We start from the raw sequence: 53,769 nt of genomic DNA on the forward strand, positions 1-53,769 counted from the left end.
CCCAGCGCGTGCCAAGACGATGGCACAGGCGCAACCCGCCGGGCCTGCGCCCAGGATCAGCGGACCTTGGTGACGCATAGCCGGAAAGGAAAGACGCGCTTGATGCTGGCACCGGCAACCCCGGCTTCAGCCAGGATCGGGGGCCACTCGTCGGGCCGGTAGGAACGGGCGATCGAGGTCTGGCCATCCTGCCGCACGATCGGGTGGCAGGCCATCAGCCGGGCCAGCACGGGATAGCCGTAATAGGCGAGGACGTGCCGGTGCAGGTCGTTGACCAGCCAGCCAGCCCGGGCCTCGGCTTCCATGAAGCGCAGGAAGGCCACCAGCTGCTCGTGCGTCATATGATGGGCGACCAGGCTTGAGACGATGCAATCCCAGCCCTGGCCGGCCAGTTCGGCATAGTCGCCGGTGACAAAGGTTATGGGCGACCACGAATTGGTTGCGGCACGGGCGGCATCCTCGCTGCGGGGGTTGAGGTCCACCCCGACGAGTCGCATGGACTTGCCCTTGCGTCGGCCCCATTCGGCGATGCGGCGCAACATGTCGCCATGACCGAACCCGACATCGAGCAGGGAAAAGTCATTCCGGTGCGCAAGGGCACGCTCGAGGAATGCAAAGGTCGGGCGTGCGGCCATGGTTATCGTGTTGACCCTGGCCAGGCTTCTCAGCACGGCATCGTATGTGGCAGGCGGCAGGTCCGCTGCGTCCATCAATTCATTGGTCTGCCGGCGCTCAGCCAGCATTTGCTGCGTTCCAGCCAAACCGAACCCCCTCAAGCGCCAGACCGGGCCCGAACGCGATTGCCACGCCGTCCGGCGGCTGCTGGTCCCACATGTCTTGCAGGACGAACATCACACTGGCCGACGACATGTTGCCATAGCGCTCGAGAACGCTGCGTGACACGATCAGCGAATCTGCTTCCAGGCGCAAGCCGCGTTCGACCGCATCGAGGATCGAGCGGCCCCCGGGGTGGACGGCAAAGCTGGTCACTCCATCAGGGGCCAGAATTGGCGCAAGGTTGGCATCGTCCAGCGCATTGGCGAGCAGGGCAGGGACGGCGCCCGACAAGTGCATGGCGAAGCCGGTGTCGCCCAGGGTCCAGGTGATCAGGTCGGCGCTGTCCTCCAGCACCCGGCTGATGCCGGCACCAAGGCCCAGGCCAGGCCCCTCGGCACAGACCAGCGCTGCAGCCGCCCCGTCAGCAAATTGGCGCATGGCCAGCAGGCCTTCAAGACTGTCGGTCTGTTGCAGGTGCAGGGTGCACAGTTCCACGGCCACCACCAGCACGCGAGCCTGCCGCTGGGAGCGGACAATGTGCCCCGCCGTGCGCAGCGCGGTGATCCCGGCATAGCAACCCATGAAGCCGATCGAGACGCGCTCCACGTCTGGCGCAAGGCCAAGCCGCCGGGCAATCACTTGGTCTAGACCGGGGGCCATGAAGCCGGTGCAGCTGGCCACCACCAGATGGGTGATTCCCCCCAGATCGCCCAGGCCCTCGATGGCATCCAAGGCCAGCCGAGGTGCCTCGGTGGCAAATACGGCCATCCGCGTTGCCGTGGTGGGGAAATGGTCGGAAGCGTAAAAGTCTGCCGCTGTGGGGCGGCCTTCCCTTCCGTCCAGGACGCTGAAACGATGGGAAATGCCAGCCCTGTCAGCCATGCGGGCAAAAATTGTCCGCTGCCGGCCATCGCCGATCTGCCCTGCAGCCCAATCGTGAAACACGCTTTCGATTTGCCCGGCGGGAACGGCGCTGGCCAGCGCGGTTATCCGCGGTTTTGGGGGGTGCGACACCATGGCTCTTGATAGGGAACCGGTGACCGGTGGAAAAGGTCCATGAAGGCCAACAAAAAACCCGCCGGAGAAGGCGGGCTTTTAGCGTTCAGCGAATGGTGGGCGTAGCAAGGATTGAACTTGCGACCCCTACGATGTCAACATAGTGCTCTACCACTGAGCTATACGCCCGCACCATTCGAGAGGCGGGCCATTAGCGCCGCCTGCCGCAGCTTTCAAGGGGTTTACGCGCGCTCAGACGCGCATCGGCACAGCATCCGCGAACATCCGCTCCACTTCAAGCACCAGATCGCGCAGGTGGAACGGCTTGGACAGCATCTTGGCGTGCGGGGCATCGCGGCTGGCCCGCAGGGTAACCGCCGCGAAGCCGGTGATGAACATCACCTTGGTGGTGGGGCTGATTTCATTGCAGTATTGTGCAAGCTCGATGCCATCCATTTCCGGCATCACGATGTCGGACAGCAGCAGGTCGAAGATCTCGGTCTTCAGGTGGGGCAGCGCGGCCGTGCCACTGCCGACCGCCACCACGGAATAGCCCGCATTTTCCAGTGCGCGGCAGATGTAGCCGCGCATGGCTGCATCGTCTTCTGCCAGCAGGATCCGGATCATCGCGTGTTTCCCCCTCTCGGTGTTGCGTGACAGCGACCTAATTCACTTTCTGTTTCCCGCCACGCGTGATTTTCCGGGTGACCAGCTTTGGAACACCAGCCTTTGACTTGGTGGATGATTGGCTGCAGCACCGGGGCGATGGTCAGGAAAGCGGCAGGATCACCCGATTCGTCAGGCATTCCCGGCGGCGTGCTGCCGGATGGGGGAGGCCTGCCCGCCTTTACGCTCAGCCCGCCACGCGCGGCGACAATTCCCGTGCTGATCGCGGTGCCCCATGCCGGCAGGGCCTATCCCGCGCCGCTGCTGGCCGCGATGCGGCATCCGCAACAGGCTCCACTGCGGCTGGAAGACCGGCTGGCCGACCTGCTGGCCGCACGGGTTGCGCAGGCCAGCGGGGCGGCACTGCTGGCGGCCCATGCACCGCGTGCCCTGATCGATCTCAACCGCGCGCCGGAAGACATGGACTGGGAGATGGTCGCGGGCGCGCCCCCTGCGGGCACCCCGCGCCTTGCCGCCGGACGGCGCGCGCGCAGCGGGCTGGGGTTGGTTCCGCGCCGTCTGCAGGGGCTGGGGGAATTGTGGCGCGCGCAGTTGCCGGCTGCGGAACTGGAGGCCAGGATCGACCTGGTCCACCGTCCCTATCATCGCGCACTGGGCCAGGCGCTGGAAGAGCTGCGCGACCGCTGGGGTGCGGCCCTGCTGCTGGACCTGCATTCCATGCCGCCGCTGGGACCGAAGACCGGGCGCGATCCGGCACCCGATTTCGTCACCGGAGACCGCTATGGCTCTTCCTGTGCCGCAGGGTTGACGCTGGCGGCGGGTGATCACTTTGCCCGCAACGGCTGGCGGGCGGCGCACAACCGGCCCTATGCGGGCGGCTACGTGCTCGATCGCCATGGCGCGCCGCAGCGGCGGATCCATGCCCTGCAGGTGGAAGTATGCCGCGCCGCCTATCTCGACCCCGCGCTGAGCCAGCCGGGCGACGGGCTGGAGGCGGTGGTGGACGTGCTCACCGGGCTGGTGCGGCGGCTGGTGGACGAGCTTGCCGGTCCGGCCCAGGCCCTGGCGGCCGAATAGCGCGGACATAAAAAAGCCGCCTCGCGCTTGTGGGCACGAGGCGGCCAAGGTTCAGGGAGGAATGCACTGGGTGCATCCGTCACCACCGACCATGAGGGGAGCCGGGGGACGCACCTGACGTAATCGTCCTTCATTGCAAATCAAGGGCAGAATTGTCGCGCACAGATACAAAAAGGGCGGCACCCTGCGATGCCGCCCTTCCGGTTAATCTGTCCGCAATCTGCGGGTTGATCAGGCCAGCGCCGGGCCGGTACCCTGGTCGGTCGCGCGGGCGAAAACCACGCGCAGAAGGTCCAGCGACATCAGGTGGGCGTAGATCAGGCCCAGCATGCCGCTCTCGTTCATCTTGCGCAGTTGGTCACCGCGCAGTTCACGCAGCTTGTTCTCGTCGACCATCTTGAAGCCGCGGTAGATGAAGGGCTGGCCGGTGCCGTCGGCGCGGTTGATGGCCACTTCGCCTTCCATCAGCAGCTCCAGTGCGTTGAGCTCGTCCACGAAGGCCTTGGTGCGCAGGCCCGCTTCCTCGAACTTCTGGCAGAAGTTGAGCAGTTCCTGGGTGTGGGCGGTGGGGGTGGCATCGTCATTGAACAGCGCCGAACCGTCGTCGAACGCACCCAGCAGGCCGCTGGTGGGATCAAAGCACAGCGACAGGTTCTCATCGTCCTGGCGCATCTTCACCAGCAGGAAGGGGTAGCGGCGAATGTAGGCCGGGATGTAGGGCATGCCGATCAGCGTGCCGTCCTTTTCGAAGAAGGTGTTGGTCCCTTCGTTCAAACCCATCACAGCCAGCGGCACGGGATTGTCGCCGGTGGAGAACACGATCGGGAAATCGCGCTGCGCCATCGGGAACTCCTCAACCGTCAACGGCACCACGTGCTGGCTGGCAATCCACGGGGCCTTGTCCACCTGCCGGGCGGTCCACTTGGCATGCTCCTGTGAGTTGAGGGGCATCAGGTCATTGTAGCACATCGGCAGACCGGACTTCGGCGCGCTGGCCATAGCATTCTCTCCAATTTCGCAAGATTGAGGCGGTCCGGCCGCATGGCGGACCCCCGAATTGACAGGCGGCGGGCTTTACTGCCCCCGCTTGTCCTAGGCAAGGCCCCCCTAGGAAGAGGGGATCAGCTTGCCCGGATTGAGCAGCCCCCTGGGGTCCAGCGCGCGCTTGACGCTGGCCAGGATGGCCAGATGCACCGGATCTGCCAGGCGAGCCAGTTCACCAACCTTCATCTGGCCAATGCCGTGCTCCGCACTGATCGATCCTTGCCATGCGGTCACCAAATCGTGGATGAAGGCACTGATTTCCTTACCTTCTCTGGCTTCCCAATCGCCGCGAACGGCGCCCTGCGGCGCCAGTACGTGATAGTGGACATTGCCATCGCCTAGGTGACCGAAGGCCACTGCGGTGCAGCCGGGGAACCGTGCCTCCACCTGCGGCAGTGTCTCGGCCACAAAGTCCGCCATGCGCGCCACCGGCACGGAAATGTCGTGCTGCATGGCGGGGCCAAGCGCCCGTTCGGCCGGGGCAATCTCGTCCCGCAGTGCCCAGAATTCCTCGGCCTGGGTTTCGTTCATGGCGATGGTGGCGTCTTCCACCAGCCCTGCGGCAAAGGCACTCTCCAGCAGGGTTTGTGCCCGATCGGGCAGGGCGGCTGCACCGGCGGCATCGGCCACCAGTTCGATCAGGGCGTACCATGCATGATCGCCGGCCAGCGGATTGCGGGCGCGCGGGTTGTGGTCCAGCACCGCGTTGAGACTGTGGCGGGGCATCACCTCGAACCCTTCCAGCGCGTCACCCGCCAGCGTTTCGGTGTGTACCAGCAACTTGCGGGCAGCGCGGATGTCGTTGAGGCCCGCCCACAGCACGGCCCGGTCCGCCAGGGCGGGAAGCAGACGCAAGGTGGCCCCGGTGATCACGCCCAGCGTCCCCTCCGAACCGATCAGCAACTGCTTCAGGTCAAACCCGCGGTTGTCCTTCTTCAGCGGGACCAGGGCGTCGAACACGGAACCGTCGGCCAGCACGGCCTCGATCCCCAGCACCTGCGCGCGCATCGATCCGTGGCGCAGCACCTGCGTGCCGCCCGCATTGGTGGAGATCAGCCCGCCGATCGTGGCCGATCCCTTGCCCCCCAGGGTCAGCGGGAAACGCAAGCCCAGCGGGGCGACTGCCTCGTGCAGTGCCTGCAGGATCACGCCCGCCTGGCAGGTAATCTCGCGCGCCTGCTCGTCAATCCGCGTAATGGCATTCATCCGGCGCAGGGAGACGACCAGCGCATGGCCGCTGGCATCGGGCGTCGCTCCGCCGCTCATGCCCGAATTGCCCCCCTGAGGCACAAGCGGAACACCTTGAGCCGAGCACAGCTTGACCAGCGCGGCGACCTCGGCCGTGGAGGCGGGAGACGCCAGGCCCAGCGCTCGCCCGGTATAACGCCCGCGCCAGTCGGTCAGCCACGGATCAACCAGATCCGGGTCTTGCGTGAAGCCGCGCGGGCCCAGCAGGCTGGCGGCGGCAGCGGTGAATTCCTCGTGTCCTTGCATGATGCCGGCTCATGCCAGCGGCGCAGCAGGCTTGCCAAGGGCAATCTGCGGGTTAAGCCACTATTCAAGCTCCGCCCCTAAAGGGGGTATTGCAGACCGAGGGGGGCCTGCCGGAACAGTGGGACCGTTGAAGAAGCAGCTTATCCTCACCGCGGCCGCCACGGCCATGCTTGCCCCGACCCTGCTGGTCGGCACCGCCTTGCTGGCGCAGGATCGCGGCGTGGGCGTTCCACTTGGCTTCAGCGATGTCGCCTCGCCCGCCCTGCGCGTGCTGGAGGATGCGGCCCGCCCCGAAAGCTGGGGCCAGGTGCGGATCGAGGAGCGGGTGATCATCCGCATCTCCCCCAGTCCGCCTGAAGTGCGCCAGCGGCTGCAGGATCTGGTACCTCGCCGTGCCAGCCAGGGGGGCTGGCGCGAAACATCGCATACCGGCTGCATCAGGGTAGGCAATATTCAGGGCGTTATGCCCACGGCGGACAACCGCCTGCTGCTGTTCATGGAGAACCGGCGAGTGCTGGCCGCCTCGCTTGAACGCGGCTGCGATGCCCGGGCATTCTACTCCGGTTTCTACCTCGAACCCAGCGATGACGGGCGCCTGTGCGTAGACCGTGACCGGCTGCAATCGCGCGCCGGGGCTTCGTGTTCGCTCGATACCTTGCGCCGCATCGTGCCGCTGGACGAGGACGACTGATCGTCCCCAGGGCATTTTCTTGACTTTTTCGCCTTGCAGTGCTTGAGGGCCGCAATCGTGCGTGTCGGGCTGCAAGCCTGATCATGCCAACCCCTGTCCGCGGGTCGTGCTGCGGGCCAGTTACCGGAAACCCGCCGCCTATGAAGTTCGCCGATCTCGGCCTGTCACCCGAATTGCTGCAAGCAGTGGAATCTGCCGGCTATACCGAGCCGACGCCGATCCAGGCAGAAGCGATCCCGCAGGTGCAGATGATGCGCGACCTGATTGCAATCGCGCAGACCGGCACGGGCAAGACGGCCAGCTTCGTGCTGCCGATGATCGACATTCTGGCGAACGGCCGCCGCCGCGCGCGGATGCCGCGTTCGCTCATCCTTGAGCCTACGCGCGAGCTGGCCATGCAGGTGTCGGAAAACTTCGAGAAGTACGGCAAGAACCACGACCTGAAGATGGCGCTGCTGATCGGCGGCGTGCAGATGGGTGACCAGGTCAAGGCGCTGGACGAGGGCGTGGACGTGCTGATCGCCACCCCGGGCCGCCTGATGGACCTGTTCGAACGCGGCAAGATCATGCTGAATGGTTGCGACCTGCTGGTGATCGACGAGGCGGACCGCATGCTCGACATGGGGTTCATCCCCGATATCGAATTCATCTGCGAAAAGCTGCCCACGCCGCGCCAGACGCTGCTGTTCAGCGCCACGATGCCGCCGCCGATCAAGAAGCTGGCGGACAAGTTCCTGGACAATCCCAAGCGCATCGAAGTGGCGCGCGCGGCCAGTGCCAACGTCAACATCGCCCAGTTCAAGGTGGAGATTTCTGCCAAAAAGAAGCTCGATGCGCTGAAGTATCTGCTGCAGGTGGACAACGTGCAGACGGCGATGATCTTCGCCAACCGCAAGACCACCGTGCGCGACCTTAACAAGAGCCTGCGCAAGGCCGGTTTCCGCAGCGGTGAAATCCACGGCGACATGGACCAGGCCAACCGCATCGCCGAGCTTGACCTGTTCAAGAGTGGCGAGGTCAACATTCTCGTCTGTTCCGACGTCGCCGCGCGCGGGCTTGACATCAAGGGCGTGAGCCACGTCTTCAATTACGACACGCCGTGGCACCCGGACGATTACGTCCACCGCATCGGCCGCACGGGCCGCGCCGGGGCCAAGGGCCGGGCCATCACCCTGGTATCGCCCGCCGATGCCGAGGCGATGGAGAACGTCGAAAAGCTCACCCAGATGAAGGTTCCGCCGTTCGACTGGGCGAGCGTTTCGCCCGAAGCGGCCGAGGAGGCTGCCCCCAAGGGTCGTTCCAGCCGCCGGCGCAGCGAGGAGCGCGAGGAGGCGCCGCGCGAGGAAGCCCGCGAGGAGCGCCCGAAGCGCGAACGCCGTCCGCGCAGGGAAGAGAGGGAGGAGCAGGAGGAGGTGGTGGAAGCCGCCCCCCGCCGTGAGCGCGAACCGCGCCGCGAGCGTGTTGAGACCTCGGCCCGCGAGGATCGCCGCCCCCGCTATGCGGACAACGATCCACCCACCAAGCCGGGCGAATGGAATGGCCCGATGCCGGGTTTCCTGGGCGTGGGCTTCAACTGACCGCGTCGCGCGGTAGCGGCTGTTACCCCACTAGCCGGACAAAGCTGTCGATCACCCGCTTTTCCCCGGCGGTCTCGAACTGGATGGTCAGCTTGTTGCCTTCCTGTCCTGTCACCGTGCCTTCGCCGAACTTGTCGTGGAACACCTGGGCGCCCAGCGTGATGTCGGTCCGTGCCTTCGCGGCGAAGCTGGCGGCGCTGCGGGTGGTTTCGGGAACGCGGGCTGGCTTCGTTTCGTAACCGGTCGAGAGCGCCCGCTGCCAGCCGGGGCCGCGGCTGGATGACCGGTCGGGCCGGTCGCGCGCCACGTGGGCGAAGGGGTCTTCCTGCTCGCTCCAGTTGGCGCGCCACAGGCTGGCCCCGCCGGTCAGCGTGGTTTCCTGGTTGATTGCCTCGGGCGGCAGTTCCTCGATGAAGCGGCTGGGGATAGAACTGGTCCACTGGCCATAGATGCGCCGGTTGGCGGCGTGCAGCACGGTGCAGCGCCGCCGCGCCCGGGTGATGCCGACATAGGCCAGGCGGCGCTCTTCCTCCAGGCTGGCCAGCCCCCCTTCGTCCAGCGCGCGCTGGCTGGGGAATACGCCTTCCTCCCACCCGGGCAGGAAGACGTAGTTGAACTCCAGGCCCTTGGCGGCGTGCATGGTCATGATGGTGACTTTCTCGCCATCGTCCGCCCGGTCATTGTCCATGATGAGGGAGACATGCTCGAGGAAGTCGCTGAGCGTGGCATAATCTTCCATCGCGCGCGCCAGTTCCACCAGGTTGTCGGCGCGCCCGGCGCTCTCGGCGCTGCGGTCGGCCTTCAGCATCGCGTCATAGCCGCTTTCCGCCAGCACGGTGCGCAGCAGTTCGGCCGGGCTCACCGTCTCGCTCATCTGTCGCCAACGCAGGAAATCCTGCATCAGCGCGGCAACGGTCGAGCGGGCGCGGGCGGTGAACTCGTCGCTGTCGGCCAGGTCCAGCGCAGCGGCGGCCAGCGGCATGCCGGTGCGCCGCGCATGGGAATACATCGTCTCCAGCGCCTTGGCCCCAAGCCCGCGCTTGGGCTGGTTATAGATACGCTCGAAGGCCAGGTCGTCGGCCGGCTGGGCGATTACCCGCAGATAGGCCAGCGCGTCGCGGATTTCCGCCCGCTCGTAGAAGCGGAAACCGCCGACGATGCGATAGTTGAGGCCGATCTGGATGAAACGGTCCTCGAACTCGCGCGTCTGGTACTGGGCGCGCACCAGAATGGCGACCTCGTCCAGTGGCGCGCCCTCGCGCTCCAGCCGCTCGATCTCCTCGCCCACGCGGCGCGCTTCCTCGGGCGCGTCCCACACGCCGATCACGCGGACTTTTTCGCCCGCGTTCAGCTCGGTCCACAGCGTCTTGCCCAGCCGCTGGCTGTTGCTGGCGATTAGGCCCGATGCGGCAGCGAGGATCTGCGGGGTGGAGCGATAGTTCTGCTCCAGCCGGATCACTTTCGCGCCGGGAAAGTCCTTTTCGAACCGCAGGATGTTGGCCACTTCCGCCCCGCGCCACGAATAGATTGACTGGTCATCATCGCCCACCACGCAGATGTTCTTGCGGTTCTGGGCCAGCAGGCGCAGCCAAAGGTACTGGACGGCATTGGTGTCCTGGTATTCGTCCACCATGATGTACTTGAAGCGGTTCTGGTACTGCTCCAGCACGTCGCGGTGCTGGCGGAACACATTCAGCATGTGCAGCATCAGGTCACCGAAATCGCACGCGTTGAGTGCCTTCAGCCGCGCCTGGTAGGCTTCGTAAACCTGCTGGCCGCGCCCGTTGGCGTAGCTTTCGTTGTCCACCGGCGTCAGGTCCGCCGGGTTGAGGCCGCGGTTCTTCCACCCGTCGATCAGGCCGGCAAGCTGGCGGGCGGGCCAGCGCTTCTCGTCCAGCCCAAGTTCGGTGACCAGCGCCTTCAGCACCCGCAACTGGTCATCGGTGTCAATGATGGTGAAGTTGCTTTGCAGGCCTGCCAGTTCGGCGTGGCGGCGCAGCATCCGGGCGCAGATGGAATGGAAGGTGCCAAGCCACGGCATCCCTTCCACCGCATCGCCGATCAGTTGCCCTACGCGGTGCCGCATCTCGCGCGCGGCGCGGTTGGTGAAGGTGACGCACAGGATCTCGCTGGGCCAGGCGAGCCGTTGGCGGACGAGGTGGGCCAGCCGGTGGGTCAGCGCCGCCGTCTTGCCTGTGCCGGCCCCGGCCAACATCAGCACCGGGCCTTCGGTTGTCAGCACCGCCTCGCGCTGCGGCGGGTTGAGGCGCTGCAACCAGTCTGGGACGGCGGAATCGGGCAGGGCAGGGGGCTGGTTCACCCGTGAACAACTAGGGAACGCTGGCCCCTCGTGCAAGGGCGGTGCGGTGTGCCGAGGCGGTGGAACCGATTGCCGGAACCGCCCGTTGTCGGGTTACCCTTCGGACGGGAAGCTGGAGGAGACAAACCCATGCGTACCCTGATTGCTACCGCCCTGCTGGCGTCAATCGCTATAGCGCCCGCCATCGCCCAGACCGCCACGACCACCACGGCCACCGCATCGGTGGTGGAGCGAGACGCACGCGGTCGCGCAACCAGGGTTTCCGTAGAAGGCCGCACTTATGAAGTGTGCCGGCAAGGCCTGACCGATGGCTGCATCAACCCGCGCGAGGCGGGCCTGAACTTCGGCAACGTGCCGCTGGATCACTGGCCGGGCCGCCCGGCAAGCGAGACGCGAAGGAGTGGCGCGGCCAACCCGGCAGGCTGATGGATCGGCCGGGCGTATACGGGCCCGGCGGCAGCAGTCGCCGGGCCGCGAGTCGTATCTGGTGAAACCTTTGACAGTGCGGTGAGGTGACCATACCCCTCGCGCCTCATGAGCCCCATCCGCCAGAACCGCCGCATCCTGCTCGCCTCGCTGGTAGGCACCACAGTCGAATTCTACGACTTCTACATATACGCAACGGCGGCTGCCCTGGTATTCGGCCCGCTGTTCTTCCCGGCGGAAAGCGCCAGCGCGCAGTTGCTGTTCAGCCTGATGAGCTTTGGCCTGGCTTTCGTGGCGCGGCCGGTGGGGGCGATCATCTTCGGCCACTATGGTGACCGGTTGGGCCGCAAGTCCACGCTAGTGGCCTCGCTGCTGCTGATGGGCATCTCGACCCTGCTGATCGGCTTCCTGCCCACTTACCAGGTGATCGGCTGGCCGGCCGCGCTGCTGCTGTGCCTGTGTCGGCTGGGGCAGGGCTTTGCGCTGGGCGGCGAGTGGGGCGGGGCCAGCCTGCTGGCGGTGGAAAATGCACCGCCCGGCTGGGTGGGGCGCTTCTCCAGCGCACCGCAGTTCGGCGCGCCGCTGGGCTTCATGGCGGCCAACGGCCTGTTCCTGGCCTTGGGTGCGGGGTTGTCCGAGGAGGACTTCAATGCCTGGGGCTGGCGCATCCCGTTCATTCTTTCCGCCGTGCTGGTGGGCGTGGGCCTGTGGGTACGCCTGAAAGTGAGTGAAACCAGCGCCTTCCAGGCCGCGGCCGAGAAAGATCACCCCCCCGGCGTGCCGATCGGCGTGCTGCTGCGCGATCACCTGGGCGCGGCGCTGGGCACCATTGCCGGGGTGATCGCGATCTTCGCGATCTTCTACCTGGGCACCACCTTCACCCTGGGCCACATGACCAGCGCGCGCGGCTTCGCACGTGAGGACGTGCTGTTGATCCAGCTGGTGGCCAACGTGTTCCTGGCCGTGGGTATAGGCGTGGCCGCATGGTGGGCCGATGCGACATCGCCCCGCCGGGTGCTGATCATCGGCTCGATCGTCACCACGCTGGCCGGCCTCGCCTTCGGCCCGGTGCTGGCATACGGGGGGCTGGCGGAGCTGTTCGCCCTGCTTTCGGTGCAGATGTTCGTGGCCGGCATGGTCTATGGCCCGCTGGGCGCGTGGATGAGCGCGGCTTTCCCTGTCCACGTGCGCTACACCGGCATTTCCATCGGCTTCAACTGCGGCGGGGTGATTGGCGGGGCGCTGGCTCCGCTGGGCGCGGCGGCGCTGGCGGGGCAGGGGCAGATTGCCCTGTCGGGCCTGATCCTGTCAGCCGCCGGGCTGGTTACGCTGGTCGGGCTGGTGGCCCTGAAAGCAGATCGCCATGCGGGCGCGGTGGTGGCCGATCCGGCCTAGGCTTCCGCCTGCCGCAGCAGCCACAGGCGGGCCTTGCCTACGATGCGGTCGCTTTGGACCGTCAGGCCCTTGACCTTCACGTCCTCGTTCGCGGCAGTTTCCAGCGAGATCCAGGTGGCGGGGCCGATCCAGCCCAGGCGGCCCAGCTTGTCGAGCGCCACGCTGCCCGCACCGGTGTGATAGGGCGGATCCAGCAGGATCAGGTCCAGCGGCTCCTTCGCCGGGCCGAGCGAGAGGACCGAGGACGCGCGCACGTCACACCGGGCTTGCGCCTGCACGGCAGCGATGTTGGCGCGCAGGGCACGGAGGGCGGCAGCGTCCTGCTCCACGAACAGGCATGAAGCGGCCCCGCGGCTGAGTGCCTCCAGCCCCAGCGCGCCCGATCCGGCGAACAGGTCCGCCACCTTCAGCCCCTCGAAATCGCCGAGCCGGCTGACCAGCATGGAGAATAGCGTTTCACGCACCCGGTCCGCCGTGGGGCGGGTGGCATCACCCTCCGGCGCGCGCAGCAGGCGGCGCTTCCACTCGCCCGCGATGATTCTCACAGCAGGCCCTGCTTCTTCAGTTGCGAGAGGAACGGCTCGATCTCGTGCTTCTTCAGCTCGTAGGCCTGGCCACGCGGCAGATCACCCAGTTGGTAGGGGCCATAGGCGGTGCGCAGCAGGCGGCTGACTTCCAGGCCGAAGTGTTCCAGCACCCGGCGCACTTCGCGGTTCTTGCCTTCGGTCAGCGTCAGTTCGATCCACTGATTGCGGCCGGTGCGCCGTTCCATGTTGGCGTCGATCTTGCCATAGCGCACGCCTTCGATCTCGATGCCGTGGATCAGTTCCTCGAGCTGGGCCTGGCTGATCTCGCCGAACGTGCGTGCGCGATAGGTCCGCTCGATCCCGCTGCTGGGCAGTTCCAGCGCCCGCTTCAGCCCGCCATCGTTGGTCAGCAGCAGCAGGCCCTCGGTGTTGAAGTCGAGGCGACCCACCGGCATCACCCGCGGCGTGCCCTCGGGCAGCGCATTGCGCAGCGCGGTGTAGATGGTGGGGCGGCCCGTGGGATCGCGCTCCGCGGTGATCAGCCCGGCGGGCTTGTGGAACACGAACAGGCGAGTGCGTTCGGGCTTGGCCACGGGCTTGTCGTCCACCGTGACGCCCTTCAGGCTGGTGAGCACGGTGGCGGGCGTGGTCAGCACTTCGCCATCCAGCTTGATGCGCCGGGCCTCGATCATCCGTTCCACCTCGCGGCGGCTGGCAATCCCGGCCCGGGCGAGCAGCTTGGCAATGCGGTCACCCTCTCGCGGGGGTCCCGATGGCGCAGCCGGCTGCGGGAGTGCAGCTTTGCGCGGCGCGGGCCTGGCAGGGCGGCGGGTGGGGCGGGCTGGCGGTTTGGCAGGAGGGCGGGCCATCCCAGCGCCTTAGGGGCGCAGCACCCATGCAGCAAGTGTGCTGGCGCAAGCCCCCCGTGATCAATGGATCAGGAGATGGCTTCTCCGGCCTTGTCCTGTTCAGGCACCCAGCCCGCTGGTGCGCGCTCCAGGCGGCATTGGCAGCGGCGGCAGCGACCATGGAACGTATGGCCATCGTAACGAACCTTACGGCTTTCCACCCGATGACCCGAGACCAGGCACAAAAACTTGCTCAACATGGTTCTAAAAGGCCTCCCCAACAGGCGCGTTGCCGCCGATCCCCGTTGGGGATGGGCTGTGAACCAACCGCCAAGGGACAGGGTTACCTTACCAGCAATAAAGATACGTTACACGCCGTTGAGCAGGCGATAGGCGGCGTTCAAGCGCCCCCGGCCGCCGGGCGCCAGCCTTCCGGTTCGCGCACCATAGCCATCCCGCACCGTTGGCAATGGCCGGTGAATGTCCCCTCGTTGAACTTGACCCGCCGCCTGTTCACGCGATGACCCAGGGTGCGGCACACAACCTTTGCGAACATGATAGGCTCCCCAAAAAGTGGACAAGCCAGCCAGGCCCTCCCGCCATACGTATTGTTACCATGATTCTCTTCGTATCGACGTAGGGAATCTGCCTTGGTCACATCGCTTCACCGTATTTGGCCTTCTGCGGGACCATGGAGGCATGCCAAAACACGACTTGCAGCTTCCCAGGGCCGCCAATGCGGGTAATGTGGCTGCCGATTACAAATGAGGGTTCGGCGAATGGTGGACGGGGTGGCGGTTGAACCGCGCGGGGCATGGCGGTCGGTCAAGCCGTACCTTGAAAAGGAATCGCTGGCGGCCTTCTTCCTGGGCATTTCGTCGGGCTTCCCCTTCGCCATGATCGCCGCCACGCTGACCACGCGGCTGGCGCAGGACGGGATCGACAAGAGCACGGTCACCGCCTTCTCGCTGGCGTTCCTGGTCTACAATCTCAAATTCCTGTGGGCCTGGGTGGTAGACGGCGTGCGCCTGCCGGTTATCGGCCGGCTGGGGCAGCGCGTCTCGTGGATGCTGGTGGTAGGCCTGCTGGTCATGGCGGCTGTCATCAACCTCGCGCTGGCCCGCCCGGCGGACGATATCTGGTGGACCGCCGTTTCCGCCGTGCTGGTGGGGATCGCCGGGGCCACCTTCGACATCATTATCGATGCTTACCGGATCGAAACGCTGAAGCCCTACCAACTCGGCACCGGCTCGGGGATGAGCCAATACGGCTGGCGCATCGGTGCTGCTGCGGCCGGCGCCACGGCGCTGGTGGTGGCGGACCGGATGGGCTGGCAGGCGGCCTATATCGCCTGCGCCGGTTTTGCCCTGCCGGCGATGATCACCGCGCTGGTGCTGGGTGAGCCTCCGCGCCGCAAGGTGGAAATTGCCCGCAAGGGTATGGCCGAGATGTGGCAATCCGTTTCCGGGCCGTTCGTGGAGTTCTTCCGTCGCAGCGGGGCTTTGATGGTGCTGCTGTTCATCCTGGTCCATAAGATCGGCGACACGCTGGCTAACCTTACGTTCCGGCTGCTGTTCGACGACCTTGGCTTCACCAATGACGAGATCGCCATCTATGACATTGGCGTGGGCTTCTGGGCGCTAATCATCGGGGTGTTCGTGGGCGGGGTGATCTATGCCCGGCTGGGCCTGAAGAAATCGGTGCTGATCAGCCTGGTGCTGATGGCGGTGTCCAACCTGTCGTTCGCCTTCCTGGCGGCGGCGGGCAAGAGCAACCTGGGCATGGCCGCCGCGATCGGCTTCGAAAACTTCGCCAGCGGTTACGGCGGAGTGGTGGTGGTGGCCTATTTCTCGGCGCTGTGCGACCTCAGGTTCACGGCGGCGCAGTATGCGCTGATCTCGGCAGGTTCCAGCATCGTTGGCCGGTTCATCACCGGCACCACGGCGGGCACGCTGATCGAGGACATGGGCTATTTCAACTTCTATGTCCTCACCACCGTACTGGCGCTCCCGGGCATCGTGCTGTTCTGGTGGATGATGCGCACCGGGCTGGTCGATGCCGCAATGGGCACCGCCGGCGGAGGTGAGGACGGGAACGTCGATACGCCGCACTGAGGCAGCGGGACTAGTCCGGGATCTCGCCGTTGGCCTTGAGCACCTGGCCGGCGAGGTAGAGCGAGCCGGTGATCAGCACCGTACCCTGGCCGTCAAAGTCGGCGGCCAGCTTGTCCAGCGCAGCCTCGAGCGAGGGGGCGGTGCCTACCTGCGCCACGCCCGCTTCGGACGCGAGGGCCGCCAGATCGTCCAGCGGGTGATAATCGCTCCCCTCGATAGGGATGGCAGTAAAGCTGGCGAGGTGCGGGGCAATGGTGCGCAGCGTCGTGCGCGCGTCCTTGGCGCTGAGCATGCCCATGATCGCCCGGACAGGCTTGGCAGCGCGGCTGTCGAGGAACTTCGCCATCGCCAGCGCCGCGTCGGGGTTGTGCCCGCCATCGAGCAGGAACATGGCACCGGGAATGCGCGCCGTCAGCGGCCCGTGACCCAGCCGTTGCAGGCGCGCGGGCCAATGCGCCGTGCGGATGCCTTGCGCCATTGCCTCGGGGCTGACCGCAACCTCGTCCTGGTGGCGCAGCATTCCCACCGCCAGCGCAGCGTTGTCGCCCTGATGGCTGCCGGGCATCTGCGGCAGGGGCAGGGCCAGTTCGCCCTTCGCATCGCGATAGGTGATGTCGCCGTCACTGACCTCGGCGAACCACTCGTGCCCACGCCGGAACAGCGGCGCGCCGGTTTGGGCGCACAGGTCCGCGATCATGGCTTCCATGTCGGGCCGGTAATCCTGCGTAACCATCGGTGACCCGGCGCGGCGGATGCCGACCTTCTCGAACGCGACGCGGACCATCGGATTGGCCGGATCGGGCGCGCCTTCCTCGGGCGTGAGCAGGAAGGCCTCGTGATCCACGCCCAGGCTGGCGATGCCGCAGGCGGCGGGCCTTACCATGACGTTGGTGGCATCCAGGCGCCCCCCAAGGCCCACCTCGATCACGCAGGCATCGGCCGGAATGCGGGCAAAAGCAAGCAAGGTGGCTGCTGTAGTCACTTCGAAGAAGCTTGGGCCAAGGTCTTCGGAAATATCGAGAACTTCCTGCAGCAGTTCGGCCAGAAGCTCGTCGGAAATCAGTGAGCCCGCCACACGGATGCGCTCGTTATAGCGCACCAGGTGCGGCTTGGTGGCGACGTGGATCGTCAGCCCCTGGGCTTCCAGCATGGCGCGCAAGTAGGCGCAGGTGCTGCCCTTGCCGTTGGTGCCCGCCACATGGAAAACCGGCGGCAGGTTGCGTTCCGGATTGCCGAGGCGATCAAGGATGTCGTGGATCACCTCCAGCCCGATGCGGCCCTGCGGCAGCGACAGGGCGGATAGCCGGTCAAGCTGCGCCTGGACGGCGGGGCTGCCGGACGATGCGAAGTCTTTCACGGCTGTCAGGCCGCCTTGCGCGGCGCCAGGTAGCTGAGCAGCTGGGCCAGCGTCTCGCGCAGGTCCTTGCGGTGCACCACCATGTCCACCATGCCGTGCTTGTGCAGGTATTCGGCGCGCTGGAAGCCTTCGGGCAGCTTCTCGCGGATGGTTTCCTGGATCACCCGCTGGCCGGCAAAGCCGATCAGCGCACCCGGCTCGGCAATGTGGACATCGCCCAGCATGGCATAGCTGGCGGTCACGCCGCCGGTCGTCGGGTCGGCCAGCACCACGATATAAGGCAGGCCGGCTTCCTTCAGCCGCCGCGTCATCACCGTGGCGCGCGGCATCTGCATGAGGCTGAGGATGCCTTCCTGCATCCGCGCGCCGCCGGCAGCGGTCACGCAGATGAAGCCGCAACGCTCATCCAGCGCCTTGCGGGCTGCGGCGCAGAAAGCATTGCCCACGGCCATGCCCATTGATCCACCCATGAAGGTGAAGTCCTGCACGCCCACCACGGCGCGCAGGCCCTCGATGCTGCCATAGGCGGCGGTGAAGGCATCGGCGTGGGTGGAGGCGGCTCGGGCGGCCTTCAGGCGCTCGGTATAGCGCTTGGTATCGCGGAACTTCAGCGGGTCTTCCGCCACCACGGGATCGGGCAGCAGGGTGAAGCCGGGATCGAGCAACTGCTCGAGCCGTGCATCGGCACCGATGCGGCCGTGGTGTTCGCAGCGCGGGCAGACCGACAGGTTCGCCTCGTACTCGCGGGTGAACAGCATCTCCTGACAGCGCGGACACTTGGTCCACAGGTTGTCAGGCGTTTCGCGCTTGGCCCCGAACGAGGGGAGCGCGCTGCGGACACGGGAAAGCCAGCTCATGCGGGGTCCTTTCGCGCATCATGCACCGCCTTGGCAAGGCTGGAAACCAGCTCGCGCAGCTTGTCGGGCGCATGGTTGCCCAGTTCGGCAACGATATCGATCAGGGCGGAACCGATCACTACGCCATCGGCCACCCGGGCAATGGCTGCGGCCTGGTCGGGTGTGCGCACGCCGAAGCCCACCGCCACGGGCAGATCTGTGTGCTGCTTGATGCGGGCCACGTTCTCCTCGATCGAGCCGATGGCGGCCTGCTGCTTGCCGGTGATGCCGGCAACCGAGACGTAATAGAGGAACCCGCTCGACCCATCGAGCACGCGTGGCAGGCGCTTGGCATCGGTGGTGGGGGTGGCCAGGCGAATGGGGCAGATGCCCTTGGCGCGCAGGGCCGGGCCCAGGTCCTGGTCCTCCTCCGGCGCCAGGTCGACGCAGATCACGCCATCGACGCCAGCCTTGGCCGCGGCATCGGCAAACCATTCCGGCCCCCGGCGGACCATCGGGTTGGCATAGCCCATCAGCACCAGCGAAATGTCTGGGTGCCGCTCGCGGAAATCCTCGGCCATGCGCAGCACGTCGGCGGTCTTTGTGCCGGCGGCGAGCGAGCGCAAGTTGGCCGCCTGAATCGCTGGGCCATCGGCCATCGGATCGGTAAACGGCATCCCCAGCTCGATCACGTCCGCGCCTCCTTCGACGAGTGCGTCGAGGTTGGCGGCGGTGTCACCATCGCCTGCGGTGATGAAACACACGAGCGCGGAGCGGTTGGCGGTAAAGGCGGTTTGGAAACGGGTCATGGCAATCGCCCATGCAGAGGAAGCGCGCAAACGGCAAGGCCTAGCTGCGTCTGGTCCACCCGAGATAGAACAGCACCAGCGCCACGCCCACAAGCGCGTAGCCGCCGTAGAAGTAGGCCGTGGAAGGCGGCGAGTAGTCCGGCACCGTCTCCATCAACTGCCAGGAGCCCCAGGCGGCCATGGTGGCGACGACACCGGCTATCAGGAGAGGGCGGTTGCCGTTCACAAACCTTGTCCGAGCATTCGGGCAATCATTAAGTCGAACCGAAGTTTCGGCGGCTGCCAACGAGAATGGCGGCAAAGAGGGGGACGAGCAGGATGGCTTGGGCCAAAAGAGATTCAAACCCGAAAAAGGAAGCTAGGTCTTTATATGGAATAGTCGGTAGCTCAACTGCCGAGTCAGTTATCCAACCAATGAGAGCGCCAACAAGATTCAAACCAACCCAATAGATCCACACTTCGATATAGCATCGGATGAAGCCGTCACGCTTCACATCTCCACTCCCAGCGCCTCGGCCACGGTGAAGATGTCCTTGTCGCCGCGCCCGCACAGATTCGCGCAAATGATCGCGTCCTTGGGCATGGTCGGGGCCACCTTCGCCACCGCCGCAATCGCGTGCGAGGGCTCCAGCGCGGGGATGATGCCTTCGGTGCGGCAGAGCAGCTTGAAGCCTTCCAGCGCCTCGGTGTCGGTGATGGAGGTGTATTCCACCCGGCCGGTTTCCTTCAGCCAGGCGTGTTCCGGGCCGATGCCGGGATAGTCCAGGCCCGCGCTGATCGAGTGCGCCTCGGCAATCTGGCCGTCCTCGTCCTGCAGCAGGTAGGTCTTGTTGCCGTGCAGGATGCCGGGGAAGCCGCCCGCCAGGCTGGCGGCGTGCTGCTTGTCGAGCCCGTGGCCGGCCGCTTCCACGCCCAGCATTTTGACGCTTGGGTCGTCCAGGAACGGGTGGAACAGGCCGATGGCATTGGAACCGCCGCCGATGGCTGCCACCAGCAGATCGGGCAGTCGCCCCGTCCGCTCCAGCAGTTGTGCGCGGGCTTCGGTGCCGATCACGCTCTGGAAATCGCGCACCAGTTCCGGATAGGGGTGCGGGCCGGCGGCGGTGCCGATGATGTAGAACGTGTCATGCACGTTGGCCACCCAGTGGCGCAGCGCCTCATTCATCGCGTCCTTCAGCGTGGCCGCGCCGCTGGTGACGGGGACAACCTCGGCCCCCAGCAGCTTCATGCGGAACACGTTGGGCGCCTGGCGGGCCACGTCGGTCGCGCCCATGAAGATGGTGCAAGGCAGGCCGAACCGCGCGCAGACGGTGGCCGTGGCAACGCCGTGCTGGCCCGCGCCGGTCTCGGCAATGATCTTCGTCTTGCCCATGCGGATGGCGAGCAGGATCTGGCCGATGCAGTTGTTGATCTTGTGCGCGCCGGTGTGGTTCAATTCGTCACGCTTGAACCAGACCTGCGCGCCGCCCAGTTCCTCGGTCAACCGGGGCGCGAAATACATCGGGCTCGGCCGGCCGACATAATGGGTCAGCAGGTCTTCGAACTCGGCATGGAAGGCCGGATCGTTCTTGGCTTTCGTATATTCAGCTTCCAGATCGAGGATCAGCGGCATCAGCGTTTCGGCGACATAGCGGCCGCCGAACTGGCCGAAATGGCCGCGCTCGTCGGGCTGGTTGCGGAACGAATTGAGGTTCTGTTCGGTCATGCCGAAGCGCTTGGCAGAGGGGCGCGGGAAAGTCCATAAGTCGCTACTCTGCAACGGATGTGGCCGATGTGGCACAGTTGACGCCGCAATCCGTCACAAGCCTATTCGTGCGGTTGAACCCTTGAATCTCCACGCCTAGTTGCCGCCGCGCCCCGACAAGGGGCGATTGAGGAGATTACAATGCGTTACAAGTTTGCTGCACTCGCCACCCTTGCTGCTGCCGCTGTCGCAGCGCCGGCACAGGCCAACGAAGCCCGCGTGGAAGCGCGTGGCGGCGTGGTTTTCGCCTTCGGTGACGAAGAAGCAGTGGCCGGTGTTGCCGCCGGCTATGATTTCGACCTGGGGGAAGACGGATTCGCAGGCATCGAGGTTTCGGCCGACAAGGTGCTGCGCGGCGGGTTCGACGTGCAGTTCGGCTTCACGGGCCGCGTGGGCATCAACACCAGCGAGGCAGGCCGCCTCTATTTCAACGGTGGCTACACCGCAGGTGATCTGGATGACTGGCGCCTTGGTGCCGGCTACCAGCGCGACCTGAACGAGAGCCTCTATGCCAAGGTGGAATACATCCACATCTTCGAGCGCGGCATCGATCCGGACGTGGCCCTGGTGGGCCTGGGCATGCGCTTCTGAGCGCTGCTGACAAACAAGTTCAGAGGGGGGCGGCCTGCCGACAGGTCGCCCCTTGCTCGTTTCAGCCCTCGCGCACGGCGCGACAGAACTCGGCGATCCTGTTCAGGTCCTTCACGCCCGGCGCGCTTTCCACTCCGCTGCTGGTATCGACCAGCGGGGCGCCGGTCTGGCGGATCGCCTCGGCGACGTTATCGGCATTCAGCCCGCCTGCCAGCCCCCAGGGCGCGCGATGCTGGTGGCCGGCCAGCAGCGACCAGTCGAGCGCCAGCCCCTGGCCGCCGGGCAGCGAGCCCGCAGGCGCATCGTAGAGAATCAGGTCCACCGCGCCGACAAAGCGCTGTGCTTCCTCCAGCGAGGCGGGGTTCTTGACGCCCACCGCCTTCCACACCTCTAACGGGGCTAGCTGGCGGAACATGGCGCAGCCCTGCGCACTTTCCGCACCGTGGAACTGGACCACGTGCGGTTGCACCCTGGCGATAGCTTTTGCCGCGTCGGCCGCCTCCATGCTGACCAGCAGCAACACGGCCTTCATATGTGCCGGCACCATCTGGCGCAGCGCGGCGGCTTCCTCCAGCGAGACATGGCGTGGCGAGGGCGGATAGTGGACGAAGCCCACGTGCGTGGCGCCGGCATCGGCGGCCGCCATGATCGCCTCGCGCGACTTAAGGCCGCAGATCTTGATCCGGGTGGTCATGGGCAATGGCCTTACAGCGTCGCCTCGATCTCGCGGGCGGCCTGCACCGGATCGGCCGCGCGGCTGATCGGGCGGCCGATCACCAGTACCGAAGCACCATCATCGCGCGCCTGGCGCGGAGTCACCACGCGCTTCTGGTCACCCACTGTCGAGCCGGCGGGGCGCAGTCCGGGCACCACGAAGAAACCCTTCTTCCACTGGCGGTGAACCTCGCCCACTTCGTGACCCGAACAGACGATGCCATCCAGGCCCGCGGCCTCGGCCAGTTCGGCCAGACGAAGGACATGCTCGTGCGGAGTGCCGGTCACCCCGGTGCGGGCCAGGTCTCGCTCGTCGAGGCTGGTGAGCATGGTGACGGCGACAACCCTGGTGTGTTCGCCCGCCGCAGCCTTGGCATCCTCCATCATCGCGCGCCCGCCGCTGGCGTGGACTGTGACGATGGCCGGTTCCAGCACGTGGATCGCCTGCATGGCCCCGGCCACGGTGTTGGGAATGTCGTGCAGCTTCAGGTCAAGGAAGATGGGAAGGCCCACGTGGGCGATCTCGTGTACGCCGTGCGCGCCGTGGGCGCAGAAGAACTCCAGCCCCAGCTTCAGGCCGCCGATATGGCCCTTCACCGTCTCGGCCAGCGCCTTGGCGGCATCGAGGCGGGGCAGGTCGAGAGCGAGATAGACGGGGTTGCTCATGCGTCGGGTCCAAGTGGATCGTTAGTGGTTGCGGCAGGCGGGGGTAGCGGGGACGGAGTAGTGACGGGGGGAGGCGCGGATGGCGGCGGCACTGTGCTGGCGACCGGCTTGGCCGCCAGTTCCAGCGCGGCGATCCGCCGTTTCGCCTGCCACATGGCGCCGCGGTGCAGCAGCCACATGGGCACGAAGCCCAGCGCGAAAGCCAGGATCACCAGTGCGGGCAGCATGGTGTCGATCAGCAGGCCGCTCCACACATGCAGGGTCACCGGCGTCCAGTTGGCAATGGAGAACAGCACCAGCGCCACGGCCAGCAGCACCCAGACGATCGTGCGGACCACTTGCATGGTTCTATTCCCCTGCGTTGCAACCAGTGGCGATGCTAGGCGCAAGCTGCCGATAAGGGAACCCCGGCCTTGCGGCACCCTTTACCCTTGCGGGAACACGCGGGCGAAAATGGTGTCAACGTGCTTGAAGTGGAAGTCGAGGTTGAACTTATCTTCAAGCTGGGCCGGCGTCAGGGCGGCGGTCACTTCCTCGTCCGCCTTCAGCAGCTCTAGCAGCGAGAGCTGGCCATCCGATTCCCACACCTTCATCGCGTTGCGCTGGACCAGGCGATAGGCATTGTCGCGCGTGACCCCGGCCTGCGTCAGCGCCAGCAGCACCCGCTGCGAATGGACCAGGCCGCCCATGCGATCGAGGTTCTTCTGCATCCGCTCGGGGTAGATCAGCAGCTTGTCGACCACCATGGTCAGGCGGGCGAGGGCGAAATCGAGGGTGATCGTGGCATCTGGGCCGATGAACCGCTCGACCGAAGAGTGGCTGATGTCCCGCTCGTGCCACAGGGCCACGTTCTCCAGTGCCGGCATGGCATAGCTGCGGATCATCCGCGCCTGGCCGGTGAGGTTCTCGGTCAGCACCGGGTTGCGCTTGTGCGGCATGGCGCTGGAGCCCTTCTGGCCGGGGCTGAAGTATTCCTCGGCCTCCAGCACCTCGGTGCGCTGCAGGTGGCGGATTTCCACCGCCAGCCGCTCGATTGAACTGGCGATTACCGCGAGTGTGGAGAAATAGGCGGCGTGTCGATCGCGCGGGATGACCTGCGTGGAGACGGGCTCCACCGCCAGGCCCAGCTTCTCCGCCACGTATTCCTCGACCGAGGGATCGATGTTGGCGAAAGTGCCGACCGCGCCGGAAATGGCGCAAGTGGCAATCTCGGCCCGGGCCGCCACCAGCCGCGCGCGGCAGCGGTCGAATTCGGCATAGGCCTGTGCCAGCTTTAGGCCGAAGGTGGTCGGCTCGGCATGGATGCCGTGGCTGCGGCCGATGGTGGGGGTGTAGCGATGTTCTTCCGCCCGGCGGTGGATAGCGGCCAGCAGCGCGTCCATGTCTTCAAGCAGCAAGTCGCTGGCCCGGGCAAGCTGCACGGCCAGCGTGGTATCCAGCACGTCGGAACTCGTCATGCCCTGGTGCATGAAGCGCGCTTCGGGGCCCACCTGCTCGGCCACCCAGTCAAGGAAGGCGATCACGTCATGCTTCAGGATCGCTTCCTTGGCGTCAATCGCGGCCACGTCGATCGCCGGGTTGGTCTGCCACCAGTCCCACAGTGCCTTGGCCCCGCTCTGCGGCACCACGCCCAGGTCGGCCAGCTTCTGCGTGGCGTGGGCCTCGATCTCGAACCAGATCTTGTAGCGGGCTTCCGGTTCCCAGATCGCTGTCATGGCAGGGCGGGCGTAACGGGGGACCATCGTGAACTCCGGTTGGCTAAAGGCAGGGCTGCTATGCGGCGGCGGCTAGGCTGCAAGCGGGCAAATGGCAAGCCACAGAAGGCCCGGGCAGGTGAAGAGCCGCCTTACAGCAGCCCCTTGGCGCGCAGCGAGACCTGTCCTTCGCGGCCGATGATCACATGGTCGTGCACGGTGATGCCCAGCAGGCGGCCTGCCTCGGCGATGCGATTGGTGATCTGGATATCGGCCCGGCTGGGCTCCGGATTGCCGCTGGGGTGGTTGTGCACCATGATCAGGGCCGAAGCGCCGATATCGAGACCCCGCTTGATCACCTCGCGCGGGTGAATGCTGGCCTCGTCGATCGTGCCATCGTGCACCAGGTGATCGAGCAGAAGCCGGTTCTTGGTGTTGAGATAAAGCACCCGTACCCGCTCATGGGTCAGGTGGGCCATGTCGATCGTCAGGTAATCGAGCAGCGCCTGCCACGATCCCAGAATGGGGCTTTGCTGCACTTCGCTGCGCATCATCCGGCGGGCGGCGAGGGCAGCGATCTTGAGCGCGCCCACGCCCACGTCCGACAGGCCCCTGGTCTGCTTCAATGCGGCCGGTTCGGCATTGAGGACGCCTGCCAGCGATCCGAAGCGGGCCAGCAGCGCCTTGGCCAGCGGCTTGGTATCGCCGCGCGCGTTGGCACCGAAAAGCAGGTATTCGATCACCTCGTAATCGGCCAGCGCCTCGGGCCCGCCGTTAAGCAGGCGGTCGCGCAGCCGGGCGCGGTGACCCGACCCCGGGGCGGGGGAAGATGCATCCGGTTCAACCATTTCCGGGAACTGGTCTTGCGGCACGCGCTGGCCCCCTTTCTCGCCGCGAAGCATTGCCTTTGCAAAACCCATCGCGCAAGTGGTGCCCCTGATGTCGTCTGAAGAGCCTGCGGACCAAGAGCAACCGGCACCGCGCCGAAGCCTGCCGCGCGGGCTGCGCCTGCTGGGGCGGGGGCTGCTGGCATTTGCCCTGCTGGTGGGCGTTCTTGTTGCCGTTCTGTGGTTTCAGCGCGAGCGGCTGGTGGGCAACTACCTCGACGATTTGCTGGCCCAGCAGGGCGTGGAAGCCACCTATCGTATCGAGCAGATCGCGCCTGACCGGCAGGTTCTGCGCCAGATTGTGGTGGGCGACCCCGCCGCGCCGGACCTGACGATCGACCGGGCCGAGGTGCGCCTGGTCACGCGGATCGGCATGCCGCAGCTTGAGCGCATCACGCTGTCCGGCGTGCGTCTGTGGGGCCGCGTGGTTGGTGGCAAGCCCAGCTTCGGCGCGCTCGACCCATTGATCTTTACGGAAAGCACCGAGCCTTTCGCTCTACCCGAAATCGATCTGCGCCTGCGCGATGCCCGGGCACTGATCGAGGGTGACTACGGCCCGGTTGCGGTGCGGATCGACGGCGGCGGCTACCTGCCCAGCGGATTCGAGGCGCAGGTTGCCGCCGTGGCACCAGCCTTGCAGGTGGCCGGGTGTCGGGCCAGCGAGACGACGCTCTATGGCAGGGTCGAGACAGCCAACCGTCGGCCTGGCTTTGCCGGCCCCTTGCGCTTTGCCAGTCTCCGATGCCCGGAAGGCGGCGTGGCGCTTGGCGCTGGCGGATCGGCGCTGGACCTGATTGCCGACGCCGACCTTTCTGGCGGACGGGCCGAGTTCGAGCTGACCGCCGGGGCTGCGGTTCTGCCGGGGGCCGAGGCTGCCGGGCTGGCGGGGCGCGGCACGGCTACCTATCGCGGCGGCGAGATCGATAGCCGGTTCACCTTGCAGGGCCGGGCTGTGGAAGCAGGCGGGGTGCGGCTGGCCAGCGCCGGGTTTGCGGGGACCTTCAGGAGCGCGGATGCCTTTGCCCGGCTGGAACTGGCGGGCGAGATCAGCGGGGCAGGGCTGCGGCTTGGCCCGGCGCTTGACGATCAACTGGCTGGCCTCGCATCGGCCAGCGACGGCACGCTTGCTCGCCCCCTCCTGGTTCAGTTGCGTGCGGCGCTCGCCCGCGAACTGCGCGGCGGCGAGATCTCGGGAGACATCCGGGTGCAGTGGGAAAGCGGGCGCACATCGCTTGCTCTGCCGATGGCGCGGGTTACCGGTGCGGGCGGGGTGCCGCTGGCTCAGGTGGCGCGGCTGCGGGCCAGCTTCGATGCGGACGGGTTGCCGGTGGTGCGCGGCAATTTCCTTACCGGCGGCCCCGGTCTGCCAAGGATCAGCGGGCGGATGGACCGGCAGGGCAGCGGCGCGCTGGACCTGACCTTGGCCATGGCACCTTACTCGGCGGGGGACGCCACCCTGGCCCTGCCGCGCCTGACCCTGCGCCAAGCGGCAAATGGGGCACTGGCCTTTGCCGGAGAGATGCAGGCCAGTGGAGCCCTTCCGGGCGGTTTCGTGCGGGATCTTTCGGTGCCGCTGAACGGCGCGGTGTCATCCTCGGGAGCGGTCACGCTGTGGAATGGCTGCACCCCGGTCCGTTTTGCCGCATTCAGCTATGCCGGGCTGGTGGCCGATGGGGAGAGCCTGACCTTGTGCCCGCCGCGCGGGCGGCCGATTCTGGCATGGGAGAGCGGTGGCCTGCGCGTGGCTGCAGGAACCCCGGCCCTGCGTCTCAGCGGCAAGCTGGGTGACACGCCCCTGCGGCTGACCACTGGAGCGGTGGGCCTGGCCTATCCCGGTGCGCTGGTGGCCAACGAGGTGGACTTGCAACTGGGCGCCGTCAACGTGGCCATGACCACCTTCAACGGCACTATCGACGACAGCGTCAGCGGCCGGTTTATCGGCGGACGGTCCACGCTGGGTGAGGTGCCGCTGGCCATCAGCAACGCCGAAGGACAGTTGACCTTTGCCGAGGGCATCCTGCGGCTGGCCGACACCGCCTTCACTATCAGCGACCGCGCGCCCGAGCCGCGTTTCAACCCCCTGCAAAGCGATGACGCGCAACTGGTGCTGGCTGACAGCAGGCTGAGCGGCGACTTCCTGTTGCGCCATCCGGGGAGCGGGCAGCAGGTGGTGCAGGTGGACCTGGCGCATGACCTGTCGAGCGGCGTGGGGCGTGCAGACCTGTCAGTCGCGGGCCTGACCTTTGGCGAGGGATTCCAGCCGGCGGACCTGACGGTGCTGCTCTATGGTCCGGTCAGCAACGTGCGGGGCACGGTTACCGGCAGCGGCGTGGTGAACTGGAGCGGGGTGGGGGTCACCTCCAGCACTGGCACTTTCACCTCCCAAGGCCTGGACCTTGCCGCCGCTTTCGGTCCTGTGCGCGGAGCGCGCGGCACCATAGAGTTCAGTGACCTGATCGGCCTGACAACCGCGTCCGGCCAGCGGATTCGCGTCGCCTCGATCAACCCCGGCATCGAGGTGCTGGACGGGGACCTTGGCATATCCCTTAGCGGCGGAACCCTGTTGCGGCTGGAGGACGCCACCTGGCCCTTCCTGGGCGGAACGATCCGCATGCGCCCGGTGGCGATCAATATCGGGGCTTCCGAAGTACGCCGCTACGAGATCGAGATCACGGGCCTGGAGGCCCAGCGTTTCATCGAACACATGGACCTGTCCAACATTGCCGCCACCGGCACCTTCGACGGCACTCTGCCGATCGTGTTCGATGCAGAAGGCAACGGAAGGCTGGAGGGCGGCAATCTGCTCTCACGCCCGCCGGGCGGGCGGCTGTCCTATGTGGGTGAGCTGACCTATGAGGATCTCTCTCCCATCGCCAACTATGCGTTCGACGCGCTGCGCGACATGGAATGGCAGCGAATGACCATCGACATGAACGGTCCGCTGACCGGCGAACTGGTCACCTCGGTGCGCTTCGATGGCGTGCGCCAGGGACCGGATGCCGAGCGCAACTTCATCACCCGTCGCCTGGCCAACCTGCCGATCCGCTTCATCGTCAACGTGCGTGCGCCGTTCTATTCGCTCGTCGGATCCCTGCGCTCGCTGTACGACCCGTCCGCCGTGCGCGATCCGCGCGGGCTGGGCCTTCTGAGCGACGATGGCCGCCGCTTTGTGCCCGCAGGCCCGCTGGCCGTGCCACCTTCGCAACCCATCATTCAGCCCCCCGAAAGCGAGGCCATGCCATGACCACAGCCGATTTGACCTGCGGCGCGCGCCAGGCGCATAAGGTTCCCATGCAGGGACACTGGATGAAGCGGATGCGCGTGCTGGTGCTGATGGCGGGCTTGCCGATGCTGGCCGGGTGCGTGACGGTGAATGCCCCGTCCGAGCCAATCGTCATCGAGCTCAACGTCAACATCACGCAGGAAGTGATTTACCGCCTGGCGGAAGATGCCGGCAACACGATTGACGAGAACGCGAGCATCTTCTGATGCACGGCGTCCGGATGGAGCAGACGATGAAAAGCAAGACCCTGACCCTGCTGGCCCTTGGCGCCGCGCTGATCGCCGGCAGCATCGCCGCGCCGGCCATGGCACAGCGCGATCCGGCTTATGCCGCGGCCCGCGCCAACGGTTCGGTGGGCGAACGCACGAACGGCTATCTCGGCATTGTCGGCCCGGCCACGCCGGAACTGCAGCGGCTGGTGGACGATATCAACAACCAGAGGCGCGAGGTCTATGCCCAGCGAGCCCAAGCCGAAGGGGCCACGCTGGAGCAGTATGCGCTTACCGCCGGATGCCTGGCCATTGCCCGCACCACGCCGGGCGAGAAGTACCAGGCGCCCGATGGTTCGTGGCAGACGCGCACGGCGGCGGCCCCCTTGCGCGATCCGCGCTGCCCGTAAATCCGCACAATGCACCGGCGGGGTCGACCATGCGGTTGACTCGCCCATAGGCCCCGCCTAAGGGGCCGGTGCCTTAGGCGGGCGCATCCGCTGCCCGTGCCAATCTTGCATGTCAGGAGCAGGCATGAGCGACGATAAGCCCGCACGGGAACCCATCGGTGAGGACGCGCGGATTGACGCGCTTGAGCAGCGGCTGGCAGCCGCGCGCGAGCGGGAAGAAGAGCGCAACCGGCCGCAAGTGCAGGGAGCAGACGCGAACTATCGCGCCGGCAACCAGGTTCTTGCGCACCTTATCGGGGGGCCTCTCGGTGGGGCGGTGGTCGGCTATGCGATTGACTCGTTCGCCGGTACCGCACCCTGGGGTCTGCTGGTGATGCTGGGCCTTGGCTTCGTCGTCGCCTTCAGGAACATCATCCGGATTTCCAACCGCCGCCCCGATTGATGGGGCAGGCGGGTTACAGGTTTAGGGAACGAGACTAAGTGGCAGGCGAAACCGGCAAGGTCGATCCGATGCACCAGTTCACAGTCGAGCCGCTGGTCGGCGCGGACTGGAACCTCTGGGGTTACAACGTTGCGTTCACCAATTCGGCGCTGTGGATGCTGCTGGCCTTCGTGGCGCTGACCGTGTTCATGGTCGGCGGGATGAAGCGCCAGATGGTGCCCGGTCGCTGGCAGATGGCGGTGGAAACCTTCACCGGCTTCATCGACGACCTGGTTACCGCCAACATCGGCCACGGCGGCAAGAAGTACGTCCCCTACGTCTTCAGCCTGTTCATGTTCATCCTCTTCGCCAACCTGCTGGGCCTGATGCCGCTGGGGGTGGTGGGTGTGCACCCTTTCACCTTTACCAGCCATTTCAGCGTTACCGGCGTGCTGGCGATCATGAGCTTCGCCATCGTGCTCGCCGTCGGCTTCTGGAAGCACGGCCTGCACTTCTTCAGCCTGTTCGTGCCCAGCGGCACGCCGCTGGTGATGGCCATCATCATTGCCCCGATCGAGTTCATCTCGTTCCTGTTCCGCCCCTTCAGCCTGGCGCTGCGTCTGTTCGTGGCCATGATGGCCGGGCACGTGCTGCTGGAAGTGCTGTCCAGCTTCGTGATCAGCGGCTGGAGCGCCGGCCCCGGGTTCGGCGTGCTGGTGGGCATTCCCAGCTTCGTGCTGATGGTTGCCATCTGCGCGCTGGAGATCCTGGTCTCGGGCATCCAGGCCTACGTTTTCGCGCTGCTGACGTCGCTCTACATCAACGACGCCGAGCACCTGCACTGAGTTTTTCCGCCTTAGTTCTTCCCAAACGCATTTTCTTGAAAGGATAATCACATGGATCTCGAAGCTGCCAAGATGGTCGGTGCTGGCCTGGCCGCGATCGGTGCCGGCATGGCCGCGCTGGGTGTGGGCAACGTGTTCGGCTCGTTCCTGGAAAGCGCCCTGCGCAACCCGGGTGCTGCCGATGGCCAGCAGGGCCGCCTGTTCATCGGTTTCGCCGCGGCGGAACTGTTGGGCCTGCTCGCCTTCGTCGTGGCCATGATCATCCTGTTCGTCTGACGAACACCCTCCCGGCCGGTTGCCTGTCTTCCGGCCGGGGCTGATCCTACGCCCTGACGTTTCAATTGCGCTGACAGACGGAATCCGTCCATGCCCCAGATCGCCCAACTTCCCGAAATCTGGTCAAGCCAGCTCTTCTGGCTGCTGATCATTTTTGGCCTTGTCTATGTCGTGGTCGGCAAGACCATGCTGCCCAAGGTGATGGACACTGTGGGCCTGCGCGACCAGCAGATCGCGGCTGACCTTGCCGCTGCCCAGGCAGCGCGCGATGCGGCCGACCAGCAGGAAGCCGCCTGGCGGGCGCGTGAAAACGCCAACCGCGCGGCCGCGCAGGAACTGGTGGCAGAGGCGAAGGCCAAGGCTGCCGCCGCAACTGCCAGCAAGCTGTCTGCGGCACAGGGCACGATCGACGCCCGCCTGGCCGAGGCCGAACAGCGCATCGCCGCTGCCCGCGCCGAAGCCGGGGCAGAGATCCAGTCGGTCGCCGCCGAAGCGGCGCAGGACATCGTCTCGCGCCTGGCTGGCATTTCCGTGGACAAGGCCGCTGCCACGGCGGCGGTGAAGAAGGCGCTGGCCAATGGCTAATTCCGCTGCAACCGCTCCCGCTCCCGCCGCGATGCCGGCAGAGGTAGACCACTCGGCTCACACCGGGACCGCGGTGGAGCATGCTCCGGGTCCCGAACTGCTGGGCCTGCAGCCCTTCCAGTGGGTCTCGATCTCGATGGCAGTGCTGCTGCTGATCGCGTTCGGCGTGGCCAAGGTGCACAAGACCATCGCGGGCGGGCTCGACAGCAAGATCGCCCAGATCAAGCAGAACCTCGACGAGGCCAAGCTGCTGCGCGCCGAGGCCGAGGCCCTGCGTGACGAGTATGCCGCCAAGATCGCCGGTGCCGAAAAGGATGCTGAGGCGCTGCTGGCCAACGCTCGCACCGAGGCCGGCAATATCGTCACCAAAGCTGAGGCCGACGCCACCGCCACCATCGCCCGCCGCGAGAAGATGGCGTCTGACAAGATTGCCGCTGCCGAGCGCGCGGCGATCGATGACCTTCGCGCCCAGGCGGCAGCCGCCAGCGCAGCGGGCGCTGCCGCGCTGATTGCCGACCGGCACGATGCCGCAGCCGACAAGGCACTGGTTGACCAGGCCATCGCCGTCCTCTGATCGTTCGATCCATCGGCTTAGAGGCCGCCGCTCGCACCATGCGCGCGGCGGCCATTTGCTGTTTGGCTCTCCCCATTGGCAGGCTGATCGGATAGCTTCCGGAGAAAGGGCGCGGGTGCTCGGTTTGGCAGAGAAGGTATGAGAGTTGCGGTTTTGGGCGGCAGCGGCAAGGGCGGGTCTGAGATCGTCAGGGAACTGGCGGCGCGCGGGCATACGGTCACCGGCATTGCGCGGCATCCGGAGAACGTACCGACCGGCGAAGGCATCACGGCAGTCGAAGGCGATGCCCATGATGTGGACAAGTTGGCCGGGCTGATCGCCGGACACGATGCGCTGATCAGCGCGGTCCATTTCGACGTGCCCAGCGCCAAGTTGCTCTCCGCGGTCAAGCAGGCCGGGGTGGACCGGTTGCTGGTGATGGGCGGTGCAGCCAGCCTCCACAATGCCGACGGGCAGCGGCTGTATGATTCGCCGCACTTCCCCGAATTCCTCAAGCCGATCGTGAAGCCGGGGATCGACTTCCTGGAGGAACTGCGGGCAGAGGAGGGGACCAACTGGACCTTCTTCTCCCCTGCGATGAACATCTTCGTGGGTGAGCGCAAAGGCCCTGGCAGCTTCCGCGTGGGCAAGGACGAGCTGGTGACCGATGCCGATGGCAATTCGAACATCAGCTATGCCGACTATGCCATCGCCATGGTCGACGAGCTGGAACAGGGGAACCACTCGCGCGGGCGGTTCACCGTCGCCTACTGATTGTCAGCGGAAGTTGTCCTTCGCCGTCCTCAGCGCGGCGAAGGTCTGCTCCGCCGAGGTGCCACCCCAGCGGTTGCGGATGTCTTCATTATCGGCCCGCAGGAACGGGTTCGACTGCTTCTCGCGGCCCATGTTGAACGGCACGGTCGGTTCGTGCCGGGCGCGCGCGGACTCCACGTCGGCGGCGTATACCTGCAGGGCCACATTGCCCGGATCGGCGTGGAGGGCGAAGCGGGCGTTGCTGGCGGTATACTCGTGCGCGCAATAGGCCATCGTATCGTCCGGCAGGTCACGCAGCCGCTGGAGCGAGCGCCAGAACTGCTCCGCCGTTCCCTCGAACATCCGCCCACAGCCCAGCGCGAACAGCGCATCACCCACGAAGGCCACGCGGCTTTCCGGCAGGTGATAGGCAACGTGGCCCTTCGTATGCCCGCCCACGTCGATCACGCGCGCCTGGTGAGTGCCCAGCGCGACCGTGTCGCCATGGCCCAGCGCGACATCCAGCGGGAAACGCTCCGCCACTTCGGCCGGGCCGCTGATCGTGCATCCGGTAGCTGCCTGGATCGTGGCGTTGCCGCCCGCATGGTCCGGGTGCCAATGCGTGTTCCAGATCTGCGTGATCCGCCAGCTTTTCGCGGACGCTTCCTTAAGATAGGCCTCGGCATCGGGCGTATCGATGCAGGCCGTATCGCCGCTGGCGGGGTCGTGCAGCAGATAGCCGTAGTTGTCGGACAGGCAGGGGAACTGGTGGATTTCGAGCGGCATCAACTATCCCTTCCGCGCGGGTGGTGGGCCATGTCGCCCATCAGGTCGATCCACTCCGCCTTGTCCTGCTCGTAAACGGAACGGGTCGGGGCGGGAATGGTGCCTTCATCGATGCAGCCCAGCGCCACCCCGGCGATCTGCGGCAGGCGGCTTGCCTGCCCCTTCAGCGACGTGCCGCAAGTGGGGCAGAAACCGGTGGTATAGCTGTTGCCGGAGTCGGTGGGCCGGGTGAAGTCGCGCATCGGACCATGGAAGACCACGGCTTCCGCCGGGTAGTAGGCCATGGCCCCGAACGGCGCACCGCTGCGTTTGCGGCAATCGCGGCAATGGCACAGGACAACCGTGGCCTGCGCGCCCTCAGGCGCACTGGCGGTCAGTTGTCCGCATTGGCAGCTTGCTTTCATGGCCCCGGGTCATAAGCGCCCCGTCCCATGTAGGAAAGGCCCGCCTGCTCTGGTGAGCGGGCGGGCCTTTCACTTTGGCTTTCGCGATGAAGCGAGGAGCTTAGTCCTGCTTGGCCTTCAGCGCGGCGCCCAGGATGTCGCCCAGGGAGGCGCCCGAGTCGGACGAGCCGAACTGTGCCACGGCTTCCTTCTCCTCGGCGATCTGGCGAGCCTTGATCGAGAAGTTCGGCTTCTTCGAACGATCGAAGCCGATGACCATGGCGTCAACCTTGGCACCCACCTGGAAGCGGTCCGGACGCTGTTCGTCGCGGTCGCGGCCCAGGTCGCTGCGCTTGATGAAGCCGGTGGCGCCATCGTCGCCGACCTGCACTTCCAGGCCACCGTCGCGCACTTCCAGCACGGTCACGGTGACCACCTCGTTGCGCTTCAGGCCACCGGCCGACGAAGCGCCCTCGGCAGTCGGCGCGCCCTTTTCGAGCTGCTTCATGCCCAGCGAGATACGCTCCTTGTCGACATCGACGTCGAGCACGATGGCCTTAACCTCTTCACCCTTGCGGTGCAGGGCCAGCGCGTCCTCACCCGAGATGCCCCAGGCGATGTCGGACATGTGGACCATGCCGTCCACGTCGCCCGGCAGGCCGATGAACAGGCCAAACTCGGTGGCGTTCTTGACTTCGCCTTCCACGGTAGAGCCAACCGGGTGCTTCTCGGCGAACTCTTCCCACGGATTGCGCTGGGCCTGCTTGAGGCCGAGGCTGATGCGGCGCTTGTCGGAATCGACTTCCAGCACCAGCACTTCGACTTCCTGCGAGGTGCTGACGATCTTGCCGGGGTGGACGTTCTTCTTGGTCCAGCTCATCTCGGACACGTGGACCAGGCCCTCGATGCCCGCTTCCAGCTCCACGAAGGCGCCGTATTCGGTGATGTTGGTGACCACGCCCTTGATCTTGGCACCCACCGGGTACTTGGCGGCCACGCCATCCCACGGATCGCTTTCCAGCTGCTTCATGCCCAGGCTGATGCGCTGGGTATCGGCGTTGATGCGGATGATCTGGACCTTCACGGTCTGGCCGATCTCGATCACTTCCGACGGGTGGTTGACGCGCTTGTAGCTCATGTCAGTGACATGCAGCAGGCCGTCGATGCCGCCCAGGTCAACGAAGGCGCCGTAATCGGTGATGTTCTTCACAACGCCATCAGTGATCATGCCTTCGGTCAGGCCGTCGATCAGCTCGCTGCGCTGTTCGGCGCGGGTCTCTTCCAGCACGGCGCGGCGCGAAACCACGATGTTGCCGCGGCGGCGATCCATCTTCAGGATCTGGAACGGCTGCGGCACGTCCATCAGCGGCTGCACATCACGCACCGGGCGGATATCAACCTGCGAGCCGGGCAGGAAGGCCACGGCACCGTCGAGGTCCACGGTGAAGCCGCCCTTCACGCGGCCGAAGATGCGGCCTTCCACGCGCTTGCCTTCGCCGAACTCGCTTTCCAGCTTGTCCCACGCGGCTTCGCGGCGGGCGCGGTCACGGCTGAGCATGGCTTCGCCGTCGGCGTTCTCGACGCGATCAACGAACACTTCGACTTCCGAGCCGACGACCAGGCCATGCTCGTCCTCGCCACGCGAGAACTCGCGCAGGGCAATGCGGCCCTCGCTCTTCAGGCCCACGTCGATCATGGCGAAGCCGTTTTCAATGGCGGTAACGGTACCCTTGACCACGCGGCCTTCGAAGCCGCCGTCGGCGCCGCCGAGTTGCTGGTCAAGGAGAGCGGCGAAATCGTCGCGGGTGGGGTTGGCAGTAGAGGCCATAACTGGTTCCTGTCTTTACTGTTTCCGGCCGCCGGGTTGTGTCCCGGGGTCTTTCTCCGCCGTCAGCACCATTGCCTGGGCGGGCCAAGAGGCCGAATTTGCCCGCACGGCCGGATTGCCGTGGAGGCGCCTTCAGGGCAGGGGTGGGCGGCAGGCGGGAAAGCAGGCACTCGGGCGTCGTTGCGCCCCCGGTCAGGAGAACGGACATGCCGGCTTTCTGCCATGCCGGACCATCCAGGTCCGTCAGACGGGGCGCGCCTAGGCGAAAGGTGCCGGAAAGGCAAGGTGTTTCGCCCTGCGGCCGCACCCAGATCCAACTAACCTGGAACACATGGAACAGTGTCCTGAGGTTGAAAACCCGCCCGGTTTGCGAACGGGTCGAAAGCTGCGGGCAGGCGGTCGGGGCGGAGCGGTCCATGCGGAAGAGTGCTGCCCTGTCGGCAATACTGTAGGAAAGCGCAAAATGCCCGGCGCTTGACAAGCCGGCGGGCAGGGAGTGGACTTGGCCCCATGACCGCGCTGCAAACCGCCCTGGCCAGCTATGCCGCCTACCACCGCGACCGGCGCAACGTGGCGACGCACCTGGTGGGCATCCCGATGATATTCCTCGCCGTGGTGGTGCTGCTCTCGCGCCCCGTGCTCGACCTTGGAGGGGGCACGCTGACCCCGGCCATGCTGCTGAGCTTTGCAGCGGGGCTGTTCTACCTACGGCTGGACCTTCGCTTCGGCCTGGTGATGGCGTTGCTGCTGGTCGGGTGCTGCATGATCGGCTTGTTGCTGGCGCAGATGGCCACCAGCGCCTGGCTGGGCTGGGGGCTGGGCCTGTTCGTGGTAGGCTGGATCATCCAGTTCGTCGGCCACTGGTTCGAGGGTCGCAAGCCCGCTTTCGTGGACGACCTGAAAAGCCTGCTGGTGGGCCCGCTGTTCGTGGTGGCGGAACTGGCCTTCATGCTGGGACTGCGACGCGAGGTGCAGGCGGCGATCAGCGGGCCAGCGCCTCACTGACAAGGGCAATCGCCGCCGCCACCGCCTGGTCGCGGTCCAGGTCAGAGGTGTCGAGCACCAGCGCATCCGCTGCTGCTACCAACGGGGCCTCAGTGCGGGTGCGGTCGCGCTCGTCCCGCTGGCGCAGGTCGGCCTCGATCTCGGGCAGCGAGGCATCGATGCCGCGCGCCAGCATTTCCTGCCAGCGGCGATCGGCCCGCGCGGCCACGCTGGCAGTCACGAACAGCTTCACATCGGCATCGGGCGCGATGACGGTGCCGATATCGCGCCCGTCCAGCACCGCGCCGCCGGGCTGCTCGGCAAACCTGCGCTGCCGGTCAAGCAACGCGCGGCGTACGCGGGGGTGGACCGAGACGCGGCTGGCAAGGCCGCCGGTCACCTCGTTGCGCAAGTCCGGGTGGCCGAGCAGTTCCTCGGGGAAATTGCAGGCCAGCAGGGCGTCAGCCTCGCTGTCAGGATCGCAGCCATAGGCGGCCACCTGGAAGCCGACCGCGCGATAGAGCAGGCCGGTGTCCATGTGCGGCAGGTGGAAATGCGCCGCCAGCGCCTTGGCAATGGTGCCCTTGCCCGATGCGGTGGGTCCGTCGACTGCGATGATCATGCACGACGCCTTAGCGGGCCCGTGAGCGGTTGAGAACCGGCGATGCGTGTCCTATCTGGCGGGAGCGGCGGCCACGTCCGGCGTGCCATCTGGCAATCAAGACCGGGACGGCCCGGCAGCAATCTTTCCCGTTGAAGGAGACCTGTCGTGGCTTGGGTATATCTTGTTGTTGCGGGTGTGCTGGAAGTTGTCTGGGCCTATTTCATGAAGCTGTCGGACGGCTTCTCGAAGCCGGGGCCTGCCGTCATTACCATCGTGGCGATGATCTTCAGCTTCGGCCTGCTGGCCCTGGCCATGCGCAGCCTGCCGCTGGGCACGGCCTACACGATCTGGACCGGGATCGGCGCGGTGGGCGCTTTCGTGGTGGGCATCGTGGTGCTGGGCGAGGCGGCCACCCCGATGCGCCTGCTGGCCGCAGGGCTGATCGTCAGCGGGCTGGTGCTGATGAAGGTTTCGACTCCCGCCTGAACCGTCAGGCGCGCAGGGATTCCAGCAGCGGCATGAAGTTGGGGAAGCTGGTGGCGATGGGGCGCACGTCATCCACTTCCACGCCGTCCGCGCTGGCAAGACCAGCTACGGCCATCGCCATGGCGATGCGATGGTCGAGGTGGGTGGTAACCGCCGCGCCTTGCGCCGTGCCGGGCAGGGGAGCGCCGCCGCTGCCGTGGATGGTCAGCCCGTCCTCTTGCTCCTCCACCCGCGCGCCGGCCAGCGTCAGGGCTTCGGCCATGGCGGTCAGGCGGTCGCTTTCCTTCACCCGCAGTTCGTCGAGGCCGCTGGTGGTGGTGGTGCCTTCCGCCAGGGCAGCGGCCACGAACAGCACGGGGAATTCGTCGATCATGCTCGGCGCGACCGAGGGGCTGACGGCGATGCCGTGCAGTTGCGAATGCTGCACCCGCATGTCGGCCACCGGCTCGCCGCCTACTTCGCGCAGGTTCAGGAAGGTGATCCGCCCGCCCATCTTGTGCAGCACCTCGAACAGGCCGGCGCGCGTGGGGTTAAGGCCCACGTTCGCGATCAGCACGTCGCTACCCGGCACGATCAGCGCCGCGACAACGAAGAAGGCGGCGGAGGAAGGGTCGCCCGGCACCTCGATCACCTGCGGCTTCAGCTCCGCCGGGCCGTTGAGGGTTATGATCCGTTCTCCGTCGCGCTCGGTCACGGTCAGGTCCGCGCCGAAGCCTTTCAGCATCCGTTCGGAATGGTCGCGGGTGGGCACCGGCTCGATCACCGTGGTGGTGCCGGCGGTGTTGAGGCCCGCCAGCAGGACGGCGCTTTTCACCTGCGCGCTGGCGACGGGGAGGCGATAGCTGATCGGCACGGCAGGGCAGATGCCGCGCACTGTCAGGGGCAGGCGGCCCCCCTCGCTGGCGGTAAACTCTGCACCGACCTGACTGAGCGGGTCGATCACCCGGCCCATCGGCCGCTTGGAAAGGCTGGCATCGCCCATAAACGTCGCCTCGATCGCATGGCTGGCAACCAGGCCCATCAGCAGGCGGGTGGAGGTGCCCGAATTGCCCATGTCGAGCGGAGCCTCCGGTTGCAGCAGCCCTCCCACGCCAACACCCTGGATCACCCATTCGCCGTCCGGCTGGCGCTCTACCGTCGCGCCCATCTGGCGCATGGCCTGGGCGGTGGCGAGGACGTCCTCGCCCTCCAGCAGGCCGGTCACGCGGGTTTCGCCCACGGCCAGGGCGCCCAGCATGATCGAGCGGTGGCTGATCGACTTGTCACCCGGCACACGGATGCTGCCGGACAGCGGACCCTGGGGTGCGAAACGCTTGGCAACGGGCTGGCTATCGGCGGATGCGGACACGGTGGGACCTATCGGGGCAAGGGGCGGCATGGAGGCGGCAACGGGCCGCGTCCTTGCCAGTGCCATTGCCCTATGGCAAGGCGGTCCCCACATGCGCTCCGGCTGGCAGGTGCCAACAGGGCTTGATTTGCCGTGGCGAATCGGGAAAGGGGCGCGCCTGCTATTTTTTGATCGGTTTTACGCGCCCGCCATCCCTGTCGATTGCCGGGCGACATAAGGAAGTGACCATGGCCAAGCCTGAATGGGGTGCCAAGCGCAGCTGCCCCAAGTGCGGTGAACGTTTCTACGATCTGGGCAAGGATGACCCAGTCGTATGCATCGAGTGCGGCAACCAGTGGACGCCTGAGCCGGTGCTCAAGTCCAAGCAGCCGATCCCGTTCGAAGAGATCCAGAAGAAGGAAGAGCTGGAGAACGCTGACAGCGACCTGGCCGATCCCGATCTGGAAGACATCGACGAGGACGGCGATTCGCCGGACAACGACGTGGACCTTGGCGGTGACGACGATCTGGGCGTGACCACCGGCGGTGACGACGACGACAGCGACGACACCTGAAAAAATTTGCTGAAAAACCCCCTTGCGCATCCGGGAGTTCGGCAATAGATGGCCGCTCTCCCCGCAAGGGGGGCCGCAACAAACCTCCCAGGTTGGTGCGGAACATGAATGGAACGGGGCCTTAGCTCAGCTGGGAGAGCGCTACAATGGCATTGTAGAGGTCAGCGGTTCGATCCCGCTAGGCTCCACCATTCATCCTACCATACATGGCCCCGCAAGGGGCGATGACTGAGATGCCCGCTGGCCGATGAGTTTCATCCGCCGGCGTTTTTCGCGTTTGGCGCTTTACCTGCGCCGGCTGGAGTGACTTAGGCCCATGTTCGATACGCTGTCCGACAATCTCGGCTCCGTCTTCGACCGCCTGCGCGGCCGTGGCGCGCTGAGCGAGGCTGATGTGCGCGAGGCCATGCGCGAAGTGCGCGTGGCCCTGCTGGAAGCCGACGTGGCGCTGCCGGTGGCGCGCGACTTCATCGCCCGCGTCACCGAAAAGGCCGTTGGTGCCTCGGTCCTGAAATCGGTCAAGCCCGGCCAGCAGGTGGTCAAGATCGTCAGCGACGAGCTGGTGGCCATGCTGGGCGGCGAGGATGCCACGGGTGAGGGCATTCCCCTCAACCTGGACGTGCGCCCGCCGGCGGTGATCATGATGGTTGGCCTGCAGGGCTCGGGCAAGACCACCAGCACCGCCAAGATCGGCAAGCTGCTGAAGGACAAGCACGGCAAGAAGACGCTGCTCGCCTCGCTCGACGTCAACCGTCCGGCGGCGCAGGAGCAGTTGAAGGTGCTGGGCGAGCAGACCGGCGTCGCCACGCTGCCGATCATCGCCGGCCAGCAGCCAGTGGACATCGCCCGCCGCGCGCTGGAAGCGGCGAAGCTGCAAAACTTCGACGTGCTGCTGCTCGACACCGCCGGCCGGCTGCACGTCGACGAAGCGCTGATGGCCGAGATGAAGGCCGTGGCGCAGGTTGCCACCCCGGCAGAAGTGCTGCTGGTGGTCGATGCGCTGACCGGCCAGGACGCGGTCAACGTGGCGCAGAGCTTCACCAGCGAAGTGCCGCTGACCGGCGTGGTCCTCACCCGCATGGACGGCGATGCACGCGGCGGTGCGGCGCTGTCGATGCGCGCCGTGACCGGCAAGCCGATCAAGTTTGCCGGCACCGGCGAAAAGCTCGACGCGATCGAGCGGTTTCATCCCTCCCGCGTGGCCGATCGCATCCTGGGCATGGGCGATGTCGTCAGCCTGGTGGAACGCGCCGCCGAGGTGATCGACGCCGAGGAGGCCGAGAAGGCCGCCCAGCGCATGATGCAGGGCAAGTTCGACCTGAACGACCTGAGGATGCAGCTCTCGCAGATGCAGAAGATGGGCGGGCTGGGCATGCTGGCGGGCATGATGCCAGGCATGAAGAAAGCCAAGGCGGCGATGGCGCAGAGCGGCATGGACGACAAGGTGCTGCTGCGGATGGATGCGATCATCGGATCGATGACCCCCAAGGAGCGCGCCAGGCCCGAACTTCTCAACGCCAAACGCAAGATCCGCGTCGCCAACGGCTCCGGGACCACGGTGCAGGAAGTCAACAAGATCCTCAAGATGCACCAGGAAATGGGCCGGGCAATGAAGCAGTTGAAGAAGCTGGGCGGCATGAAGGGCCTCGGCTCGCTGCTCGGCGGCGGGGGGCTGGGTGGTCTTGGCGGCCTGGGCGGCGGTGGGGCCGGTGGCCTGCCCGGCCTTGGCTCGGGCGGCTCTGCCCAGCTTCCGGCGGACCTGCAGAATTTCCTGAACAAGAAGTAATTCCAAGAATTTAGATCAGAAAGGTACTATCCCATGGCAATTTCTCTTCGTCTCGCCCGTGGCGGCTCCAAGAAGCGCCCGTACTACCGCATCGTGGTGGCCGACAGCCGCGCCCCGCGTGACGGCAAGTACCTGGAGCAGATCGGCACCTATAACCCGATGCTGGCCAAGGATGACGAGAACCGCGTGAAGGTGAACGAGGACCGCGCTCGCTACTGGCTGGGCGTCGGTGGCCAGCCGACCGACCGCGTGGCCCGCTTCCTGGACGCCGCCGGCATCCGCGAGCGTGCGGCCAAGAACAACCCCAAGAAGGGCGAACTGGGCGCCAACGCCAAGCAGCGTCTGGAAGAAAAGGCCGCCAAGCTGGCCGAGGCCGAGGAAGCCAAGAAGCAGGCTGAGGAAGAGGCCGCCGCTGCTGCCGTCGCCGCTGCTGAAGCCGCTGCCGCTCCGGCTGAAGAGCCCGCCGCCGAGGAAGCCCCGGCAGCCGAGGAAGCTCCGGCCGCTGAAGAAGAAAAGGCCGCGGAGTAATCCGTTTGCCCAAGGACTCGCCCATCACCCTGGCTGCCATCACCGGCGCGCACGGGGTGACGGGCGAGGTTCGCCTGAAGCTGTTCGGCGAGGGCATTGCCTCGCTGAAGGCGCACAAGAGTTTCAGTGGGTCTGGCGCTTCTGGCGCGCTGACGGTGAAGGCCCTGCGCGACGACAACAAGGGCGGGGCCATCGCCCGCTTTGCCGAAGTTCCCGACCGCAACGCGGCGGAGAAGCTGCGCGGCACACTTCTCACCGTTCCCCGTGACGCGCTGCCGCCTTTGGGCGAGGGCGAGTATTATCATGCCGACCTGCTGGGCCTTTCCGCCATTACCGAGGCGGGTGAGCCGCTGGGCACAGTGATCGCCATCGACAACTTCGGAGCGGGTGACGTGCTGGAAATCGAGCGGCCCGGCGTGGATGGCAGGCGCGGCAAGCGTTTCATGGTGCCGATGCGGGTTGAGGCTGTGCCCCGCTGGGATGAGGCTACGCTGACCGTCAGCGATTTCTACCTCGAAGACGAATAGCGTTTCCTATAGCATAATTGTTATATAAATTGGCGGCTATGGACGAGTCGCCAGACCTTCCGCTCGATCTCGCGTTTGCCGCGCTGGCCGATCCCACGCGCCGCGCGATCCTGCGCCAGCTTTCCGCCGGAGAGGCGAGCGTGACCGATATTGCCGGCCGCCTGCCGATCAGCCAGCCCGCGGTATCGCGCCACCTGCGCCTGCTGGAGGAGGCGGGCCTGATCGAGACTGCACCGCGCGGCCAGTTGCGCCCCCGCCGCCTGCGCGCCGGGGGCCTGTCTGCGGCACGCACTTTCCTTGACGAGATGGCGCGATACTGGCCCGACCGGCTGGACGCGCTGGCCGCATTTTTAGACGAGACAAAGGATCAGCCATGACGGATGTGCCCGTGTTCATGATCGCCCGCCAGTTCGCGGCCTCGCCCCAGCGGGTCTATCAGGCCTGGGCCGATCCGGTGCAGATGGCGGCCTGGTCCGGCCCCCAGGGGTCATCGGTGGAGATCCTCAGCGGCGAGCAGGCGGAGGGGCAGTCCACCATTTCCCGCACATCCTCGCCGGAAGGGCCGGACATGTACAGCCTGTGCCTGTGGCGCGAACTGAAGCCCGACAGCGTGGTGTGGGAACAGAGCTTCTGCACGCCGGAAGGCGAAAAGTGCCCGCCGCCATTCTTCGACACCTGGCCCGTTACCTTGCTGACCGAGGTGGACCTGGAACCGCGCGATGGCGGCACCTTCCTGACGCTGAAATGGACCCCGATCGAATATGACGAGGCGGGCCTCGCCAAGTTTGCCGAGATGATGGCCAGCATGACCGGCGGCTGGGGCGGCAGCTTCGACAAGCTGGAGGAATGGCTGGCGCAATAGAGATAGAGCCGGCTGCCGGGGATTGAGGCATGCCGTCCGGCACCCTAGGCTGGCTACCGCAAGGGAGGGGCGCGTGCCGGGCATCGATATCATCCTGTTCGCAGTATTCGGGCTGGTCATGATCAACCTGGCGTCAGCCGGGGTGGCGGCATGGTTGGCGATTAGCCTGCGGTCCGCCTCCCGCGCGCGCCGTTCGCTGTGGTCCTGCGCTTTTACGGGGGCGGTCGGCGCGCTGATGTTCCTGGGTTTCGCCCTCCGCGATACGGAATCGGCCTGGATCAGCGCCGCCTCGCTGGCGCTGGTCTTTGGCATCGGTGCGGTGGTCGCGGTTCCCGGTGCCGTGGTGATGAGCCGTCTGGCCGAGCGTCCGCCGCCGATCGGCGACACTTTCGCTTGCTGCCCGACGATCCCCTTTGGCAGCGCATCGCTGCGCACCCCATCGGCCCGCCCGATGCGGCCTTGTCATTCGCCCAGCGACTGGCGCGCGAAAACCGCTGGGATCTGGCCTATGCCGAGCGGGTGATTGGCGAGTACCGCCGCTTTTGCTACCTGGCCATGACCGCCGGGCATGAGGTGACCCCCAGCGACCAGGTGGACCAGGCCTGGCACCTGCACCTGACCTACAGCCGCGATTACTGGGATGTGTTCTGCCCGCAAGTGCTGGGCAAGCCGCTGCATCACGGCCCCACGGCGGGCGGCGCGGCGGAACAGGCGCGCTATTACGAGCAATATGCCCGCACCCTGAAAAGCTATGAAGCGGCCTTCGGCTCCGTCCCGGCAGACATCTGGCCTTCTGCCACCGAGCGTTTTGGTCGTCATCCGCAGGCTTTTCGCGTCATGCCCGATGCGGTATTGCTGTGGCGCACGCGCAAGGGCTGGGCGGTGCTGGCGCTGGCCGCGCTGGCCTTGCTCGCGGCCGGGTTCGCTCTGGGGAGGGCTGTGTGATGGGGCTGGGTGTGCTCGACTGGACGGCGGGGCCGTTCCTCACGCTTTATGTGCTGCTTTATATCGCGTGCCTCGTTGCCAGCATGGCCATTGCCCGGGCGACCCTGGCCGATGGCCGGCCGGGAACTTTGGCCGATCCGGAAGAAGCCGCGGTTCTTGGCCGCGGGCGCGAGCGGCTGGGCGAGGTGATCGCCTCGCGCCTGCTGGAACGGGGTGCGCTCAAGGTGGAAAAGGGCAAGCTGGTCCCGCAGCCCGGCGCGCGCGGGGAAAGCGCCACCGAGAGCGCGATCCTTGCCCTTCCTGCCCCGATTGCCTGGTCGCCCTTCCGCAAGGTGACCGATGCCGCCGCTGGCGAGATCGAGAAGCGGCTGGTGCGGCGCGGGCTGCTGCAGGAGGATGGCGAGGCCATGCGCGCCGCGCTGTTCGCCTGCCTGCCGCTGTTCGGGCTGCTGCTGCTGGGGCTGGCGAAGGCCGTGGTCGGATCGTCGCGCGGACATCCGATCGGCTTCCTGGTGTTCTTCATGGTGGCGACGGCGGGCACGATCCTGGTGCGCTGGCTTGGCGCGTCGCGCCAGACCCGCGCTGGCAAGGATGCCCTGCTGAACGCGGTGGAGCGGGCCGACCGGCTGAAGCTGGCCCCGGCACACGGGGAAGCGGCGATGGCCGTGGCGCTGTTCGGCACCGGGGTGCTGGCCACCAGTGCGCTGGGTGATTTCCATCGCATGCGCGCCACATCTGGCGGCAGCGACAGCGGTGGCAGCGGCGACAGTGGGGGCGATGGCGGCAGTGGTTGCGGGCGGCGGCTGCGGCGGTTGCGGTAGCTGAACCCCTGCGCGCGCTTCCCTTTGCCGCCTGATCGGCTAGGGGGAGGCGTATGGCCATGACGCTGATCCTGCTGCTGCTTGCCTTCCTGGCGCCGATGGCGTGCGGTTTCCTGCTCGCCCGCCTACGCCCGCAGATGTCCGGTTTTGCGGCCGCGCTGGTGGCCGCCCTGGCGCTGCTGGCGGCATTCCTGGCCTATTCCTGGTATCTGGCCGCCCACAGCATGGGCGATACCCCGCTGGCCCTGCCGGCCCTGCTGGTGTTCGGGCTGATCGCCTGGTTGATGGGCTTTGGGCTGGCCTTCTTCGGGCACAGCCTGGGCAGGCGGAAGGTATAGGCGAAGGATGGGCTTGATCGCGATCTTCCTGGCGCTGGGCGTGGTGGCCCTGCTGGCGCTGCTGTTCGGCTTCATCGCCAACCGCCTGTTTCCCGCCCGCTCGGCCAATCGGCGCGCGGGCATTGGTGCCATCACCCTTGCCGTGTTGATGACGCTCCCCGCCTATGTGGCGCTGATTGGTGACGGCGCGCCGCTTGTGTCGCTGGTCGCGGTGCTGGTGGGCACCCTGGTGATGGCGGCCGTCGCCTTTCCCATTGCACTGATCATCACCCGCAAGCAGGCGGGGCCCGCCGACCCCCGGACCTTCGATTGAGATGACCTTCCGCGCTACTGTCCTAACGCTTTACCCGGAGATGTTTCCCGGCCCCCTCGGCGTGTCGCTGGCGGGGCGGGCGCTGGCGGAAGGGGCCTGGCAGCTCGATGCGGTGCAGATCCGCGACTTCGCCACGGACAAGCATCGCACGGTGGATGATACGCCCGCCGGCGGCGGTGCCGGCATGGTGCTGAAGGTGGACGTGCTGGCAGCCGCCATAGACCATGCGCGCACGATCAATCCCGATGCGCCCGTGCTGGCCATGACGCCGCGCGGCAAGCCCATCACGCAAGGGCGCATCCGCGAACTGGCAGCCGGCCCCGGCATCACCATCCTGTGCGGCCGGTTCGAAGGGTTTGACGAGCGGATCTTCGAGGGCCGTCAGGTGGAAGAGGTGGCGCTGGCCGATATTGTGCTGTCAGGCGGAGAGCCTGCCGCACTGGCGATTCTGGACGCTTGCATTCGCCTGCTTCCCGGCGTAATGGGCGCGCCTTCCAGCGGTATCGAGGAGAGCTTCGAAAGCGGCCTCCTGGAATATCCGCACTATACCCGGCCCGTTGAATGGGAAGGGCGCACGATCCCCGAAGTGCTGCGATCGGGGGATCATGCGAAGATCGCGGCGTGGCGCAAGTCACAGTCCGAAGATCACACTCGGTTACGCAGGCCGGACCTTTGGGAACGCCACGGTGGCGTTCGGGACCAGCCTGCCTCTGACGCGCGGCGCAAAAAGTAGGAACCAGTAATGGGTCTGATTCAGGAACTGGAAGCCGAGGAAATCGCTCGCGCTGCCAAGGATATCCCCGAGTTTCGTGCGGGTGACACCGTGCGCGTGGGCGTGAAGGTGGTTGAAGGCAACCGCACCCGCGTCCAGAACTATGAGGGCGTGGTGATCGCGCGGTCCAACCGCTCCATCAACAGCAATTTCACTGTCCGCAAGATGAGCTTCGGCGAAGGCGTGGAACGCGTCTTTCCGCTGTACAGCCCGAACATCGACAGCATCACCGTGGTCCGCCGCGGCGTGGTGCGTCGCGCCAAGCTGTACTATCTGCGCGGCCGCACCGGCAAACGGGCTCGCATCGCCGAGCGCCGGGAGATTACCGGCCAGTAAGGGCCGTCTTCTCGCAAATCAGTTTCGTATTCGCGAAAGGGGCGCCCTGACAGGTTGGTCGGGAGCGCCCCTTTTGTCATGCACACCGGGTTGAAATTCAGGAGGTTCTAATGGGTTATCGTGTGGCCGTAGTCGGCGCGACGGGCAATGTCGGGCGCGAGATGATGGCGATCCTGGCGGAGCGCGAGTTCCCGATCGACGAGATCGCCGCCGTGGCCAGCAGCCGCAGCCAGGGCAGCGAGGTGGAATTCGGCGACACCGGCAAGATGCTGAAGTGCCAGAACCTCGACAACTTCGATTTCACCGGCTGGGACATCGCCCTGTTTGCGGCGGGCAGCGGCCCGACCAAGATCCACGCCCCGCGTGCGGCTGCGGCCGGCTGCGTGGTGATCGACAATTCCAGCCTCTACCGCATGGACCCGGACGTGCCGCTGATCGTGCCCGAAGTGAACCCGGACGCGATCGACGGCTACACCACGCGCAACATCATCGCCAATCCCAACTGCTCCACCGCGCAGATGGTGGTGGCGCTGAAGCCGCTGCACGATGCGGCCAAGATCACCCGCGTGGTGGTGTCCACTTACCAGTCGGTCTCCGGCGCGGGCAAGGCGGGCATGGACGAGCTGTTCGAGCAGACCCGGGCGATCTTCGTCAACGATCCGGTGGTGGCGAAGAAGTTCACCAAGCAGATCGCCTTCAACGTGATCCCGCACATCGACGTGTTCCTGGATGACGGCTTCACCAAGGAAGAGTGGAAGATGGTCGTGGAGACCAAGAAGATCCTCGACCCCAAGGTGAAGGTGCAGGCCACCTGCGTGCGCGTGCCGGTGTTTGTCGGCCACTCGGAATCGATCAGCATCGAGTTCGAGAACGAGATTTCGGCCAAGGAAGCGCAGGACATCCTGCGCGAGGCGCCGGGCATCATGCTGGTCGACAAGCGCGAGGACGGTGGATACGTCACCCCCATCGAGTGCGCAGGTGACTATGCCACCTTCGTGTCCCGCGTGCGCGAGGATCCGACGGTAGACAACGGCCTGGTGCTGTGGTGCGTTTCCGATAACCTGCGCAAGGGCGCGGCCCTCAACGCCGTGCAGATTGCCGAACTGCTCGGCCGCCGCCACCTGAAGAAGGGCTGAGAAGGACCGTCGGGTGACTGAGATCCACACCAGCCACCTGGAAAGCTTCGACGGCACCCGCCTCGCCGTGCACCAGTGCGGGGCGGGGCGGCCGGTGCTGCTGCTCCACGGCCTCTATTCCAGTGCGCGGATGAACTGGATCAAGTTCGGCCATGCCGAACGGCTGGCGGCGGCAGGCTTTCGCGCGATCATGCCCGACCAGCGCGGCCATGCCGGGTCCGCAGCGCCGCATGATCCCGCCAAATGGCCCGATGGCGTGCTGGTGCACGATGCACTGGCGCTGGTGGAGGCGCTGGGGCTGGATGACTACGACCTTGTCGGCTTCTCGCTGGGCGCACGCACAGCGCTGGGCGCGGTGGTGGAGGGGCTGACCCCGCGCCGGCTGGTGCTGGCGGGCATGGGGCTGGAAAGCCTGGATAACTGGGATGACCGGATGGTCTTCTTCCTCGATGCCCTGGACCGGTTCGACGAGATCGGCCCGGGCGATCCGGCCAGCTTCGTGGTCGCCTTCATGAAGACCATGAAGATCGACCGCACGGCGGCGCGGCTGCTGCTGCAATCGCGGTTCGAAATCGACCGGGCAGACCTGGCTCGCGTAACCATGCCCACGCTGGTGCTGTGCGGGGAGCAGGACCGCGATAACGGATCACCCCACGCGCTGGCGGAAGCGCTGCCCAATGCCCGGCTGCAACTGGTGCCCGGCGGCCACATGGACAGCGTCACCAAGCCGGAACTGGGTGCCGCGCTGGTCGATTTCCTTACCTGAAAGGCGGCTCGTTGAAGGCGCGCAGCTTGCGGCTGTGCAGGCGGGCGCCTTCTGCCCGCAGCAGTTCGCAACTGCGGATGCCGATCTGCAGGTGGCCGGCAATCGCCTGCTCGTAGAACAGGTTGGCCTGCCCCGGCAGCTTGATCTCGCCATGCAGCGGCTTGTCGGACACGCACAGCAGGGTGCCGTAGGGGACGCGGAAGCGATAGCCCTGGGCCGCGACAGTGGCCGATTCCATCTCGATGGCGACTGCCCGGCTGAGACTGAGGCGGCGGGCGGACTGGGTGTAGCGCAGTTCCCAGTTGCGATCGTCGGTCGTCACCACGGTGCCGGTGCGCATCCGCTGCTTCAGGTCCGACCCCTGCGCGCCGCTGACTTCCTCGGCGGCGGCATAGAGCGCCTGCTGCACCTCGGCGATGGCAGGCAGTGGGATTTCCGGCGGCAGCACGCTGTCGAGCACGTGATCGTCGCGCAGGTAGGCGTGGGCCAGGACGAAATCGCCGATCTGCTGGCTGGGTCGCAGTCCGCCGCAGTGACCGATCATCAGCCAGGCGTGCGGCCGGAGGACGGCCAAGTGATCGGTAATGGTCTTGGCATTGCTGGGGCCCACGCCGATGTTGACCAGCGTTATGCCAGCCCGGCCCGGTGCGTGGAGGTGGTAGGCCGGCATCTGGTGCCGCTTCCACGTGGTCTCGTTCAGGTAGGCGCGGGCATTGGCGGTGGTCTCGCGCAGGTCCAGCCCGCCCGCCCCGGTCAACGCGGTATAGGTGCCCCGGCCAACCTGTGCGCCCGCCCAGTCGACGAATTCGTCGATGTAACGATGATAGTTGGTCAGCAGCACGAAGTCCTGGAAATCGTCGGGCCGGGTGCCGGTGTAGTGCGACAGGCGCGCGAGGCTGAAATCGGTGCGCAGGCCATCGAACAGCGACAGCGGCCGTTCCAGCCCGGGCACGTCGATGCAGTCGGCAATCTCGTCCCCGATCAGCGCCAGCTCGGTGGTTGGGAAGTGGCGGGCTAGGTCCGTTGGACGGATCCCGGCCATGTCCGCTCCGTGCGAGCCATCGAGCACATAGGGGAAGGGGATTTCCTGGGTCGATGGGCGCACGGTGACTTGCACCGGGTAATCGGCCAGGATCAGGTCAAGCTGTTCGGCCAGGTAATCGCCGAACAGGTCCGGCCGGGTGACGGTGGTGGAATAGTCGCCGGTGACATTGAGGCGGCCGAAGGCGCGCTGGCCTTCACCGCGCACCCCGCCGCCGGGATAGGACACGCGCAGTTCGGGATAGGCATAGCTGCCGTCATGCCGGCGTTGCGGCGGGGGCGGAGTGCCATCTTTTGCGAAGGCGGCGATATCGGCGCGCAGGCGCGCCACGGAAGCTTCGTAAAGTCCGGCAAGCTGGTCGATGATAGTGCGGGAATCCATGGCCACGGATAGCGCCAAAGCGGCGCGCTTGCCAAGGGCATCCGGTTACAAATGAAAAGGGCGCCGTCCCCGCGGGGAAGGCGCCCTGTTCTTGGTTTCCCGCAGGAAGGCGAGGCTCAGGCCTCGGCGTCCTCGTCCGCGGGGGGCAGGTCGCCCAGTTCGCGGTTGGGGTCCAGTTCTTCGGTGAAGCCGTCGGCTTCGGCGCGATCGTCGGCCATGTGCGAACCGATCACGTCGACGCCCTGGCGCTGCAGTTCGGCTTCGTCGTCCGAACGGGCAACGTTGGCCTTCACCAGCACCAGCACCTCGGGGTGCAGGGCCACGGTCACATCGAACACGCCCAGCGTCTTGATGGGCGCGCCCATGATGACCTGGCGCTTGTCGACCTTGTGGCCCTGGGCCACCAGGGCATCGGCCACGTCACGCACGTTGACCGAACCATAGAGCTGGCCGGAGTTCGACGAGGCGCGGATCAGGACGATCTCGGCCCCGGCAACGCTCTCGCCCTGCTTTTCGGCAGCGGCGCGCTTGTCGGCGTTTTCCTTTTCCAGCCGGTCACGGTTGGCTTCGAAAACGGCGCGGTTGGCTTCGTTGGCACGCAGGGCCTTCTTCTGCGGCAGCAGGAAGTTGCGGGCATAGCCGTCCTTCACCGAAACCACGTCACCGATGGTGCCCAGGTTCTCGATGCGTTCAAGGAGAATGATATCCATGGTCAGTCTCCCCTCACTTCACGATGTAGGGCAGCAGGCCCAGGTGGCGCGCACGCTTGATGGCGCGGGCCAGCTCACGCTGCTTCTTGGCGGACACCGCAGTGATGCGGCTGGGGACGATCTTGCCCCGCTCGGACATGAAGCCCTGCAGCAGGCGCGTGTCCTTGTAATCGATCTTCGGCGCGTCCTTGGCCGCGAACGGGCAGGACTTGCGGCGGCGGAAAAACGGGCGGGCCATCAGATGCGCTCCTCACGGGTTTCGCGGCGCTTACGGTCGCGGTCGTTCTTGCGCATCATGGCCGAGGGGCCTTCCTCCAACTCGTCGACCGCGATGGTCAGCCAGCGGATGATGTCCTCGTTGATGCGGTTCTGGCGCTCCAGCTCGGCAACGAGCTGGCCGGGACCGTCGATGTTCAGCAGCACGTAGTGCGCCTTGCGGTTGCGGTCGATCTTGTAGGCGAGGGACTTCAGGCCCCAGGTCTCGGTCTTGGTGACCTTGCCGCCAAAGCTTTCCACGATTTCCGTGGCAGCGGCAGCCAGCGCATCGACCTGAGCCTGGCTCAAATCCTGACGCGCGAGAAACACGTGCTCGTAAAGAGCCATGTCACGCTTCCTTTCATGTTCATGCCGATCGCTGGCTTGTCCGCGCGGATCGCGGCGCCCCTCCGGCTTTCTTAGGTTTCCGAAGGGCCCGTCGGCCCCCCGGAAGTCGCGGCACATAGACGAATTGCCCCCGAATGCAAGCGCGGCTAGGCAGGATTCGCTAAGGGAGAGGAATGATAATGCTGAAACGCCTGTTTGTCGCCGCCGTGCTGGCTGCCACCACAATGTCCGCGCCGGTCGCCGCACAGGACGCGCCGCGCCCGCCCGCCACCGAACCGGGGCTGGAACTGCTCTATCGCAGCGTGGTGAAGCTGGGCCCGGCGATAGACGCTGGCGTGACGGCGCTGGGCCAGCGCCGGATCATTCCCATCATCGGCGGCACCTTTGAAGGCCCGGACATGCGGGGCGAGATCCTGCCGATGGGGTGGGACTGGCAGCTTGATCGCAGTGACGGTTGCACCCAGATTATTGCCGACTATTTCCTGCGCACCGATGATGGCGTGATAATCAACGTGGTGAATACCGGCGCGCTGTGCCGCCCCGGTACCGACGGCGCGGCCCCGCCGCCGGTGCGTACCAGCCCCGTGTTCGAGGCCCCACGCGGCCGTTACGAGGGTCTGTCGCAAGGCGGCCATATCGGCACGCTGGGGTTTGATCCTTCCGTGCAGGAACCGCACGTGGTGATCACCATTTACCGCTCCAACTGATCGCATCTTGCAGGGGCCAGCGAGTGCGGGCAAGGCAGGGAAGGATCAACTCTCTGACGTGAAGGACCGCGCATGCCCAGTGGCCTGGTTGCCCTGCTTGACGACATATCGGTAATCGCCAAGGCCGCTGCGGCATCGGTGGACGATGTCGGCGTGGCCGCAATGCGTGCGGGCACCAAGTCGGCCGGGGTGGTGATCGACGATGCGGCGGTGACGCCCAGCTACGTCACCGAATTCACGCCGGACCGCGAACTGCCGATCATCTGGCAGATTACCAAGGGCAGCTTGCGCAACAAGCTGCTGATCCTGCTGCCCGCGGCCCTGCTGCTCAGCCAGTTCGCCCCTTGGGCGATCACCCCGCTGCTGATCGTGGGCGGCCTGTTTCTGTGCTATGAAGGCGCGGAAAAGCTGATGGAAAAGCTGGGCGGCGAGAAACACGGCGAGACGCTGGAAGACCCCATCGAGGATATTGCCACCTTCGAGAAGGAGCGGATTTCGGGCGCGGTGCGGACCGATTTCATCCTTTCGGCGGAAATCATGGCCATCGCCCTTAACGAGGTGGCGACAGAGCCGTTGCTGACGCGCGCGATGATCCTGGCGCTGGTGGGCGTGGTCATCACCATCCTGGTCTATGGTGCGGTGGCGCTGATCGTGAAGATGGACGATATCGGCCTGCACCTGACCGAGAAGGGGCGCACCGGCGCTGGCCGCAAGCTTGGCGTGGGCCTGCTGAAAGCGATGCCGGTCCTGCTCGCGGCGCTGTCCGGCATTGGTACCGCCGCGATGCTGTGGGTTGGGGGGCAGATCGTGCTCCACGGAACGGAGGAACTGGGCCTCGCCGGTCCCGCGCACCTGGTGCACGATGCGCAGCACGCGGTGGAACACGCCACCGGCTCGCTGGCGGGGGTGCTCGGCTGGCTGACCAATGCCGGCCTGTCAGCCGTGGCCGGCGTGATCCTGGGGACGATTATAGCACTGGTGTTGCATAAGGTGCTGAAGGTGGGCGCCCACTGACGGGTTCGGGCGCGGGCGGATCGGGCATCCCCTGCGGCACTGGCGGGCGATAGACTTCCGCTGTCTTCGTGGGGGCGACTTTCTCCGGTTCAGGCACCAGCGCGTTCAGCGGATGCGCCTCCAGGCTCTCGCGCCGGCGGCGGCGCTCCTCCACAATCCATGCGTCGAGATCGGCCCAGCCGCGCCCGTCGCTGCATTCCACCCGGCCATCGGGATGAATGACGTGCCACGGCTCTTCGTCGGCCACTCGCGGGTCCATCACCAGCGGCACCACGGTGCGCTCGGTGCTGACCGACCAGCCGATCACGTTGCACTTCACCAGTTCCACCTGCCCATCGTCGAAATAGGCGGTGACGAGGTAAGTGCCGGGCAGCGCCGGCAACATGCCCGCGCTGGCCGGGCGGTAGTTCTTGACCATCATTGGCGGCCCCCTTTGCGTATGGGCCTTAGACGACAGCGGTGCTGAACCCCGCGCCAAGAGGTGTCGTTAACGCAGGTTTAGCTATGCCAGCCGGTCCAGCACGCCGCGGGCGAATTCGCTGAGGGTATCGTCGCGCGCCCCCATTATGACGACCCGGTCCCCCGGCTGCGCCAGTTCGACGATACGGTCACCACAGGCCTCGCGATCCGGGATGTATTCGGCCCTGCCGCCAGCCGCCTCGA

65 protein-coding genes and 2 tRNA genes (2 of these 67 cut by a window edge) are annotated in these 53,769 nt (G+C 66.2%); 36 read left to right on the plus strand and 31 right to left on the minus strand.

The window, feature by feature from the left end; genetic code table 11:
- The 5 genes from GRI99_RS07475 to cpdR form a co-directional block, all read right to left on the minus strand.
- Positions 1-78: the 5' end (the start) of an NAD(P)/FAD-dependent oxidoreductase gene (locus tag GRI99_RS07475; protein ID WP_160771393.1), read on the minus strand. The gene continues 1,023 nt to the left of window position 1, outside the view; only the first 78 of its 1,101 coding nucleotides appear in the window; its start codon is at positions 76-78; its stop codon lies beyond the left edge, outside the window.
- On the minus strand, positions 57-743 hold the full coding sequence (locus GRI99_RS07480) for a methyltransferase domain-containing protein (RefSeq protein WP_160771394.1): 687 nt from the start codon (positions 741-743) through the stop codon (positions 57-59). The genes GRI99_RS07475 and GRI99_RS07480 overlap by 22 nt, the downstream gene beginning before the upstream one ends.
- Positions 733-1,794 carry a type III polyketide synthase gene (locus tag GRI99_RS07485; protein WP_160771395.1) on the minus strand — a complete coding sequence of 354 codons (1,062 nt, stop codon included), beginning with the start codon at positions 1,792-1,794 and terminating at the stop codon, positions 733-735. Before GRI99_RS07485 ends, GRI99_RS07480 begins: the two co-directional genes overlap by 11 nt.
- A gap of 93 nt (positions 1,795-1,887) precedes the next feature.
- Positions 1,888-1,962 (minus strand) — tRNA-Val (locus GRI99_RS07490).
- A gap of 63 nt (positions 1,963-2,025) precedes the next feature.
- A complete protein-coding gene (gene cpdR, locus GRI99_RS07495) occupies positions 2,026-2,400 on the minus strand; it encodes a cell cycle two-component system response regulator CpdR (RefSeq protein WP_160771396.1) in 375 nt (124 codons plus the stop codon).
- A gap of 138 nt (positions 2,401-2,538) precedes the next feature.
- On the opposite strand from cpdR, the gene GRI99_RS07500 reads away from it, so the two are divergent.
- Entirely contained in the window at positions 2,539-3,477 is a 939-nt protein-coding gene (locus GRI99_RS07500) for an N-formylglutamate amidohydrolase (RefSeq protein WP_160771397.1), read from the plus strand.
- A 231-nt stretch (positions 3,478-3,708) separates the two neighbouring features.
- Here the strand turns inward: GRI99_RS07500 and GRI99_RS07505 are convergent, their stop codons facing one another.
- Together GRI99_RS07505 and GRI99_RS07510 are read right to left on the minus strand one after the other, a co-directional pair.
- On the minus strand, positions 3,709-4,476 hold the full coding sequence (locus GRI99_RS07505; protein ID WP_160771398.1) for a SapC family protein: 768 nt from the start codon (positions 4,474-4,476) through the stop codon (positions 3,709-3,711).
- A 108-nt stretch (positions 4,477-4,584) separates the two neighbouring features.
- Complete coding sequence (locus GRI99_RS07510) at positions 4,585-6,015, minus strand: FAD-binding oxidoreductase (protein ID WP_160771399.1); 1,431 nt, start codon at positions 6,013-6,015, stop codon at positions 4,585-4,587.
- A gap of 127 nt (positions 6,016-6,142) precedes the next feature.
- Between GRI99_RS07510 and GRI99_RS07515 the strand changes: the two genes are divergently transcribed.
- Both GRI99_RS07515 and GRI99_RS07520 read left to right on the plus strand, forming a co-directional pair.
- Positions 6,143-6,706 carry a hypothetical protein gene (locus GRI99_RS07515; protein WP_160771400.1) on the plus strand — a complete coding sequence of 188 codons (564 nt, stop codon included), beginning with the start codon at positions 6,143-6,145 and terminating at the stop codon, positions 6,704-6,706.
- A 140-nt stretch (positions 6,707-6,846) separates the two neighbouring features.
- Positions 6,847-8,283, plus strand: coding sequence for a DEAD/DEAH box helicase (locus tag GRI99_RS07520; RefSeq protein WP_160771401.1), 1,437 nt, complete (start codon positions 6,847-6,849; stop codon positions 8,281-8,283).
- A 22-nt stretch (positions 8,284-8,305) separates the two neighbouring features.
- Here the strand turns inward: GRI99_RS07520 and GRI99_RS07525 are convergent, their stop codons facing one another.
- Entirely contained in the window at positions 8,306-10,603 is a 2,298-nt protein-coding gene (locus GRI99_RS07525; protein WP_160771402.1) for a UvrD-helicase domain-containing protein, read from the minus strand.
- A 129-nt stretch (positions 10,604-10,732) separates the two neighbouring features.
- On the opposite strand from GRI99_RS07525, the gene GRI99_RS07530 reads away from it, so the two are divergent.
- On the plus strand, positions 10,733-11,029 hold the full coding sequence (locus GRI99_RS07530) for a hypothetical protein (RefSeq protein ID WP_160771403.1): 297 nt from the start codon (positions 10,733-10,735) through the stop codon (positions 11,027-11,029).
- A 108-nt stretch (positions 11,030-11,137) separates the two neighbouring features.
- Positions 11,138-12,424: an MFS transporter gene (locus GRI99_RS07535; RefSeq protein ID WP_160771404.1), complete on the plus strand. Its 1,287-nt coding sequence runs from the start codon at positions 11,138-11,140 to the stop codon at positions 12,422-12,424.
- Here GRI99_RS07535 and rsmD read toward each other — a convergent pair.
- Together rsmD and GRI99_RS07545 are read right to left on the minus strand one after the other, a co-directional pair.
- Entirely contained in the window at positions 12,421-12,969 is a 549-nt protein-coding gene (rsmD, locus tag GRI99_RS07540; RefSeq protein ID WP_160771405.1) for a 16S rRNA (guanine(966)-N(2))-methyltransferase RsmD, read from the minus strand. The two genes, GRI99_RS07535 and rsmD, sit on opposite strands and share 4 nt — an antisense overlap.
- The gene (locus GRI99_RS07545; protein ID WP_160771406.1) at positions 12,966-13,820 is read right to left on the minus strand and encodes a pseudouridine synthase; all 855 of its coding nucleotides are present in this window, start codon (positions 13,818-13,820) and stop codon (positions 12,966-12,968) included. The genes rsmD and GRI99_RS07545 overlap by 4 nt, the downstream gene beginning before the upstream one ends.
- Before the next feature lie 743 nt (positions 13,821-14,563).
- Between GRI99_RS07545 and GRI99_RS07550 the strand changes: the two genes are divergently transcribed.
- Positions 14,564-15,913, plus strand: coding sequence for an AmpG family muropeptide MFS transporter (locus GRI99_RS07550; RefSeq protein WP_237438185.1), 1,350 nt, complete (start codon positions 14,564-14,566; stop codon positions 15,911-15,913).
- 10 nt (positions 15,914-15,923) lie between these two features.
- On the opposite strand, the gene GRI99_RS07555 is transcribed toward GRI99_RS07550, so the two are convergent.
- The 5 genes from GRI99_RS07555 to trpB form a co-directional block, all read right to left on the minus strand.
- The gene (locus GRI99_RS07555) at positions 15,924-17,270 is read right to left on the minus strand and encodes a glutamate ligase domain-containing protein (protein ID WP_160771407.1); all 1,347 of its coding nucleotides are present in this window, start codon (positions 17,268-17,270) and stop codon (positions 15,924-15,926) included.
- 5 nt (positions 17,271-17,275) lie between these two features.
- Positions 17,276-18,127 (minus strand): acetyl-CoA carboxylase, carboxyltransferase subunit beta, encoded by an 852-nt coding sequence (gene accD, locus GRI99_RS07560; RefSeq protein ID WP_160771408.1) that lies wholly within the window; start codon positions 18,125-18,127, stop codon positions 17,276-17,278.
- A complete protein-coding gene (gene trpA, locus GRI99_RS07565; protein WP_160771409.1) occupies positions 18,124-18,915 on the minus strand; it encodes a tryptophan synthase subunit alpha in 792 nt (263 codons plus the stop codon). Before trpA ends, accD begins: the two co-directional genes overlap by 4 nt.
- A 40-nt stretch (positions 18,916-18,955) precedes the next feature.
- Positions 18,956-19,141, minus strand: a complete 186-nt coding sequence (locus GRI99_RS07570) for a hypothetical protein (protein ID WP_160771410.1) — start codon at positions 19,139-19,141, stop codon at positions 18,956-18,958.
- 264 nt (positions 19,142-19,405) lie between these two features.
- On the minus strand, positions 19,406-20,620 hold the full coding sequence (gene trpB, locus GRI99_RS07575) for a tryptophan synthase subunit beta (protein WP_160771411.1): 1,215 nt from the start codon (positions 20,618-20,620) through the stop codon (positions 19,406-19,408).
- Positions 20,621-20,800: 180 nt separating this feature from the next.
- On the opposite strand from trpB, the gene GRI99_RS07580 reads away from it, so the two are divergent.
- Positions 20,801-21,250, plus strand: a complete 450-nt coding sequence (locus GRI99_RS07580; protein ID WP_160771412.1) for a hypothetical protein — start codon at positions 20,801-20,803, stop codon at positions 21,248-21,250.
- A gap of 61 nt (positions 21,251-21,311) precedes the next feature.
- On the opposite strand, the gene GRI99_RS07585 is transcribed toward GRI99_RS07580, so the two are convergent.
- From GRI99_RS07585 to radC, 5 genes are all read right to left on the minus strand, one after another.
- Positions 21,312-21,944, minus strand: coding sequence for a phosphoribosylanthranilate isomerase (locus tag GRI99_RS07585; RefSeq protein ID WP_160771413.1), 633 nt, complete (start codon positions 21,942-21,944; stop codon positions 21,312-21,314).
- An 11-nt stretch (positions 21,945-21,955) separates the two neighbouring features.
- On the minus strand, positions 21,956-22,630 hold the full coding sequence (gene pyrF / locus GRI99_RS07590; protein ID WP_160771414.1) for an orotidine-5'-phosphate decarboxylase: 675 nt from the start codon (positions 22,628-22,630) through the stop codon (positions 21,956-21,958).
- On the minus strand, positions 22,627-22,974 hold the full coding sequence (locus tag GRI99_RS07595; RefSeq protein ID WP_160771415.1) for a hypothetical protein: 348 nt from the start codon (positions 22,972-22,974) through the stop codon (positions 22,627-22,629). Before GRI99_RS07595 ends, pyrF begins: the two co-directional genes overlap by 4 nt.
- Positions 22,975-23,055: 81 nt before the next feature.
- Positions 23,056-24,372 carry an adenylosuccinate lyase gene (gene purB, locus GRI99_RS07600; RefSeq protein ID WP_160771416.1) on the minus strand — a complete coding sequence of 439 codons (1,317 nt, stop codon included), beginning with the start codon at positions 24,370-24,372 and terminating at the stop codon, positions 23,056-23,058.
- Positions 24,373-24,476: 104 nt separating this feature from the next.
- Positions 24,477-25,172: a RadC family protein gene (radC, locus tag GRI99_RS07605; RefSeq protein WP_160771684.1), complete on the minus strand. Its 696-nt coding sequence runs from the start codon at positions 25,170-25,172 to the stop codon at positions 24,477-24,479.
- A gap of 91 nt (positions 25,173-25,263) precedes the next feature.
- Here radC and GRI99_RS07610 point away from each other — a divergent pair, with 91 nt between their 5' ends.
- The 9 genes from GRI99_RS07610 (at position 25,264) to GRI99_RS07650 (ending at position 32,567) form a co-directional block, all read left to right on the plus strand.
- Positions 25,264-28,455 (plus strand): intermembrane phospholipid transport YdbH family protein, encoded by a 3,192-nt coding sequence (locus GRI99_RS07610; protein WP_160771417.1) that lies wholly within the window; start codon positions 25,264-25,266, stop codon positions 28,453-28,455.
- On the plus strand, positions 28,452-28,700 hold the full coding sequence (locus tag GRI99_RS18645) for a YnbE family lipoprotein (protein ID WP_237438186.1): 249 nt from the start codon (positions 28,452-28,454) through the stop codon (positions 28,698-28,700). Before GRI99_RS07610 ends, GRI99_RS18645 begins: the two co-directional genes overlap by 4 nt.
- Positions 28,701-28,726: 26 nt before the next feature.
- Positions 28,727-29,113 carry a YdbL family probable chaperone protein gene (locus GRI99_RS07620; protein WP_160771418.1) on the plus strand — a complete coding sequence of 129 codons (387 nt, stop codon included), beginning with the start codon at positions 28,727-28,729 and terminating at the stop codon, positions 29,111-29,113.
- A gap of 124 nt (positions 29,114-29,237) precedes the next feature.
- Complete coding sequence (locus GRI99_RS07625) at positions 29,238-29,555, plus strand: AtpZ/AtpI family protein (protein WP_160771419.1); 318 nt, start codon at positions 29,238-29,240, stop codon at positions 29,553-29,555.
- Positions 29,556-29,623: 68 nt separating this feature from the next.
- Positions 29,624-30,379: a F0F1 ATP synthase subunit A gene (locus GRI99_RS07630; protein WP_202393010.1), complete on the plus strand. Its 756-nt coding sequence runs from the start codon at positions 29,624-29,626 to the stop codon at positions 30,377-30,379.
- 51 nt (positions 30,380-30,430) lie between these two features.
- On the plus strand, positions 30,431-30,655 hold the full coding sequence (locus GRI99_RS07635) for a F0F1 ATP synthase subunit C (RefSeq protein WP_048885460.1): 225 nt from the start codon (positions 30,431-30,433) through the stop codon (positions 30,653-30,655).
- 90 nt (positions 30,656-30,745) lie between these two features.
- Positions 30,746-31,240: a F0F1 ATP synthase subunit B family protein gene (locus tag GRI99_RS07640; RefSeq protein ID WP_160771421.1), complete on the plus strand. Its 495-nt coding sequence runs from the start codon at positions 30,746-30,748 to the stop codon at positions 31,238-31,240.
- Positions 31,233-31,814: a F0F1 ATP synthase subunit B gene (locus GRI99_RS07645; protein ID WP_160771422.1), complete on the plus strand. Its 582-nt coding sequence runs from the start codon at positions 31,233-31,235 to the stop codon at positions 31,812-31,814. Before GRI99_RS07640 ends, GRI99_RS07645 begins: the two co-directional genes overlap by 8 nt.
- Positions 31,815-31,952: 138 nt before the next feature.
- Entirely contained in the window at positions 31,953-32,567 is a 615-nt protein-coding gene (locus tag GRI99_RS07650; protein WP_160771423.1) for an NAD(P)-dependent oxidoreductase, read from the plus strand.
- Positions 32,568-32,570: 3 nt separating this feature from the next.
- Here the strand turns inward: GRI99_RS07650 and gloB are convergent, their stop codons facing one another.
- The 3 genes from gloB to rpsA all read right to left on the minus strand — a co-directional run bounded on the left by gloB (position 32,571) and on the right by rpsA (position 35,543).
- Positions 32,571-33,332, minus strand: a complete 762-nt coding sequence (gene gloB, locus GRI99_RS07655) for a hydroxyacylglutathione hydrolase (protein WP_160771424.1) — start codon at positions 33,330-33,332, stop codon at positions 32,571-32,573.
- Complete coding sequence (locus GRI99_RS07660; RefSeq protein WP_160771425.1) at positions 33,332-33,736, minus strand: GFA family protein; 405 nt, start codon at positions 33,734-33,736, stop codon at positions 33,332-33,334. Before GRI99_RS07660 ends, gloB begins: the two co-directional genes overlap by 1 nt.
- Positions 33,737-33,836: 100 nt before the next feature.
- Entirely contained in the window at positions 33,837-35,543 is a 1,707-nt protein-coding gene (rpsA, locus tag GRI99_RS07665) for a 30S ribosomal protein S1 (RefSeq protein ID WP_160771426.1), read from the minus strand.
- Positions 35,544-36,053: 510 nt separating this feature from the next.
- On the opposite strand from rpsA, the gene GRI99_RS07670 reads away from it, so the two are divergent.
- Positions 36,054-36,548: an Mpo1 family 2-hydroxy fatty acid dioxygenase gene (locus GRI99_RS07670; protein ID WP_160771427.1), complete on the plus strand. Its 495-nt coding sequence runs from the start codon at positions 36,054-36,056 to the stop codon at positions 36,546-36,548.
- Here GRI99_RS07670 and GRI99_RS07675 read toward each other — a convergent pair.
- Positions 36,526-37,149, minus strand: coding sequence for a (d)CMP kinase (locus GRI99_RS07675; protein WP_160771428.1), 624 nt, complete (start codon positions 37,147-37,149; stop codon positions 36,526-36,528). The genes GRI99_RS07670 and GRI99_RS07675 overlap by 23 nt on opposite strands.
- A gap of 147 nt (positions 37,150-37,296) precedes the next feature.
- Here GRI99_RS07675 and GRI99_RS07680 point away from each other — a divergent pair, with 147 nt between their 5' ends.
- Positions 37,297-37,617, plus strand: coding sequence for an SMR family transporter (locus GRI99_RS07680; protein ID WP_160771429.1), 321 nt, complete (start codon positions 37,297-37,299; stop codon positions 37,615-37,617).
- Positions 37,618-37,621: 4 nt separating this feature from the next.
- On the opposite strand, the gene aroA is transcribed toward GRI99_RS07680, so the two are convergent.
- A complete protein-coding gene (gene aroA / locus GRI99_RS07685) occupies positions 37,622-38,965 on the minus strand; it encodes a 3-phosphoshikimate 1-carboxyvinyltransferase (protein WP_337192887.1) in 1,344 nt (447 codons plus the stop codon).
- 227 nt (positions 38,966-39,192) lie between these two features.
- Between aroA and GRI99_RS07690 the strand changes: the two genes are divergently transcribed.
- The 16 genes from GRI99_RS07690 (at position 39,193) to GRI99_RS07760 (ending at position 48,649) form a co-directional block, all read left to right on the plus strand.
- Entirely contained in the window at positions 39,193-39,519 is a 327-nt protein-coding gene (locus tag GRI99_RS07690) for a TIGR02300 family protein (protein ID WP_160771431.1), read from the plus strand.
- Between the two features lie 115 nt (positions 39,520-39,634).
- Positions 39,635-39,710, plus strand: a tRNA-Ala gene (locus GRI99_RS07695).
- Positions 39,711-39,835: 125 nt separating this feature from the next.
- Positions 39,836-41,305, plus strand: a complete 1,470-nt coding sequence (ffh, locus tag GRI99_RS07700) for a signal recognition particle protein (RefSeq protein ID WP_160771432.1) — start codon at positions 39,836-39,838, stop codon at positions 41,303-41,305.
- 33 nt (positions 41,306-41,338) lie between these two features.
- Positions 41,339-41,833: a 30S ribosomal protein S16 gene (rpsP, locus tag GRI99_RS07705; protein ID WP_160771433.1), complete on the plus strand. Its 495-nt coding sequence runs from the start codon at positions 41,339-41,341 to the stop codon at positions 41,831-41,833.
- Between the two features lie 5 nt (positions 41,834-41,838).
- Positions 41,839-42,360, plus strand: a complete 522-nt coding sequence (gene rimM, locus GRI99_RS07710) for a ribosome maturation factor RimM (protein ID WP_160771434.1) — start codon at positions 41,839-41,841, stop codon at positions 42,358-42,360.
- A gap of 38 nt (positions 42,361-42,398) precedes the next feature.
- Entirely contained in the window at positions 42,399-42,737 is a 339-nt protein-coding gene (locus tag GRI99_RS07715; protein ID WP_160771435.1) for an ArsR/SmtB family transcription factor, read from the plus strand.
- On the plus strand, positions 42,734-43,222 hold the full coding sequence (locus tag GRI99_RS07720) for an SRPBCC family protein (RefSeq protein WP_160771436.1): 489 nt from the start codon (positions 42,734-42,736) through the stop codon (positions 43,220-43,222). The genes GRI99_RS07715 and GRI99_RS07720 overlap by 4 nt, the downstream gene beginning before the upstream one ends.
- A 73-nt stretch (positions 43,223-43,295) precedes the next feature.
- Complete coding sequence (locus GRI99_RS18650) at positions 43,296-43,745, plus strand: hypothetical protein (protein WP_237438187.1); 450 nt, start codon at positions 43,296-43,298, stop codon at positions 43,743-43,745.
- A complete protein-coding gene (locus GRI99_RS07725; RefSeq protein ID WP_237438188.1) occupies positions 43,682-44,167 on the plus strand; it encodes a glycine-rich domain-containing protein in 486 nt (161 codons plus the stop codon). The genes GRI99_RS18650 and GRI99_RS07725 overlap by 64 nt, the downstream gene beginning before the upstream one ends.
- The gene (locus tag GRI99_RS07730) at positions 44,167-44,988 is read left to right on the plus strand and encodes a TIGR04222 domain-containing membrane protein (protein WP_237438234.1); all 822 of its coding nucleotides are present in this window, start codon (positions 44,167-44,169) and stop codon (positions 44,986-44,988) included. The genes GRI99_RS07725 and GRI99_RS07730 overlap by 1 nt, the downstream gene beginning before the upstream one ends.
- Before the next feature lie 59 nt (positions 44,989-45,047).
- Positions 45,048-45,326, plus strand: a complete 279-nt coding sequence (locus GRI99_RS07735; protein WP_160771439.1) for a hypothetical protein — start codon at positions 45,048-45,050, stop codon at positions 45,324-45,326.
- A gap of 13 nt (positions 45,327-45,339) precedes the next feature.
- A complete protein-coding gene (locus tag GRI99_RS07740) occupies positions 45,340-45,639 on the plus strand; it encodes a hypothetical protein (protein WP_160771440.1) in 300 nt (99 codons plus the stop codon).
- 1 nt (position 45,640) lies between these two features.
- Positions 45,641-46,372, plus strand: coding sequence for a tRNA (guanosine(37)-N1)-methyltransferase TrmD (gene trmD / locus GRI99_RS07745; RefSeq protein WP_160771441.1), 732 nt, complete (start codon positions 45,641-45,643; stop codon positions 46,370-46,372).
- Positions 46,373-46,381: 9 nt separating this feature from the next.
- Entirely contained in the window at positions 46,382-46,747 is a 366-nt protein-coding gene (gene rplS / locus GRI99_RS07750; protein ID WP_160771442.1) for a 50S ribosomal protein L19, read from the plus strand.
- A gap of 110 nt (positions 46,748-46,857) precedes the next feature.
- Positions 46,858-47,883, plus strand: coding sequence for an aspartate-semialdehyde dehydrogenase (locus GRI99_RS07755; RefSeq protein ID WP_160771443.1), 1,026 nt, complete (start codon positions 46,858-46,860; stop codon positions 47,881-47,883).
- 13 nt (positions 47,884-47,896) lie between these two features.
- Entirely contained in the window at positions 47,897-48,649 is a 753-nt protein-coding gene (locus tag GRI99_RS07760) for an alpha/beta fold hydrolase (protein ID WP_160771444.1), read from the plus strand.
- Here GRI99_RS07760 and GRI99_RS07765 read toward each other — a convergent pair.
- From GRI99_RS07765 to rpsF, 4 genes are all read right to left on the minus strand, one after another.
- Positions 48,642-50,072, minus strand: a complete 1,431-nt coding sequence (locus GRI99_RS07765; protein WP_160771445.1) for an AMP nucleosidase — start codon at positions 50,070-50,072, stop codon at positions 48,642-48,644. The two genes, GRI99_RS07760 and GRI99_RS07765, sit on opposite strands and share 8 nt — an antisense overlap.
- Before the next feature lie 116 nt (positions 50,073-50,188).
- On the minus strand, positions 50,189-50,782 hold the full coding sequence (gene rplI / locus GRI99_RS07770) for a 50S ribosomal protein L9 (RefSeq protein ID WP_160771446.1): 594 nt from the start codon (positions 50,780-50,782) through the stop codon (positions 50,189-50,191).
- Between the two features lie 13 nt (positions 50,783-50,795).
- A complete protein-coding gene (gene rpsR / locus GRI99_RS07775) occupies positions 50,796-51,020 on the minus strand; it encodes a 30S ribosomal protein S18 (RefSeq protein WP_160771447.1) in 225 nt (74 codons plus the stop codon).
- Positions 51,020-51,385, minus strand: a complete 366-nt coding sequence (rpsF, locus tag GRI99_RS07780; protein ID WP_160771448.1) for a 30S ribosomal protein S6 — start codon at positions 51,383-51,385, stop codon at positions 51,020-51,022. The genes rpsR and rpsF overlap by 1 nt, the downstream gene beginning before the upstream one ends.
- A 179-nt stretch (positions 51,386-51,564) precedes the next feature.
- Between rpsF and GRI99_RS07785 the strand changes: the two genes are divergently transcribed.
- Positions 51,565-52,092, plus strand: a complete 528-nt coding sequence (locus GRI99_RS07785) for a DUF3237 domain-containing protein (RefSeq protein WP_160771449.1) — start codon at positions 51,565-51,567, stop codon at positions 52,090-52,092.
- A gap of 72 nt (positions 52,093-52,164) precedes the next feature.
- A complete protein-coding gene (locus GRI99_RS07790) occupies positions 52,165-53,106 on the plus strand; it encodes a DUF808 domain-containing protein (protein WP_160771450.1) in 942 nt (313 codons plus the stop codon).
- Here the strand turns inward: GRI99_RS07790 and GRI99_RS07795 are convergent.
- Both GRI99_RS07795 and GRI99_RS07800 read right to left on the minus strand, forming a co-directional pair.
- Positions 53,060-53,527 carry a hypothetical protein gene (locus GRI99_RS07795; RefSeq protein ID WP_160771451.1) on the minus strand — a complete coding sequence of 156 codons (468 nt, stop codon included), beginning with the start codon at positions 53,525-53,527 and terminating at the stop codon, positions 53,060-53,062. The genes GRI99_RS07790 and GRI99_RS07795 overlap by 47 nt on opposite strands.
- A gap of 81 nt (positions 53,528-53,608) precedes the next feature.
- Positions 53,609-53,769: the 3' portion of a glutamate ligase domain-containing protein gene (locus tag GRI99_RS07800; RefSeq protein WP_160771452.1), read on the minus strand. It continues 1,264 nt past the right edge of the window; the window shows 161 of its 1,425 coding nt (coding positions 1,265-1,425); the start codon falls outside the window, past its right edge; the stop codon is at positions 53,609-53,611.

This window comes from Alteraurantiacibacter buctensis, assembly GCF_009827655.1.
Lineage (GTDB): Bacteria > Pseudomonadota > Alphaproteobacteria > Sphingomonadales > Sphingomonadaceae > Alteraurantiacibacter > Alteraurantiacibacter buctensis.

Coding starts and splice junctions, on each gene's coding strand:
- GRI99_RS07480 (WP_160771394.1), bottom strand. CDS start 743: ATGCTGGCTGAGCGCCGGCAGACCAATGAATTGATGGACGCAGCGGAC.
- GRI99_RS07485 (WP_160771395.1), bottom strand. CDS start 1,794: ATGGTGTCGCACCCCCCAAAACCGCGGATAACCGCGCTGGCCAGCGCC.
- cpdR (WP_160771396.1), bottom strand. CDS start 2,400: ATGATCCGGATCCTGCTGGCAGAAGACGATGCAGCCATGCGCGGCTAC.
- GRI99_RS07500 (WP_160771397.1), top strand. CDS start 2,539: ATGGTCAGGAAAGCGGCAGGATCACCCGATTCGTCAGGCATTCCCGGC.
- GRI99_RS07505 (WP_160771398.1), bottom strand. CDS start 4,476: ATGGCCAGCGCGCCGAAGTCCGGTCTGCCGATGTGCTACAATGACCTG.
- GRI99_RS07510 (WP_160771399.1), bottom strand. CDS start 6,015: ATGCAAGGACACGAGGAATTCACCGCTGCCGCCGCCAGCCTGCTGGGC.
- GRI99_RS07520 (WP_160771401.1), top strand. CDS start 6,847: ATGAAGTTCGCCGATCTCGGCCTGTCACCCGAATTGCTGCAAGCAGTG.
- GRI99_RS07530 (WP_160771403.1), top strand. CDS start 10,733: ATGCGTACCCTGATTGCTACCGCCCTGCTGGCGTCAATCGCTATAGCG.
- GRI99_RS07535 (WP_160771404.1), top strand. CDS start 11,138: ATGAGCCCCATCCGCCAGAACCGCCGCATCCTGCTCGCCTCGCTGGTA.
- GRI99_RS07545 (WP_160771406.1), bottom strand. CDS start 13,820: ATGGCCCGCCCTCCTGCCAAACCGCCAGCCCGCCCCACCCGCCGCCCT.
- GRI99_RS07550 (WP_237438185.1), top strand. CDS start 14,564: ATGAGGGTTCGGCGAATGGTGGACGGGGTGGCGGTTGAACCGCGCGGG.
- accD (WP_160771408.1), bottom strand. CDS start 18,127: ATGAGCTGGCTTTCCCGTGTCCGCAGCGCGCTCCCCTCGTTCGGGGCC.
- trpA (WP_160771409.1), bottom strand. CDS start 18,915: ATGACCCGTTTCCAAACCGCCTTTACCGCCAACCGCTCCGCGCTCGTG.
- trpB (WP_160771411.1), bottom strand. CDS start 20,620: ATGACCGAACAGAACCTCAATTCGTTCCGCAACCAGCCCGACGAGCGC.
- GRI99_RS07580 (WP_160771412.1), top strand. CDS start 20,801: ATGCGTTACAAGTTTGCTGCACTCGCCACCCTTGCTGCTGCCGCTGTC.
- GRI99_RS07585 (WP_160771413.1), bottom strand. CDS start 21,944: ATGACCACCCGGATCAAGATCTGCGGCCTTAAGTCGCGCGAGGCGATC.
- pyrF (WP_160771414.1), bottom strand. CDS start 22,630: ATGAGCAACCCCGTCTATCTCGCTCTCGACCTGCCCCGCCTCGATGCC.
- GRI99_RS07595 (WP_160771415.1), bottom strand. CDS start 22,974: ATGCAAGTGGTCCGCACGATCGTCTGGGTGCTGCTGGCCGTGGCGCTG.
- purB (WP_160771416.1), bottom strand. CDS start 24,372: ATGGTCCCCCGTTACGCCCGCCCTGCCATGACAGCGATCTGGGAACCG.
- radC (WP_160771684.1), bottom strand. CDS start 25,172: ATGGTTGAACCGGATGCATCTTCCCCCGCCCCGGGGTCGGGTCACCGC.
- GRI99_RS07610 (WP_160771417.1), top strand. CDS start 25,264: ATGTCGTCTGAAGAGCCTGCGGACCAAGAGCAACCGGCACCGCGCCGA.
- GRI99_RS18645 (WP_237438186.1), top strand. CDS start 28,452: ATGACCACAGCCGATTTGACCTGCGGCGCGCGCCAGGCGCATAAGGTT.
- GRI99_RS07620 (WP_160771418.1), top strand. CDS start 28,727: ATGAAAAGCAAGACCCTGACCCTGCTGGCCCTTGGCGCCGCGCTGATC.
- GRI99_RS07625 (WP_160771419.1), top strand. CDS start 29,238: ATGAGCGACGATAAGCCCGCACGGGAACCCATCGGTGAGGACGCGCGG.
- GRI99_RS07630 (WP_202393010.1), top strand. CDS start 29,624: ATGCACCAGTTCACAGTCGAGCCGCTGGTCGGCGCGGACTGGAACCTC.
- GRI99_RS07635 (WP_048885460.1), top strand. CDS start 30,431: ATGGATCTCGAAGCTGCCAAGATGGTCGGTGCTGGCCTGGCCGCGATC.
- GRI99_RS07640 (WP_160771421.1), top strand. CDS start 30,746: ATGCCCCAGATCGCCCAACTTCCCGAAATCTGGTCAAGCCAGCTCTTC.
- GRI99_RS07645 (WP_160771422.1), top strand. CDS start 31,233: ATGGCTAATTCCGCTGCAACCGCTCCCGCTCCCGCCGCGATGCCGGCA.
- GRI99_RS07650 (WP_160771423.1), top strand. CDS start 31,953: ATGAGAGTTGCGGTTTTGGGCGGCAGCGGCAAGGGCGGGTCTGAGATC.
- gloB (WP_160771424.1), bottom strand. CDS start 33,332: ATGCCGCTCGAAATCCACCAGTTCCCCTGCCTGTCCGACAACTACGGC.
- GRI99_RS07660 (WP_160771425.1), bottom strand. CDS start 33,736: ATGAAAGCAAGCTGCCAATGCGGACAACTGACCGCCAGTGCGCCTGAG.
- rpsA (WP_160771426.1), bottom strand. CDS start 35,543: ATGGCCTCTACTGCCAACCCCACCCGCGACGATTTCGCCGCTCTCCTT.
- GRI99_RS07670 (WP_160771427.1), top strand. CDS start 36,054: ATGACCGCGCTGCAAACCGCCCTGGCCAGCTATGCCGCCTACCACCGC.
- GRI99_RS07675 (WP_160771428.1), bottom strand. CDS start 37,149: ATGATCATCGCAGTCGACGGACCCACCGCATCGGGCAAGGGCACCATT.
- GRI99_RS07690 (WP_160771431.1), top strand. CDS start 39,193: ATGGCCAAGCCTGAATGGGGTGCCAAGCGCAGCTGCCCCAAGTGCGGT.
- ffh (WP_160771432.1), top strand. CDS start 39,836: ATGTTCGATACGCTGTCCGACAATCTCGGCTCCGTCTTCGACCGCCTG.
- rpsP (WP_160771433.1), top strand. CDS start 41,339: ATGGCAATTTCTCTTCGTCTCGCCCGTGGCGGCTCCAAGAAGCGCCCG.
- GRI99_RS07715 (WP_160771435.1), top strand. CDS start 42,399: ATGGACGAGTCGCCAGACCTTCCGCTCGATCTCGCGTTTGCCGCGCTG.
- GRI99_RS07720 (WP_160771436.1), top strand. CDS start 42,734: ATGACGGATGTGCCCGTGTTCATGATCGCCCGCCAGTTCGCGGCCTCG.
- GRI99_RS07730 (WP_237438234.1), top strand. CDS start 44,167: ATGGGGCTGGGTGTGCTCGACTGGACGGCGGGGCCGTTCCTCACGCTT.
- GRI99_RS07735 (WP_160771439.1), top strand. CDS start 45,048: ATGACGCTGATCCTGCTGCTGCTTGCCTTCCTGGCGCCGATGGCGTGC.
- trmD (WP_160771441.1), top strand. CDS start 45,641: ATGACCTTCCGCGCTACTGTCCTAACGCTTTACCCGGAGATGTTTCCC.
- rplS (WP_160771442.1), top strand. CDS start 46,382: ATGGGTCTGATTCAGGAACTGGAAGCCGAGGAAATCGCTCGCGCTGCC.
- GRI99_RS07755 (WP_160771443.1), top strand. CDS start 46,858: ATGGGTTATCGTGTGGCCGTAGTCGGCGCGACGGGCAATGTCGGGCGC.
- GRI99_RS07765 (WP_160771445.1), bottom strand. CDS start 50,072: ATGGATTCCCGCACTATCATCGACCAGCTTGCCGGACTTTACGAAGCT.
- rplI (WP_160771446.1), bottom strand. CDS start 50,782: ATGGATATCATTCTCCTTGAACGCATCGAGAACCTGGGCACCATCGGT.
- rpsR (WP_160771447.1), bottom strand. CDS start 51,020: ATGGCCCGCCCGTTTTTCCGCCGCCGCAAGTCCTGCCCGTTCGCGGCC.
- rpsF (WP_160771448.1), bottom strand. CDS start 51,385: ATGGCTCTTTACGAGCACGTGTTTCTCGCGCGTCAGGATTTGAGCCAG.
- GRI99_RS07785 (WP_160771449.1), top strand. CDS start 51,565: ATGCTGAAACGCCTGTTTGTCGCCGCCGTGCTGGCTGCCACCACAATG.
- GRI99_RS07790 (WP_160771450.1), top strand. CDS start 52,165: ATGCCCAGTGGCCTGGTTGCCCTGCTTGACGACATATCGGTAATCGCC.
- GRI99_RS07795 (WP_160771451.1), bottom strand. CDS start 53,527: ATGATGGTCAAGAACTACCGCCCGGCCAGCGCGGGCATGTTGCCGGCG.